The organism is bacterium SCSIO 12827, from assembly GCA_024397995.1.
Lineage (GTDB): Bacteria > Pseudomonadota > Alphaproteobacteria > Rhodospirillales > Casp-alpha2 > UBA1479.
The window spans coordinates 1-56,512 of sequence record CP073746.1; the positions used below are offsets into that span (position 1 = coordinate 1).

Consider the following 56,512-nt stretch of genomic DNA (forward strand, 5'->3'; position numbering starts at 1 on the left):
ATGACGGAACAGCAGAGCCGAGATATAGAGCCCTGCCAGGACCTGCAGGAAACCTGGTCGGAAATTTGTGAATCCCTGCGCGCCGAGATCGGCGAAGCTTCCTATCAAAGCTGGATCAAGCCCATGCGGCTCATCGGAAAGAACGGCAGTGCCGTGCGCACCGGTGTCCCCACCCGTTTCATGCGCGAATGGATCCAGGCCCATTATCAGGACCGTTTGTCGGAACTGCTGGACGGCCGCGGCCTCACCGGCGGGCTCGACGTGGTCATTCATCAGGAACATGCGGCGTCGGGCCGGGCCGAGACCAAGCCCGCCGAGGTGCGCAAGGAAGACGCGGCCCCGGCCGGGCCGGTGAACGGCACCGGGATCGGCAACGGCCCCCATGCCGACGATATCGGCGCACCGCTTGATCAGCGCTACACCTTCGACCGTTTCGTCGTCGGCAAACCGAACGAATTCGCCTATGCCGCCGCGCGCCGCGTGGCCGAGGCCGAGATCGTGCCCTTCAACCCCCTGTTCCTCTACGGCGGGGTCGGGCTCGGCAAGACCCACTTGATGCACGCCATCGCCTGGCACCTGCGCAAGACGCGGCCGGACCGTTCCGTCATCTATCTGTCGGCGGAAAAGTTCATGTACCGTTTCGTGCGGGCACTGCGCGAACACAACACCGTGGACTTTAAGGAGCAGTTCCGCTCCGTCGACGTGCTGATGGTCGATGACGTCCAATTCATCTCGGGCAAGGAGTCGACCCAGGAAGAGTTCTTCCACACCTTCAACGCCCTGGTCGATCAGGGCCGCCAGATCGTCATTTCCGCCGACAAGTCGCCCAACGACCTGGAAGGCATGGAAGAACGCCTGATCTCGCGCCTTAACTGCGGGCTGGTCGCCGACATTCACGCGACCACCTATGAACTGCGGCTCGGCATCCTGCAGGCCAAGGGCGAGCAGATGGGCGTCGAGGTACCGCTGAAGGTCATGGAATTCCTCGCGCATAAGATCACGTCGAACGTGCGCGAGCTCGAAGGGGCGCTCAACCGGGTCGTCGCCCACCATCAACTGGTCGGCCGCGACATCACCCTGGAAACCAGCCAGGACGTTCTGCACGACCTTCTTAAGGCGTCGGAACGGCGGGTCACCATCGAGGAAATCCAGAAACGCGTGTCGACCCATTTCAACATCCGCGTGTCGGACATGCATTCGGCCCGCCGGGCGCGCTCCGTCGCCCGCCCGCGTCAGGTCGCGATGTATCTCTCGAAGCAGCTGACGTCCCGTTCGCTCCCGGAAATCGGGCGCAAATTCGGTGGCCGCGACCACACCACGGTGATGCATGCGGTGAAGAAGGTGGAAGAACTGCGCGAGTTGGATTCCAGCTTCAACGAGGATGTTGAACTGCTGCGCCGGATGCTCGAGGGCTGATCCCTTCGAGGGTCCCGCCAGGGCTGTCTCAAAAGTCACGACCGTAACCCTGAAATTCGGGGAAAAGGCTTCGGAATCCAAGGGCCTCTGCTATAATGCAGCCTTGGTCAGAGGGCGCCCGTCCGGGTGTCTTCACGCTGCTCTCGGTGGGGGCTCTGGACCGGCATTTCAGCGCCCGGGGCGGAGGGTTCCAGCCCCGGTTTCGTTGCCGCCGGACCGGCCTGCAAATGGGTCGGTCGGAAGCCGGAACATCCCGTCGAAAGCGTCATAACGGCATGTAATTTTGAACGGCGATAGACGGCACATATGAAACTGACAATCGAGCGGGCCGCCTTGCTGAAGTGCCTTGGGCACGTGCAAAGCGTTGTAGAGCGCCGCAATACCATCCCCATCCTTTCCAACGTGAAGATCGAAGCCGGCGACGGCAAGCTGGCGCTCAACGCCACGGACATGGATCTCGACATCGTCGAGGGCGTGGCCGCCGACGTGGCCGAAGCGGGTGCGACGACAGCCCCCGCCCATACCCTTTACGACATCGTCCGCAAGCTGCCCGAAGGGGCGCAGGTGGTGATGGAAAAGGAAAGCGGCGGGCAACTGGTGCTTAAGGCCGGGCGCTCCCGATTCGCGCTTTCCTGCCTGCCGACCGAGGATTTTCCCGTTCTCGGCTCGGGCGAATTGCCGCATCAGTTCAAGATGCCCGTGCATGATCTGAACACGCTGCTCGACCGCACCCGGTTCGCCATCTCGACCGAGGAAACGCGCTATTACCTGAACGGCATTTATCTGCATGTCGCCGAACGGGACGGCACCAAGGTGCTGCGCGCGGTCGCCACCGACGGCCACCGCTTGGCCTCGGCCGAAGTGCCCCTGCCCGACGGCGCCGATGGCATCCCCGGTGTGATCCTGCCGCGCAAGGTGGTGACGGAACTGGGCAAGTTGATCGACGAAAGCGTCGGCGAGGTCTTCGTCGGCCTGTCGGAAACGAAGGCCCGCTTCGCCGTTGACGAGATCGTCATCACGTCCAAGCTGATCGACGGTACGTTCCCCGATTACGAGCGGGTCATTCCGCGCGACAATGACAAGATGCTCGATGTCGACCGCAAGCTTTTGGCCGATGCCGTCGACCGCGTGTCGGCGATTTCTTCCGAGAAATCCCGCGCCGTGAAGCTGACCTTGGGCACCGGCGTGCTCAAGCTGTCGGCCTCCAGCCCCGAACACGGGCTGGCGGAGGAAGAGATCGAGGTCGATTACAACGGTGATGGTCTGGAGATCGGATTCAACGCGGCCTATCTGCTCGACATCACCCGCCAGATCGAAGGCGATACGGCGTCGCTGGCCATGGCCGATGCGGCCTCGCCGACGGTGCTGCGCGAAACGGGCGACGAAAGTGCCCTGTTCGTGCTCATGCCCATGCGTGTTTGAACGGGTTTTTTAAGGAACGATCCTGTACGTCCAACCCACATTTGCCGCCGATGGGGCCTATCCGGAAACCGCCGCCACCCAGGGCTCTCTTGCGGTCCGCCGGCTGACGCTGAGCGACTTCCGCTGCTATGCCGCCCTGCGGCTTGACGTGCCCGAGGGGGCGGTCGTGCTGGCCGGGCCGAACGGCGCGGGCAAGACGAACATCCTCGAAGCCTTGTCGTTTCTGATCCCGGGTCGCGGCCTGCGCCGTGCCCGCCTGTCGGAAGCCGCCCGCCGCGACCCGGGCGAGGAAGCGGCCCCCCGCCCCCGGCCCTGGGCCGTGGCGGCGACGGTGGCCGGCCCGGACGGTGAAACGGATGTCGGCACGGGCCTTGCTGCCGGAGAGCCGGGCGACGCGGAAAAACGCCTGGTGCATGTCGATGGCGAGGCCCAGCGGGCCCAGGCCGTCCTGTCCGAACATGTTTCCCTGCAATGGCTGACGCCGCAGATGGACCGCCTGTTTCTCGATGGCGCCTCGGCCCGGCGGCGCTTTCTCGACCGCCTGGTCTATGGCCGTGATCCGGCCCATGCCGGCCGGGTCGGCGGGTATGAACAGGCGATGCGCGAACGGCTGCGCCTGTTGACGGCCCGGGGCGGTTGCGACGATGCCTGGGTATCCGCCCTGGAATCGACCATGGCGGAACGCGGTGTTGCCATCGCGGCGGCCCGGCTCGACATGGCCGGGCGCCTTGCGGGCCAGTTGGAGGCCGCCGGCGACGGCCCGTTCCCGGCCGCCGATCTGGCCGTCGAGGGCGAGGTCGAGGCCTGGCTGAACGGCGGCTCCGCCCTTGATGCCGAGGACCGCCTGAAGGCCGCATTGAAATCAGCCCGCGGGCGCGACGGCGACAGCGGCCGCACGGCCCACGGGCCGCATCGCTCCGACCTGCATGTCGAATACAAAAGCCGCGGCCGCCCGGCGGCCGACTGTTCCACGGGCGAACAGAAGGCATTGTTGATCTCCCTGGTCCTGGCGCAGGCGCGCCTGCAGGCGGTGGAACAGGGCCGCGCACCCATCCTGCTGTTGGACGAGGTCGCCGCCCATCTTGATGCCGACCGGCGCGCCGCCCTGTTCGCCGAGATCGAAACCCTGGGTCTGCAGGCTTGGATGACCGGCACGGACCTGGACCTGTTCGGCCCGCTTGCCGGGCGGGCTGCCTTCTTCCACGTCGCCGAGGCCAAGGTCCATCGTCAGGACCCATGACCGGACAACATTGAATTTTCCCGGGTGGCGTTTTTGCCGCCCCAATCTGAAGAGCGTGAACGACCATGACCGACGAACCCGAAACACCGAAAACCGATTCAGCCGCCCAACGGCGCGCGGACAACAACGGCGAATATCTCGCGGATTCCATCAAGGTCCTGCGCGGCCTTGATGCCGTGCGCAAACGCCCGGGCATGTACATCGGCGATACGGACGATGGGTCGGGCCTGCATCACATGGTCTACGAAGTCGTCGACAACGCCATCGACGAAGCGCTGGCGGGCTACTGCGATACGGTGCGGGTGACGCTCAACGGCGACAACTCGGTCACCGTTTCCGATAACGGCCGCGGCATTCCCGTCGACATCCATACGGAAGAGGGCGTATCGGCGGCCGAGGTCATCATGACCCAACTGCATGCCGGTGGTAAGTTCGACCAGAACTCCTACAAGGTCTCGGGCGGTCTGCACGGCGTTGGCGTGTCCGTGGTCAACGCGCTCTCGGAATGGCTGGAATTGCGCATCTGCCGCGACGGCAAGCAGCATTTCGTGCGGTTCCGCGACGGCGAGGTCGAGGCCCCCCTGAAAGTCATCGGCGACGCCCCCCCGGGCGAGGACGGCAAGCCGATCTCCGGCACCGAGGTCACGTTCCTGGCATCGAAGGAAACCTTCACCCAGACCGATTACGATTACGCGACCCTGGAACACCGCCTGCGGGAACTGGCGTTTCTTAATTCCGGCGTAGGCCTGACCCTGACCGATGCGCGCGGGGTCGAGCCGCAGACCAAGGAACTACGTTACGAAGGCGGGCTGCAGGAATTCGTCAAATACCTCGACCGGTCAAAGAACCCGGTGCTGGGCGAGTCGATCGCCGTTTCCGGCGAAAAGGACGGCATCACCGTGGAAATGGCGATGCAGTGGAACGACAGCTATCACGAGACCATGCTGTGTTTCACCAACAACATCCCGCAGAAAGACGGCGGCACGCACCTGGCCGGGTTCCGGGGTGCCTTGACGCGCATGATCAACAATTACGCAAACGCGTCGGGTATCGCCAAGAAGGCCAAGGTTGCGATCACCGGCGACGACGCGAGAGAGGGTCTTACTTGCGTGCTGTCGGTCAAGGTGCCTGATCCCAAGTTCTCGTCCCAGACCAAGGAAAAATTGGTGTCGTCCGAAGTCCGCCCGGCGGTGGAAAACCTGGTCGGCGAGGGCCTGGACCGCTGGTTCGAGGAACACCCCACGGAAGCACGCAACGTGATCGGCAAGATCGTCGAGGCTGCCGCTGCCCGCGAGGCGGCGCGCAAGGCCCGCGAACTGACGCGGCGCAAGGGAGCCCTGGACATCTCGACCCTGCCCGGCAAGCTTGCCGATTGTTCCGAACGGGACCCGGCGCTGTCCGAATTGTTCATCGTCGAGGGTGATTCGGCCGGCGGTTCCGCCAAGCAGGCGCGCCACCGCGCCAATCAGGCGATCCTGCCGCTGCGCGGCAAGATCCTCAATGTCGAGCGTGCACGTTTCGACAAGATGCTGTCATCGGCGGAAATCGGCACCCTGATCGCAGCACTCGGCACCGGCATCGGGCGCGAGGATTTCAATGTCGAGAAATGCCGCTACCACAAGATCATCATCATGACCGACGCCGACGTCGACGGCAGCCACATCCGCACCCTGCTGCTGACCTTCTTCTTCCGTCAGATGCCGGAACTGGTGACGCGCGGCTATCTCTATATCGCGCAGCCGCCGCTGTACCGGGCGAAACGCGGCAATTCCGAGGTCTATCTCAAGGACGACGCGGCGATGGAAAAATACCTGTTCGCCAGCGCCATCGACGAAGGGGCGGTGATGCGGCCCTATGACGGCAGCCAGATCGCGGGTCCGGAACTGCACGCCGTGGTGCGCGAAGCCCGCGACGTCAAAACCATGGTCGGTCGCCTGTCACAGCATGTGCCTATGGCTTTGGTTGAACAGGCGGCGATCCTGGGGGCCTTCAACCTGGACATCCTGTCCGATCAGGAACTGGCGCAAGGCACCGCCGAATACATCGCCAAGCGTATGGACGCCCTGGTCTCCGAGGCCGAACGCGGCTGGACCGGCGCGGCCCTGCCCGGCGGCGGGTTCTCCATCGACCGCACCCTGCGCGGTGTTTCTGAAAGTCACGTCATCGACGGTCAGGTGATCCGCTCTTCGGAGGCCCGCCGGCTCGACGGCATGGCGCCGGCCTTGCAGGCGCGTTATGCGCGCCACGGCAGCCTGATTCTGAAGGAAAAGGAACACGTCATCACCGGCCCGGTGTCCCTGGTCGATGCGGTGATGGACGCTGGCAAGAAGGGCATCGGCGTGCAGCGCTATAAGGGTCTCGGGGAAATGAACCCGGACCAGCTTTGGGAAACCACCCTGGATCCCAACGCGCGGTCCCTGTTGCAGGTCCGCATCAACCATATCGACGACGCCGAAGAGGTGTTCTCCACCCTGATGGGCGATATTGTCGAACCGCGCCGCGAATTCATTCAGGAAAACGCGCTGAAGGTCGCCAACCTGGACATTTGATCGCCCCGGTCGGGGGCCGGCGGGCGGTTTACTCAGGCACGGCCTTCCGCCTATGATCGCCGCAACACCGGGTCAACCCGGGGGGGAAGGGCGGTCAGGCATTGAACTGAGTTCACTGGGGGGGTTCCCAATGGCGGATATGAATACGTCGGTTGCGGCCTTGATCGAGGCCCACGAGACTTGGCTGCGCGACGGTGGCGATACCGGCAAGCGCGGCGACATGCTGCGCCTCAATATGCGGGACATGGACCTGCGGGGCTCATCCCTCGCCAACGCCAACATCCGGGAATGCGATCTTACGGGATCGGACCTGTCGGGTGCCGACCTCAGGGGATCGTCCCTGGTCTCGTCGGTCATGGTCGGGGTCAATTTCACCAACGCGTTGCTCGACTTCACGGACATGACCGATACCGACCTGCGGGGCGCCAATTTCACCGGGGCGTCCCTTAACGGCGTCGACATGTGGCGGGCCAACCTGAAGGGGGCTGTGATCGACCCGATCACCCTGCACAAGCTGCTCGATTGCCGTGAGCCCGATGAAGCCTCTGCCTATTTTGCGTTAACCAAATACTGACGCCCGCCCGTCCATAAGACGCACATGGCCAAATCATCGCGCCCCCGCCCCCGTCCGCGGGCGAAAAAGCCCTCCGAACGTGCCCCCGCCGGGCCCCGCCGAAGCCGCCTCGCCACGATCCTGAAATGGGCCGGGGCGGCGGCCGTATGGATGGTGATCGCGGCCCTTGGCGCGGGAGTCTGGGTGTCCATCGGTCTGCCGGACCTGGATGAGGCGTTGAAGACCGAACGCCGGCCGACCGTGACGATCCAAGCCGCCGACGGAACGGAAATCTACCGTGCCGGGGACCTGGTCGGTGAAACGGTGAAACTCAAGGACCTGCCGCCGCACCTGATGCAGGCTGTCCTGGCGACCGAGGACCGGCGGTTCTACAGTCATTTCGGAATCGATCCCATTGGCCTTGGCCGGGCCATGGTGCGGAATATTCGCGCTGGGCGGGTGGTCGAGGGCGGGTCGACCATCACCCAGCAACTGGCCAAGAACCTGTTCCTTACCCCGGCCCGCACGATCACGCGCAAGCTCCAGGAAATGGTCGTGGCGCTATGGCTGGAATGGGAATTTTCCAAGGACCAGATCCTCCCCCTCTACCTAAACCGGGTTTATCTGGGGGCGGGCACCTATGGCGTTGATGCGGCGGCTCATCGCTTCTTCCAAAAACCCGCCGCCCGGGTCAATACCTACGAGGCGGCCGTGCTGGCCGGTCTGCTCAAGGCGCCGTCGCGCTACAACCCCGTGGCCTCGCCGGAACGGGCCCATGCCCGGGCCCGCACCGTGCTCGCCAACATGGTCGCCGCCGGATACCTGACGGAAACCAAGGCGGCGGACGCGGCCCGCGGTATCCAGGTTGCCGTCGTTTCGGCGCCCACGGGCAACGCGCGGCATTTCGTCGACTGGGTGCTCGAAGCGGTCTCCGACTACGTCACCGCCGGCGGCCGCGATCTGGTGGTCAAGACGACGCTCGACCTCGCCCTGCAGCGCCAGGCGGAAACGGCCATGGGACGCGCCTTCATGGCGGCGGACCGGGCGCGGATGCAGGCGGGCGAAGGCGCGCTTATCGCGCTGACCCCGCAAGGTGCGGTGCGCGCCATGGTCGGCGGCCGGGACTACGGCAAAAGCCAGTTCAACCGCGCCGTCCAGGCGCAGCGTCAGCCGGGTTCCGCGTTCAAGCCCGTGGTCTATCTGGCGGCGCTGGAGGCCGGGATGACGCCCGTGACCCCGATGGTCGATAAGCCGGTTTCCTTGAGCGGCTGGCAGCCGTCCAATTTCTCGGGCAAGTACGAAGGGCGAATGACCCTGGAATACGCGCTCGCCAACTCCGTGAACACCATCGCCGTGCAGCTGGCGCAGCAGGTTGGCCCGGCCAAGATCATCGACACCGCGCGGGCCCTCGGTATCACCACCGGCTTGCCCAGGGACGCGGGGCTGGCGCTCGGCACCGGTGAGGTTTCGTTGCTGGAATTGGCGACCGCCTATGCCGTGCTGGCGCGGGCGGGCATGGGGGTCTGGCCCTATGCGATCACGGAAATCACCGGCCCGGACGGCGCGCCGCTGTATCAACGTCAGGGTTCCGGCCCAGGCCGCGCCGTGCCCGCCGCCCCGGCCCGCACCTTGACCGCCATGATGACTAAGGTGATTGACGGCGGCACGGGCAAGCACGCCGCCATCGGCCGGCCGGCGGCGGGAAAGACGGGCACCAGCCAGAATTACCGCGATGCCTGGTTCGTCGGCTTCACGCCGCAACTGGTGACCGCTGTGTGGTTCGGCAACGACGACGGGTCGCCCATGAAACGGGTGACCGGCGGCGGCCTGCCGGCGCGCACCTGGGCGGTGTTCATGGGGGCAGCGCATCAAGGCCTGCCGGTTCTGGCCTTCGACGACATCGGCGACGACGGCAAGCCCGGATCAGGATCGTTCTGGGGTCGGTTGAAAAATTTTGTCGGTTCCGGTTCCGAAACGGTTGAGCCCGTCGGCGAAAACCGCGCCGGGGATTAGCCCTGACCGGCCAGCCGGGCGATGGTCGCCGTGGTGCTGTGTCCCGGCGCCAGATCGGCAAGGTGAACGCGCCCGCCGGCGGCTTCGACGACCTCACGACCGACAACCTGGTCGACGCGGTAATCGGCGCCCTTGACCAGAACTTCCGGCAACAAGCCCTCAATCAGGACCAGGGGGGTGTCTTCGCCGAACAGGACCACGGCATCGACACCGGCCAGAGAGGCCAGCACGGCAGCCCGCGCGGCCTCGCCCTGCACCGGGCGGTCGGCGCCCTTAAGGCGTCGGACCGAAGCATCGGAATTCAGCCCGACGACCAGGCGGTCGCATTGGCTTTTGGCTTGACGCAGCAGCGACACATGCCCCGGGTGCAGCAGATCGAAACAGCCGTTGGTGAAGCCGACCGAGAGGCCCCGGCGGCGCCAGGCGGCGGCCCGGTCGAGAACCTGTTCGAGGGTCAGCACCTTGGCCTCGGCGTCGCTAAGGTCCTGATGATGCAGTTGGGCGATCAGGTCGCCCGCGTAGGCGACGGCGGTGCCGACCTTGGCGACGACGATCCCGGCGGCAAGATTGGCAAGGGCCGCCGCACGGCCAAGATCGGCCCCGGCGGCCAGACAGGCGGCCAGGGTCGCGACCACCGTGTCACCGGCGCCGGATACGTCGAACACTTCCTGGGCTTCCGCCGCCAGATGAACAATTTCGCCCTCGGCGGGCACCAGGGTCATGCCGTCGCGCGACCGGGTCACCAGCACGGCGGTCAGGCCCAGGCCGTCGACCAGACCGCGGGCGGCGGCGATTACGGCATCGTCCGTGTCCACGGGCTTGCCCGTGGCGGCGGCCAGTTCCTTCAGGTTGGGGGTCAGGATGCCGGCCCCCCCGTAGCGCCCGTAGTCGCTGCCCTTGGGGTCGACGATCACGGTCGCCCCGGCCTTGGCGGCGGCGGCGATCACGCGGGCCAGGGTGGCATCGGCCAGGACGCCCTTGCCGTAATCGGACAGCACGACGACCTTGTGGTCGCGCAGGGCGGCCTCGGCCTCGGCGGCCAGTTGATCCTGCAGGCCGGCGGTCGTGGGCCGGCCGGTTTCCCGGTCGGCGCGCAGCATCTGCTGCGTGCCGGCGACGAAGCGGGTCTTGATCGTGGTCTGGCGGCCGGCGTCGGTCTTGAGATCGCCGGTCACGCCAGCCTCCCGCGCCAGCAGGGCGCGCACTTCGGCCCCCGCGCCGTCGTCGCCGATGACGGACAGGAACCGGGTCTTGGCCCTCAGCGCGGCCAGGTTGCGCACCACATTGCCGGCCCCGCCCAGCATGCGGGTCTCGCCGGTCACGCGCAGTACGGGGATCGGGGCTTCCGGGGAAATCCGCTCGACCTCGCCATGAACGAAGGTGTCGAGCATGACGTCGCCCAGACAGACCACCTTGGTATCCGCCAGCGCCTCGACCAGGGCGATCAGGTCCGTGCGTTCCGTCATCATCCCGCGTCCTGTGTTACCAGGCCCAATTCTATCTCAACCGCGCCGCACAGCATCTGACCAAGTGTAATATGCATTTCCTGGATGCGCGCGGTGACGTCCGACGGCACGATCAGCAAGGGATCGGCGAGGCCGGTCATCTGGCCGCCGTCCCGGCCGCTCAGGCCGGCGGCGATCAGCCCGCCCGCCCGCGCCGTGCGCAGGCCTTCCAGCACATTGGGGCTTTGCCCCGAGGTGGAAATCCCGACGGCCACGTCGCCGGGCTTGCCGAGGGCCTGGATCTGGCGGGCGAATACCCGCTCGAACCCCAGGTCATTGGCACCTGCGGTCAGGGCGGAGGTATCCGTGGTCAAGGCGACGGCGGCGATCGGGGCGCGGTCGGTCTTGTAGCGGACGGTCAGTTCCGTCGCCAGATGCTGGCAGTCGGCGGCGCTGCCGCCGTTCCCGAAGAAAAGCAATTTCCCGCCGTTTCTCAAGGACTTGACGGCAACGGTTACAAGCGCCTGGAAGGGGCCGGCCAAGGCCCCGCGGGTCGCCATGGCGACGGCCGCGTGTTCTTCCATTTCGCTGTCAAAAAATGCCGCTAAGTCCATAAAAAACCTGTTATTCTGTGCACCGAGTTCGGCCTGTCACAGAACCCCCTTGAAATAGGCGATGGTTTTCGCCAAGCCGTCCTTCAACTGGATCGTCGGTTGCCAGCCCAGTTTATCCTTGGCGAGCGTGATATCCGGGCAGCGCTGCATGGGGTCGTCCTGGGGCAGCGGCATCGTGACGATCTTGGACTTGGCGCCGGTCATCTCGATTACCAGTTCGGCCAATTCCAGGATCGTGAATTCGTTGGGATTCCCTAAGTTGACCGGCCCGGTCACGGCGTCGGGCGCGTTCATCAGCCGCATCAGCCCGTCGGCCAGATCGTCGACATAGCAGAACGACCGCGTCTGTCCGCCGTCGCCGTAAAGGGTCAAATCCTCACCTTTAAGCGCCTGAACGATGAAGTTGGACACCACCCGCCCGTCCGACGGATGCATGTTGGGGCCGTAGGTGTTGAAGATGCGGGCGACCCGAATGTTCAGGCTGTGTTGGCGGTAATAGTCGAAAAACAGGGTTTCGGCGCAGCGCTTGCCCTCGTCATAACAACCGCGCGGCCCGATGGGGTTGACCCGGCCGCGGTAATCCTCGGTCTGCGGGTGAACTTCGGGATCGCCGTAGACCTCGGATGTCGAGGCCTGCAGGATCTTGGCGCCGGTGCGCTTGGCCAGGCCCAGCATGTTGATGGCGCCGTGCACGGAAGTCTTGGTCGTCTGCACGGGGTCGTACTGGTAATGCACGGGCGAGGCCGGGCAGGCCAGGTTGTAGATCTCGTCGACCTCGACATAGAGCGGAAACGTCACGTCGTGGCGCATGACCTCGAAATGGGGGTGATCGAGCAGGCCCAGAATGTTGTCCTTGGAGCCGGTATAGAAGTTGTCGGCGCAGATTACGCCGGCGCCGGTCTCCAGCAGACGTGCGCAGAGGTGCGAGCCGATAAAGCCCGCCCCGCCGGTGACGAGGATGGTCTTGCGTAGGGCCATGAATGGGTCACCCGTTCTGATTTTGCCGCATTTCGGGCAAAAAACCGCCAAATCCGCGATCTATAATGCCCGCCAAGTATTAAGAAACCGTCGCTTATGACCCTCAAGCGGGGCCGAGGTCAAGGCGCCTGACGCGCGCCGTCGCCGGAGAGCGCTCCGCGCAACCAAGCGCCGGAAATGAAATGACTTTTTTAACGATTTCACTTTAGCATTGGCGCGACTTGCCGCTTGCGGTGAAATTTCCGGGGCTGGGGGAAGCGTTCCCGGAACGACTGTCGATATCGGGGTTCCGTCCTACGGGGCCCGGGGCGAACGGGAGCATCATGGCCGAGATTCCTTCACCGGATACGCTCGAGGAAAAACTTCTGCTGGACCGCCTCAACCGGATGGAGGCGGGGGCGCCCGGCTATTACGCCGTGCATCTGCATCTGTCGGAGCTGAAAAGTTCGAACCGCAAGCCGCATTTCATCCGCTTGGCGGCGCGCAATTTCGACAATCTGACCAATCAGCACGAAGCGACCCTGTTCCAGATGAAGAACGCGGACCAGATCCTTCTGTGCCGCACGGTTCCCGTGCACGAGGCGGAAAACCCGGTCGAGAAGGTCCGCGCACTGTTTTCCGAAGACCCGCTGACCCATATCGACGAGACGGGCCTGGGTGAGGATCGCCTGTCGACCTGGTACGACCTGTCGGAGAACGAGGATTTCCGCGCTTTTGTGCGGGTCGTCGGCTCCCTGGTGCTGGAAGCCGAGGAAACCGCCAAACGCGAGGCCGCCGAGGCGGTGGCGCAACAGAAATCCGTGGGCCAGCCGCTGACGGCGCAGCATCTGACGGCGCTCAGCCAGGTTCTGCCGCGCGTGCCCATCGACGACCTGATCCGTGAACAGCTGTGCCTGCACATCGGCGCCAACGGGCCCGAGGGCGTAATCTTCCGCGAACATTTCATTTCCATCGGCGACCTGAAGAAGCGGGTGGCCCCCGGGGTCAATCTGTTCTCGTCGATCTGGCTGTTCCAGTACCTGACCGAGGGCCTGGACCGGGTCATTCTGGCCAACATGGCCGGGCGCAACTTCGAGAAGATGAACGAGCCGATCTCGCTCAACCTGAACATCGGCACCGTGCTGTCGCGGGATTTCCAGAACTTCCACCGTGCGGTCGCCGGGCACGAGGACAATGTCATCATCGAAATGCAGGTGATCGACATTTTCTCCGACGTCGATGCCTTCACCATCGCCCGCAACATGCTGCAGCAGAACGGATACCGCGTGCTGGTTGACGGCATTTCGCCCGTGTCCATGCAGTTCTTCGACCCGGCGATCCTGGGCGCCGACTTCATCAAGGTCGGCTGGGGAACGGAATTCGAGAACGAGGAAGAAGACGACAGCAAGGTTGAGGACCTGCGCCGCATCATTCGCGACGCCGGCAAGGAATCGATCATCCTGTCCCGCGTCGATTCCGAACAGGCCATCCAATGGGGCCTCAACCTGGGCATCACCCGGTTCCAGGGCTTCCTCATGGACCGGCTGATCGATACCGTGCGCTCCCAGGGGCGGCGCGCGCGCATTAAGAAGGAACGGGCGGCGGCGGCGGCGCGCTGAGGCGCGCGCACCGGCACCCGGCAACGAAACAGGAAACGGCGGAAACATGGCGACGGCGCCCGACGCACAGAAAGCAATCCCCAGCCAGGAAAACCTGCTGCTGGACTATGTGCGCCGCCTGGAAAAGCACCGGGGCGGACGTCAGGTCGTGCATGTCCATCTGTCGCAGTTGCGCCCGTTCAACCGGCGCGAACAGCACATCCGGGCCGCGACCTCCAGCTTCGATCCCCTGATTTCGACCACCATGGGCCAATTGTTCGCGCTGCGCAGCGCGGATCTGATCTTCGCCTTCAAGGCCGAAGCCCGGCCCCAGGTCGAAACCGTGGTCCAGAAGGTGCGCTTCCTGTTTTCCGACGACCCCCTGATCGCCGAGGCCTCGACCCACGAAAAGCCCTTCGCGACCTGGTACGACGCGGTCAACGATTACGACGACATCCTGCGTCTGGCCCGTGAACTGGCCGAGGAAGAGGAAGTGCGCCTGACCAAGGTGCGCTCGCGCATGGATGCGCGCTCGTCGCTGCGTGCCAAGCAGGAACAGGGTGAGCCCCTGACGCCCGACATTCTGGCCCGGGTCGAAGATGCACTCGGCCGCGCCGATCTGTCGAACTACGTGCGCCGTCAGTTCGTCTGCAAGGTCGACAGCAAGCTGATTCCCGAACAGGAATTTTCAGAGCTGTTCATCTCCATCAACGATTTGCGCGAAACCCTGATGCCGGGGGTCAACCTGACCTCCAACCGCTGGCTGTTCTATCATCTGACGGAAACCCTGGATAAGCGCATGCTGTCCATGCTGTCGAAGACCGACGCCATCACCATCACCGGCGAGATTTCCATCAACGCCAATGTGAAGACCCTGCTATCGGATGAATTCCAGATCTTCGACGACAATGTCTCGGCCTCGCGCCGGGGGGCGATGGTGATCGAGCTGCAGAAGGAAGACATCTTCTCCGACCTGCCGGCCTTCCTGATCGCCCGTGAATATGTGCAGGAACGGGGGTATCGGGTGCTGCTCGACGGCCTGACCATGCAGACCATGTTCCTGGTCGACCGGGAAAAACTGGGCTGCGATCACGCCAAACTGATCTGGACCCCGGCCCTCGCCGATTCCAGCGACGACGTCAAGGAACGGCTGCGTCAGATCGCGGCATCGGGCGGCGGCGGGCGGATGATCATGTGCCGCTGCGACACCCGTGAATCCGTCGAATTCGGCCGCTCCGTCGGCATCGACCGGTTCCAGGGCCGGTTTATCGAAGGCCTGATCGCCGAGGATGGCCGGCGCCGCGACCTGCTCAAGCTGAAGCACCGCATTCAACGTGGCACGGCCGGCGACGACGAGGAAGAAATGATCGAATAGTCGGGCGCGCCCCGAATCTATTCCTTGCCGCTGACGCCCGCACTTTCGAAGGTCGCCATGCCCCGATGACAGGCCAGGGCGGCCTGTACCAGGCCGACCGCCAAAACCGCCCCCGACGCCTCGCCGAGCCGCATGTTTAATTGCAGCAGCGGCGCCATGCCGAGTTTCGCGAGAAGCCGCGCGTGGCCCGGCTCCGCCGACAGATGCGCCGCCCGGCAATGGTCGAGGGCTCCCGGCTGCCGGACCTGAAGACAGGCCGCCGCCCCCCCTGCGACGAAACCGTCAAGCAGTACGGGCAGGCCCAGATGGCGGGCCTTGGCCACGGCGCCGGCCATGGCCGCCAGCTCCCGCCCGCCCAGGGCGCGCAAAACCTCCAATCCATCCGTGGGGTCGATCCCGTTGACCGCGACGGCGCGTGTGATGGCGTCCGCCTTGGCCGACACACCCGCCGAGGGCAGGCCGGTGCCCGGTCCGGCCCAATCCGTCCCCGCGCCGCCGAACAGGCCTAAGCAGACGGCGGCGGCGGCGGTGGTGTTGGCGATGCCCATTTCACCGATACACAAAAGGTCTGCCCGGTCATCGACGGCCTCCGTCCCGGCCTGGAAGGCGGCGGAGAATTCATCCGCCGACATGGCCGGGCCTTGCGTGATATCGCCGGTGGGGGTGTCCAGATCGAGGGGGATGACGGCAAGGTCCACGCCGAACGTGCGGCATAACTGGTTCACGGCCGCCCCTCCGGCCTGGAAGTTGGCGACCATCTGGGCCGTGACCTCGGGCGGATAGGCGGACACGCCCTGGGCTGCGACGCCGTGATTACCGGCGAACACCAGGGTCTGGACCCGGTCGGCGCGGGGTTCGGCGCGGCCCTGCCATCCGGCCAGCCATTCGGTGATTTCCTCCAGCCGGCCCAGCGATCCGGCGGGCTTGGTCAGAACCGCGTCGCGTGCCCGCACGGCGGCCTGGGCATCGGTGTCCGGCCCGGGCAGGTCGGTCAGAAAGGTGGCGGGATCGGGTGGGGGGGCGATTTGCGGCACGAGGTCTTGTTTCCTTTTCCGGGGTCGGTCACATATAACCCAATCGGCCGCGCCGGTGACGGGAATTTCCCGAAACGGCCCTTTGCGCGGCCCGTTGATCCGATAAGGAGTTGCCCCTTGGCGACGGACGATCCCGCATCCGATCCCGATCCGGCCCCTGCCGCCCCATGGCGGCCGTGGGATGACGCGCTGTTGGCCATCGCCTTCCTTTCGCGCCTTCCGGTGCCCGCACGCCATGACGGCGGGGCGGGGGCCCTTGGCCGGGCCGCCTGGGCCTTTCCCTTGGCGGGGGTCGTGGTCGGCGGCTGCGGGGCCGGGATAATCCTGGCGACGGCGGGATCGGGCCTGCATCCGCTGGCCTCGGCCCTGCTGGCGCTGGCCGTCATGGCCGTCCTGACGGGGGCGCTGCACGAAGACGGATTGGCCGATTTCGCCGACGGGCTCGGCGTCGCGGGCCGCGACCGGCGGCTCGACGTGATGCGCGATTCCCGCATCGGCACTTTCGGCGTTTTGGCCCTGGTGTTCGCGACGGGGCTGAAGGCGACGGCCCTGGCGTCCCTCGCCGGGCCGGGCGCGGCGGCTTTGGTGCTGGTCGCGGCGGGGGCTTTGTCCCGCGCGGCCCTGGTGCCGACGATGATCGTCCTGGCCCCGGCGCGGGCCGACGGGCTGGCCAAGGATGCCGGCCGGCCGCCCACCTGGGCGGCGGGGCTGGCCCTGGTTCTGGGGTTTGCGGCCCTGGCCCCGCTCCTGCCCATCCTGGGCCCCGGGGTCGGCACCTTGGCGGCGGCGGGCCTGGCGGCGGGGCTGTTCGCCTGCTGGGCCATGCATGCGGCGGTCGGCGGCCATACGGGGGATACCCTGGGCGCGCAGCAACAGATTGTGGAAATCGCCGTCTATCTGGCGGCCGCGACCGTGGAGATCAGCCTGTGACCAAAAAACCCGATATTCCCGTGACCCGCTGGTGGTGGGTGCGCCACGCCCCCGTGCCTTCCGTGGTCGGCACCATTTATGGCGGCAACGATGTGCCTTGCGACGTGTCCGATCGGGACAGTTTCCGCCATTTGGCCGGCGCCCTGCCCGCCGATGCGGTCTGGCTGACCAGTCACCTCACGCGCACCCATAAGACGGCCCAGGCGATCCGCGAGGAAGGCCTGGAATTCCCCGCCCCCATCGCCGAGGAACACCTGGGCGAACAGTCCTTCGGCGACTGGCAGGGATCGACCTGGGACGAGATGGAAGCCCGCGATCCCGACACCTTCCGCAAGTTCTGGGAAACGCCCGCCCGTTCCCGCCCGCCCGGCGGCGAGAGCTTCGCCGACCAGATCGCCCGCGTGTCCGGGGTGATCGAGCGCTACACCGCCGACCACGCGGGCCGGGACATCGTCGCCGTCACCCATGGTGGCACCATCCGCGCCGCCATGGCCCATTCGCTCGGCCTGACGCCGGAAGGGGCCATGTCCTTTTCCATCTCGACCCTGTCGGTGACCTGTCTGGAACATGTCCAGGGCGGGCTGCTGCGCGGGCGCGGCGGGGCCTGGCGGATCGTGCGGGTCAACGCCCCGCCCCATGCGGTCATGCCGCTCGTCAAAGGGGGGCATTGACGCAAATTCCGAGCGTGCCGAATTCAGGCACGCGACGACGATTTGCGCGGAACAAACACATGGAAATCCGATGAATGAATTTCTTCCTCCCGTCACCCTGATCCTGGGCGGCCAGCGTTCGGGCAAAAGCCGACTTGCCGAAACCCTGATCGAGGACGCGGCCGGCGGCGGGCTCTACCTGGCCACGGCCGAGGCCCGGGACGGCGAGATGACTGAGCGCATCGCCACTCATCAGGCCCGCCGGGGCCCCGATTGGGAAACCATCGAGGAGCCCTTGGATATTCTCGAACAGATTCGCGAGCACGCATCCACTGACCGCCCGGTGCTGGTCGATTGCGTAACCCTTTGGCTGTCCAATCTGATGGCCGCCGGGCGTGATCCCGCGGCCGAGGTCGAAGCTCTGGCCCAAGGGCTTGCGGGCCTCGCCGGTCCCGTGGTTCTGGTGTCCAACGAGGTCGGCCTTGGTGTTATTCCGGCTAACGCTCTGGCCCGATCCTTCGCCGACGCGGCGGGGCTGGCCAATCAACGGCTGGCCGCCTGCGCCGACCGTGTGGTATTCACGGCGGCCGGCCTGCCCCTCGTGCTCAAGGGTCGTCCACTTTAATTCACGTCAGACAAGGTTCCCTGCATTCATGAAAATCCCCGCGACCGTGATCACCGGCTTCCTCGGCGCCGGCAAGACGACCCTGATCCGCCATCTGCTGCAGAACGCGGGCGGGCGGCGTATTGCCCTGGTGATCAACGAATTCGGGGACCTGGGGGTGGATCGCGAGGTCATAAACGGCTGCGCCATCGAAGGCTGCGCCGAGGACGACGTGGTCGAGCTGGCCAACGGCTGCATCTGCTGCACCGTCGCCGATGATTTCCTGCCGACCATGGAAATGCTGCTCGATCGCCCGAATCCGCCAGATCATATCGTTATCGAAACATCTGGCCTGGCCCTGCCCAAACCCCTGGTCAAGGCCTTCACCTGGCCGGAAATCCGCGCCCGGGTCACCGTCGACGGCGTGATCGCCGTGGTTGACGCCCCCGCCGTAGCGGCGGGCCGCTTCGCCCATGATCCGGGCGCCGTCGCGGCCCAGCGCGAAGACGACGACAATCTGGACCATCATTCGCCCTTGGAAGAAGTGTTCGAGGACCAACTGCTGTCCGCCGACATGGTGCTGCTGAACAAGGCCGACCTGACCGATGCGGCGGGCTTGGCCGCCGCGCGCGCCGTCGTCGAGGCCGAACTGCCGCGCCAGGTGAAGATCGTCGAAACCCGCCACGGACAGATCGACGCCAACGTGCTGCTGGGCATCAAGGCCGGGGCCGAGGATGATCTCGACGCCCGCCCATCCCATCACGAAGGCGAGGATGACCACGATCACGACGATTTCGACAGCTTCGAGGTCCGGATCGCCGGATCGGCTGATCCGGACGCCCTGAAATCCCGCATCGAGGCCGCCGCCCGTGACCACGGAATCCTGCGCGTGAAGGGCTTCGTCCATGTCGCGGGCAAGCCGCGCCGCCATGTCATCCAGGGCGTGGGATCGCGGGTCGACGGCTATTACGACCGGCCCTGGGCCGAGGGCGAGGTGGCGGAAACCCGCTTGGTCGTCATCGGTCTGCAGGGCCTGGACAGGGATGCGGTGACCCGCGCCCTTCAAGGGTAGCGGTTCCGGGGTTAGGTTCGCCCCCCGCCTCTCCTATATAAAAGACCGCAGCGTCCTGAACAGCGGAGCCTGATCTTGCATCTTCTCGCCGCCCAGCCCGGCATCGTCGACGACGGAACGGAAGCCCTCGACCTGGGTCAGACGCCGGGCGACATCGTCGTGCTGTCCGCCGCAGATACGGAACTGGCGGCCCTGGCCGATGCCCAGGCGCGGCGGCTGGGGGCTGATCCTGAAGGCCCTTCCCTGCGTCTCGCCAACGTCATGCATCTTGCCCATAACATGAGCGTCGACCTTTACGTCGACGCCGTGGTCAGCCATGCGCGGCTGATCGTCGTGCGGCTTCTGGGCGGGCGGGCCTACTGGCCCTACGGTGTGGAACAGATCGCCCAGACGGCGGCGGCGCAAGGTATCCCGCTGGCGGTTCTGCCCGGTGACGACGCGCCCGACGCCGAACTGGCCGACTGGTCGACCCTGCCGCGCGATGCCCAGCACCGACTGTGGCAATACCTGGTGCAGGGCGGGCCGGCCAACGCGGGGCGGTTTCTGGATTACGCCGCGTCGCTGATCGGCGGCGGCGGCGACTGGCTGGAGCCGGAACCGCTGCTCGCCTGCGGGCTCTATTGGCCCGGCGCGGCGGCGCCGGATCTGGATTCTCTCCGGTCCCATTGGATCGAGGGCGCCCCCGTGGCGGCGCTGGTGTTCTACCGCGCGCTCATTCAGGCGGGGAACCTGGACGCCGTCGACGCCCTGGTCAAATCCCTGGGCCGGGCCGTGCTCAACGCGTTGCCGGTTTACGTGAAAAGCCTGAAGGACCCGGTCTCGGCGGCGACCCTGGAAGGGTTTTTCGCCGACGCGCCCCCCGCGGTCGTCCTGAATACGACGGGTTTCGCTGTCACCGCGCCGGGCACGGACAAGCTGGGCGGCGGCCGTGCCCCCGGGCCCTTGGACCGTCCGGGTGCCCCCGTGCTGCAGGCCGTGTTCTCGGGCGGCAACCGGGAAGGCTGGCAATCGGGCACCTTCGGCCTGGGCCCCCGGGACATCGCCATGAACGTGGCCCTGCCGGAAGTGGACGGGCGCATCTTCACCCGCGCCGTGTCGTTCAAGGGCCGGGCCCGGCGCGACGATGCGACGCAGACCGATATCGTGCGGTATGAACCGGTTGCCGACCGCGTCGATTTCGTGGCGGATCTGGCGGCTGGCTGGGCGCGCCTTGCCGGGAAGACGCCGAAGGATCGCCGCGTCGCCCTGGTGCTCGCCAACTATCCCAACCGGGACGGGCGCATCGGCAATGGTGTTGGTTTGGATACCCCGGCGGCGACGGTCCGGCTGCTGGGCGAGATGGCGGCGGCGGGATATGCGCTGCGCGATGTTCCGGGGGACGGGGACGACCTGGTGCAACGGCTGCTGGCCGGGCCGACCAACGATCTGACCGCGCTGGTGTCCCGCACTTGGGACGAGGTCCTACCCTTCAACGAATACCAGATCTTCTTCGGCAGCCTGCCCAAGTCCGTTCAGGATGCGGTGACGGACCGCTGGGGGCCGGCGGAAACCGATCCCTTCTTCCGCCCGGGGGCGCTCGATTGCGGGCACTTCGCCGTGGCGGCGTTCCGCTGCGGCAACGTGGCGGTCTGCCTGCAACCGGCGCGGGGTTACAACATCGACCCTAAATCCAGCTATCACGATCCGGACCTGGTGCCGCCGCACAGCTATCTCGCCTTCCATGCCTGGCTGCGCGAATCCTTCCGCGCCGACGCCGTGGTGCACATGGGTAAGCACGGCAATCTGGAATGGCTGCCGGGCAAGTCGCTGGCCCTGTCGCAGGACTGCTTTCCGGAAGCGGCCTTGGGCCCGCTGCCCAACATCTATCCCTTCATCGTCAACGACCCCGGCGAAGGCACCCAGGCCAAGCGCCGGGCGGCCGCCGTCGTCGTCGACCATCTGACCCCGCCCCTGACCCGGGCCGAAAGCTACGGGCCCTTGAAGGACCTGGAAGCCCTGGTCGATGAATATTACGAAGCCGCCGGCGTCGACCGCCGGCGCCTGAAGGTGCTGGAAAAGGACATCCTGACCCTCTGTCACGCCACGGGGATCGGCGCCGACTGCGGCATGGCGGCGGACGACGTGTCCGGCGATCAGTTGGCCAAGCTCGATAATTATCTGTGCGAGCTGAAGGAAATGCAGATCCGGGATGGCCTGCATATTCTGGGCCTGTCGCCCACGGGTCGCCTGCTGACGGACCTGCTGGTGGCGCTGGCCCGGGTGCCGCGCGGGGCCGCGCCAGAAGACGCCTCGCTGCTGCGCGCCTTGGCGGCGGACCTGGAATTGGGCACGGATTTCGATCCGCTTGATTGCGACATGGCCACGCTCTGGACGGGCCCGCGCCCGACCGCACTGGACAATACGGAGGCCCCCTGGCGCACGGTGGGCGATGTGGTGGAGCGGCTGGAAATTCTCGCCGCGGCCTTGGTCGCGGGCGACGTCGATGCCGATCCGTCCTGGACCACGACCGGCCCCGTGCTCGATTTCATCCAGGATCATCTGCGCCCGGCGGTTGAGGCTTCGGGTGCGGCGGAGATTCAAGGTGTGCTGACGGGCCTCGACGGCCGCTTCGTGCCGCCGGGGCCGTCCGGTGCGCCGACGCGCGGGCGGCCCGACGTGCTGCCCACGGGGCGCAATTTCTATTCCGTCGATACCCGCACGGTGCCGACCCCCGCCGCCTGGCAACTGGGCTGGAAGGCGGCGAGCCTGCTGGTCGAACGCCATGCCCAGGACCACGGCGACTGGCCCAAGTCCATCGCGATCTCCGCCTGGGGGACTTCGAACATGCGCACGGGCGGCGACGACATCGCCCAGGCCCTGGCCTTGCTCGGCGTCAAGCCGCAATGGGACGGCCCGTCCCGCCGGGTTACCGGGTTCGAGGTCTTGCCCGTCTCCGTCCTCGGCCGGCCGCGCGTCGACGTGACGCTCCGTATTTCCGGCTTTTTCCGTGACGCCTTTCCGGGCCTGATCGATCTATTCGATTCCGCCGTGCGCGCCGTGGCCGCCCTGGACGAAACGGAAGCCGATAATCCGCTGGCTGCCCGGGTCAGGGAAGACGCAGCGAAATTGGGCGGTGACGACGCGCTTCGCATGGCGACCCACCGGGTCTTCGGCTCCATGCCGGGGGCTTACGGGGCCGGACTGCAGGCGCTGATCGACGAGAAGGGCTGGGAGACGGAAGCCGACCTGGCCCGCGCCTATGTCGCCTGGGGCGGTTATGCCTATGGTGCGGGGGCCGAGGGCCGGGCGGCGCACGGCCTGTTCGAAGCGCGCCTGCGCACCACCGACGCGGTGCTGCAGAACCAGGACAACCGCGAGCATGATTTGCTCGATTCCGACGACTATTACCAGTTCCAGGGCGGGCTGACCGCCGCCGTGCGGTCGCTTAAGGGCAGCCAACCCGCCGTCTATTTCGGCGACCATGCGCGCCCGGAAAGCCCGCGCCTGCGCACCCTGGACGAAGAAATCTCCCGCGTGGTTCGGGCCCGGGCGGCCAACCCGAAATGGATCCAGGGCGTCATGCGCCACGGCTACAAGGGCGCGTTCGAGATGGCGGCCACGGTCGACTATCTGTTCGCCTTCGCCGCCACGGCGCGCTGCGTCGCCGATCACCATTTCGATGCCGTCTTTCAGGCCTACCTGGAAGATCCCGAGGTTCGGGACTTTCTCGCCGAGCACAATCCGGCGGCGCTGAAGGAAATGGCGGCCCGCTTTCTCGAGGCCCAGGACCGGGGCCTGTGGAGCCCGCGGCTCAATTCGACCCGCCCGCTCCTGGAGCGTCTTGCCCGTGACGGTTGACGGCAGGGGCCGGAAGCCGGGATAAGTTACGATCAGCCGACAGATGAGGCGTTCCCCGATGGACAAGAAAACCAAAGACACGATGACCGAGGCGGAGCTGGACGCGCGCCACGCCGAGAAGATGCGCAAGAAGAAGGCGGCGCGGGACAAGATCCTGGCCACCAAGACCGAAGAGCGCGGCCTGCTGATCGTCCATACGGGCAAGGGCAAGGGCAAATCGACCGCCGCCATGGGCATGGCCATGCGCTGCGTCGGCCACGGCATGCGCGTCGCCATCGTGCAGTTCGTCAAGGGCGTGTGGGAAACGGGCGAGCGCGACGTGCTGGCGAAATTCCCCGATCAGGTCACGATCCGCGCCATGGGCGAGGGCTTTTCCTGGGAGACCCAGGACCGCCAGCGCGACCTGGCCGCGGCACGCCAGGCCTGGGACGCGGCCAAGGAATTGATGGCCGACCCCAGCTACAAGATGATCATCCTGGATGAGTTGAACATCGTGCTGCGCTACGACAACCTGCCGCTGGACGAGGTGGTCGAAACCCTGCGCAACAAGCCCCGCGACCTGCACGTCGTGGTCACCGGGCGCAACGCCAAGGAGGCGCTGATCGAGGCTGCCGACCTGGTCACGGAAATGGAGATGATCAAGCATCCGTTCCGCGCGGGCGTGAAGGCCCAGGCGGGGATCGAGTTTTGAGCGGGCGGGAGGCAGCACAATGACCACAGGCATTCGCGGGTTTTTGGCGCTGGCATTGACCCTCATGGTTCTGGCCGGCTGTACCCGCCTGGAATCGGAGCCGCCGGTGGCGGCCCGCCACATCATCGCGGCGGCGACGGCGACGGTCGAACGCTTTACCACGGTCAAGCAGTTGGCCGAGGCGGCCAAGCACATCCCGACGGCGCGCGCCGTCGTGGTGTTCCCCGATCTGGTCAAGGCCGGATTCATCGCCGGCGGCGAGGGCGGCAACGGCGTGCTTTTGGCGCGGGCACCCGACGGGTCTTGGTCGGCCCCGGTGTTTCTGTCCCTCGGCGTTGCCAGCTTCGGTCTGCAGGCGGGCATTCAGCAGACAGAGGTCGTGCTGGCCATCCGCTCCGACGGGGCGCTGAAGGCCGTGCTGGAAAATCAGGGCTCGATCGGCGCCGACAGCGGCATCACCATGGCCGTCTACGGCGCCGGGATCGAGGGGGCGGTGACGACCAACGCGGGGGCCGACATCATCGCCTTCGCCAATTCCAAATCGGGGCTTTATGCCGGATTTTCCCTGGAAGGGGCCGTGTTCATCCGCCGCCGCGATCTCAACGAAGCGTTTTACGGCGCGGGTGCGACGCCGGACAGCATCCTGGCGGGCCGGCAGTCGAACCCTGTTGCTGATCCGTTGATCCAGGCCCTTGCCGCCCACAAATAGCATCCCTGCCCGTCCCGCCGGGCCCGTCAAGGCCCTGATGGTTCAGGGCACGGGATCGGACGTGGGCAAATCGCTGATCGTCGCGGGCCTGTGCCGCCTGTTCGCGAACCGGGGCCTTCGCGTCCGCCCGTTCAAGCCGCAGAACATGTCCAACAACGCCGCCGTGACCGATGACGGCGGCGAGATCGGCCGCGCTCAGGCGTTGCAGGCCCAGGCCGCGCGCCAGCCGCTCAGCGTGCACATGAACCCGGTGCTGCTGAAACCGCAGACCGAGATCGGCGCACAGGTCGTCGTTCAAGGCAAGGTCAGGGGTAATGCCAAGGCGCGGGACTATCACGCCCTGAAACCGGAATTGCTGGCGGCGGTGCGGGACAGCTTCGCGATCGTCCGCGACGGCGCGGACCTTGTTATCGTCGAAGGGGCCGGCAGCCCGGCCGAGGTCAACCTGCGGGCCGGCGACATCGCCAACATGGGCTTCGCGTTGGCGGCGAAGGTGCCCGTGATCCTGGTCGCGGACATCGACCGGGGCGGCGTGATCGCCAGTCTGGTCGGCACCTGGGAGCTGATGACCGAGGACGAACGCGCCTGCGTGCGCGGCTACGTCATCAACAAATTTCGCGGCGACGTGACGTTGTTCGATGATGCGATCCAGATCATCAAGGACCGTACCGGCATGCATTGCTTCGGCGTGGTCCCCCATTTCGCCCAGGCCCGCTTGCTGCCGGCCGAGGACGCGGTGGCGCTGGACGCGGGCGCCAGCCAACAACAAACCGCGCCGGACCGCATCCGCATCGCCGTGCCGCGCCTGCCGCGCATCGCCAATTTCGACGATCTTGACCCCTTGAACGCCGAAGACGGGGTCGAGGTCGTGATCGTCGAAGCGGGGGCGGTCATCCCGGCCGATGCCGATGTGATCCTGATCCCGGGCTCCAAGGCGACCCTTTCGGATCTGGCAGCGCTCCGGGCTGAAGGCTGGGACATTGACATCCTGGCCCATCACCGCCGGGGCGGGATCGTCGTGGGATTATGCGGCGGCTATCAGATGTTGGGGCAAACCGTTGCCGACCCGGACGGGGTCGAGGGGGCGGCGGCGACGGAGCCGGGCCTTGGGCTGCTCGAGGTCGACACGGTGATCGGCCGGGCTAAGACCCTGCGCCCGGCCCGGGGGGCGGACACGGTGTTCGGTCAGGCCATCACGGGTTATGAGATGCATATGGGTGCGACCACGGGCGCCGGCTTGGCGCGGCCCTGGCTGACGCTGGCGGACGGCACCGACGGGGCGGTTTCCGCCGACGGGCGGGTGATGGGGGCCTATGTGCACGGGCTGTTCGCGGCGGACGGTTTTCGCGCGGCGTTTCTGGACGCCGTACGGGCGGGTGATTACGCGGCGGCGTCCCATGTGGCGCGGGTCGAGGCGACCCTTGATGCGCTCGCCCGGCATCTGGAGGCGCACCTCGACATGGATGGTCTGGACGCGGCTTTCGTCTAATCCTTCGGCGGCATGTCGTCCTTCGTTTCCTGCAGCAAAAATGCGCGGGCCTTGGTTTCGTGCTGTGGCTTCAAATGCGGGGCGAGCAATCGCCAGGCGCCGTAGAACACGGTGGCGTCATCCGTATACCCCAAGGCCGCGATGAAATCGGGGACCAGGTCGAAGGGCACGATGAAATAGGCGAGCGCGCTCATCACGGCGATCTTCACGCCCGTCGGCGTGGCCGGATCGCGGGCCGCGTAGAAGGCCGCCACGGCGTCGCGGGTGAAGGGCACCTTGCCGATGGTTCGGCGCACCTTGCCGCCCAGGTCCCGGGTCACCAGGTCTTCGTCGCCGGGGTCGCGGTCATCCGGTCTGCGTGTCACGTTGTCGCCACACCCTTGCTTTGTTAGAAGTCATCCACCCTATCAGAACACTTCCAATGACGGAGGATATCCATGGACATTTCCGGTCACGCGGCCCTGGTCACCGGCGCCGCTTCGGGCCTGGGGGCCGCGACGGTCCGCGCACTCGCGGCCAAGGGCGCCAAGGTCGCCTGCCTTGATCTTAATTTGGCCGGTGCCGAGGAAGTTGCAAGCGCCATCGGCGGAACGGCGTTCCAGGCGAACGTGGCGGACGCGGCCTCGCTCGAGGCGGCGGTGGCCCAGGCCGCAGAAGCCCACGGTCCCGCCCGCGTCGCCGTCAGCTGCGCCGGCATCGCCCCGCCGAAGCGCATCGTCGGCCGCGACGGGCCGCAGGCGCTCGACGTGTTCGCCCAGACCATTCAGATCAACCTGATCGGCACCTTCAACCTGATGCGCCTGGCGGCCCATGGGATGCAGGGGCTCGACCCGTTGGCGACAGGCGAACGCGGGGTGATCGTGAATACGGCGTCGGTCGCCGCCTTCGAAGGGCAAATCGGGCAGGCCGCCTATGCGGCGTCCAAGGGCGGGGTCGCGGCCCTGACCCTGCCGGCGGCCCGCGAATTCGCCAAGTGGGGCATCCGCGTGATGACCATCGCCCCCGGCGTGTTCAAGACACCCATGGTGGCGGGCCTGTCCGACGAAGTTCAGGCCAGCCTGGCCGCGGGCGTGCCGTTCCCGCCCCGCCTGGGCGATCCCGCGGAATATGCAGACCTGGTGCTGGCGATCTGCGGCAATGCCATGCTCAACGGCGACGTCATCCGCCTGGACGGTGCGCTCCGCATGCCGCCGATCTGACGCAAATCCCGAGCGGACCGATCAGGTCCGCGACGACGATTTACGCGAAATCAAAAAAAGGCAGGTCAGCCTTGTCAGCCGGCCGCCTTGTTCATGAACGCCGCGAGGTCGATGTCCTTTTGCGTGACGCCGCCGGCGTCGTGGGTCGCCAGGGTGACTTCGACCCGGTTGTAGATGTTGTACCATTCGGGGTGGTGATCCATCTTCTCGGCCTTCAGGGCGGCGCGGCTCATAAAGCCGAAGGCGGCGTTGAAGTCCTTGAAGATGAAGGTCTTGATGATGGCGTCGCGGCCCGGCACCTCGGCCCAGCCGTCCAGGCCCTGGATCGCGGCTTCCCGCGCGTCGCCGGTCAGTTTTTCGGTCATCTCAGGTCTCCCTGTTTGCGTTTGCACCCGGATCGTTTGGCGCTAGCTTAACGCATGACCCTGACCGCACCCAGTCTTGACGATTTCGAGGCCATGGCCGAAGAGGCCCTGACCCTGATTCCGGATCACCTGCGCCGGCTTGCCGCCGACGTCGTCATCCGCATCGAGGATTTCCCAGACGAGGAAACCGCGCGCGAGATGGACCTGGAAAGCCCGTTCGATCTGCTGGGGCTCTACCGGGGCATCGCGTTGACGGACAAAAGCGTCGGCGACCCGGGAGGCATGCCGGACATGGTGTTCCTGTATCGCCGCCCGATTCTCGATTATTGGTGCGAGACCGGCGAGGACCTTGCCCATCTGATCCGCCACGTCCTGATCCATGAGATCGGTCATCACTTCGGCTTTTCCGACGCGGACATGGAACATCTGGAAGAACAGGCCGATGCCGCCGGTGAAGGCTGAGCGCGGCAACCGTTTCCGCTTACCGCGCGGGTGATTTCGGGTATGGTTTTCCCGTCCCGGTCGGGACGGGGGCAATGATCTTAAGGGGGCAGGCATGAACGACGTCGAAAAAACCTTGGAACAGAATGTCGAGCAGGTCGCCAAATGGGTCGACGTGCTGCTTCAGTTCGGCGTGTCCTACGGCTTCCAGATTCTGGGGGCGTTGCTGTTCCTGCTGGTCGGGCTCAAGGCCGGCGGCTGGATGTCGCGGCGAATTCAGGCGGTCTGCGAGGCCAAGGGCATCGACGTCACTCTGTCGCGCTTCATCGGCAATACGGTCAAGATCCTGATCCTGACGGTGCTCGCGATCATCACGCTCGGCAATTTCGGAATCTCCATCGCCCCCCTGATCGCGTTGGCCGGGGCATCGGCTTTCGGCGCCACCATGGCGTTGCAGGGGCCGCTGTCGAACTACGGGGCGGGACTGTCGATCATTCTGGCCCGGCCTTTCGTGGTCGGGAACACCATTACGGTCGGCGAGACCTCGGGCGTGGTCGACGAGGTCAAGATGGCCTACACCCGCCTGCTCGGCGAGGACGGTGAGCGCATCACCATTCCCAACAAGGACATCGTCGGCCGGGTCATCGTCAATTCGGAAACCCGGCGCGTGGTCCAGACCAAGATCGCGCTGGCCGCCGATGCCGACCTGGAGCGCGCGTCCGAGGCCGTGCAGAAAGCGGTCGTCAGTGCTTTGCCGAAGACCGATGTGGAGGCCGGCGGCGCCGAGCCCCAGGTCGGGCTGCACGATTTCACCTTCGGCGGGCTGGTGCTGGGGGTGCGGTTCTGGGTGCCGTCGAGCCGCTATTACGAACTGCGTTATGCGGTCAATCGGGCGATTCTGGAGGCCTTGCGCGGCGCCGGGGTGCCGATGTTGGCGGGTGTGCAGCCGGCGGTCATGGGCGACAGCCTGTCCGGCGACGGCGTGCAGGAAGGCCGGCGCGAAGACGGCTGAGGCGGGGCGGCGAAATTCGGGAAAAGAGTGGCCCTCAGGCCGGTTGCGCCTGGGCGTCGTCCTCGGCGGCCAACAGCGAACCGACCACGGCCAACAATTCAAGGGCCGAGAACGGCTTGGACAGGGTCTTGCGCGCGCCCATCTTGGCGGCCATGCCAAGGGACGAGGTCTCGTTGGTGCGGGGGTCGGCCGATACGGCGACGATCGGCAGGTCCGGGGTGTCGGCCAGCAACGAGCGGATCAGGTCGATGCCCTCGCCGTCGGCCATTAAAATATCGGTGATCACCATTTGATGATGGCTGGCCTTGAACTTCTCAAGCGCTTCGAAGCCGCCGGCGGCGGTTTCCACATTGAAACCGACTTCCGTCAATGGATTGGCGATCAGGTTTCGCGCCAGTTCATTGTCGTCGACAACCAGCACACTCGGCATGATGTTCTCCAATTGCGCCGCGCGCCAATCCCCCCGGCACGTGGCAACGCAAGCTATTCATAACTGCGAATGATATTGCATCCGCGAAACGCCCTCAATTAGGCCGAAAGTCAAGGGTCTGGGGAGGGCGTGGCCGCGGCGCTCAACCTTAGAATTTAAGCGCCAGGGAGACGTTGACGACGTTCTCGTCGAAATCGGATGTCGACAGGTTGGAATGGGCCTTGACGTATTTATAGGCGGCTTTCACCTGGGCATGCTCGTGAACCGGTAGGGATATCTCCGCCTTGATCGTGTGGCGCTGGTCCTCCCGCTCCCGGCTTATGGACGGGGTCTCGTTCGTATAGTCGCGTAGATAGTACTGATATCCGAAACGGATGGTGGCGGCGCCGGGCGACGCGCTCAAGGTCGATTTCAGGCTGATGTCCAGGTAGTGCCCTGCGAAATCAAATTCGCGACCGGCCGCGTTCTCCAGCTCGAAGCGGTACCCGGCCTTGATGTAGGAACGGGTCTCATCGAAAAAGAAAAAGTTGTCGAACGACAGGCCATTGACCTGCGCGTTTCTCGACTTGGCCGTATGGAAGGTCTTGTTCTGATAGTTGTAGCCGGCCAGAACGTACCAATTCGTGGTCAGGCCGTGCCCCAGAGTCGGTGAGACCGTGTGGAAGTTCAGGAAGGGATTGCCGCTCAGTTCCGTATGGGAAAATCCGTACAGGAACCCCGCGTCGAAAGCGGACAGTTTCTTGCGCGTCGATAAGAAGGCGGTGTGTGATTGCAGATTGAACGCCTTCAGATCCTGGTAGCTGGTCTTGGAAAATCCGTATGACGCCTTGATGGGGAGGGCGGACTCCTCGAACAGGGAATAGCTCCCACCCAGATTGAAGACGCGGGCCTGGTCAGCCTGCCCCGACCGATCATCGAGGGCGTCGATCGAGACGCTGTCGTCGTTCAGCATGCCGGCCTCCAGGGTGATCGACCATGGCTTGTCGGGCTCGGCCGGCGCTTCCGCTGCCGCGGCATGGGTGTTCGGCAGGATAATTCCGGCCAGACCGATGATCCATGCGGCGGCCAAGCCATGGCGTTTGTGTTGCGCCGACGGCTGCCGTTGATCGTGCTTCCAAATGGGGCCCAGGGTCTTCATGTGCTCTGTGTCACTGACTGCGTTGCATGAAACATTGCGCCAACCTCCCACAAAGCGACAGACTTTTCAGCGAAAATCATAAGCGATGCTTTCTGCGGTGATCTGCCGGTGCAGCCAAAAAGTGCGCCATGTTTATTTCGCAATCATAAGGAATTTACAGCCGATCCTTGCGGAAAACCTCATGTTATGGCGTAAGGCATATATAATTTCATTTCGATTACGATTATATTCAACCCCATCGAATGACATTGATTCGGTTTCGACCGGCGCCGCACCTAAGGCCGGTTTCATCTGATCATCCCGTTGGCGCGTAGATTGTGCTGGGGAGTTGAGGGTGGCCCGAACAGGGCGCCGCTCGGCGACGATTATTGATCATGCGTGCAATTCAGTCAGGAACGTTGATGCAAATTATGCTCTCCCTTTTCAAGGTGTTCGGCCCTCGCGCGACCCGCGCGATCCTGGGCGTCGGTTTGTCGGCTCTGATCGGCCTTGCGTCCGTGGACGTGCAGGCGGCCGCCGTCGGAACGGTCTCCAAGGTTCAGTTGACGGCATATGGGATGCCGCCGGAAGGCAGAAAGACCGAAAAGACGCTGGCCGATGGCGTCGTCATGCACGAGACGCTGGAAACCGTTTCCGATGGCGGATTGCAGGTTTCGCTGATCGACGATACGACCCTGACGCTGGGGGGGGGTGCCTCCCTTGTCGTCGATGAGATGGTGTACGACCCGGCGACGAAGAACGGGAATTCCGTCCTCAAACTTGCGACCGGCACATTTCTTTATGTCTCCGGTTCCATGAACAAGAAGGGGATCAAGATTGTAACGCCGTCGTCGACAATCGGCGTGCGCGGCACAAAACTTCTGATCAAGATCGCGGCGGACGGCGCAACGTCTGTCGGCGTCATCGAAGGGGCCGCGGATGTCCAATCGTTGGTCGACGGCAGCGTTGTCTCGATCGAGCCCGGCGACAGCGCCGTGGCGCCCGCGGCGGGAGGCGTTGAAATGGCCTCGCTGGCTGCGATTGAGGTGCAGGACACTTTCATCGCCGCCATCGCCGTTGCCGAAGCCCAAGAATCTATTGCCCAGGTGCGGACAACGTTGAATGCCCAGATTAAGGGATTGGAACAGGACGCGGCGTCGGCGAGCGGGCCGGCCAAAGAAGCGATCGAGGCCGAACTGAACGCCTTGACCACGGAACTGAGCACCAGCCTGGAAGCAGCCGAAAGCGTCCTTGGCATCGTTGAGAAACAAGCTCTGGCCGTGACCGCGCCCCTTCCGGCCCCGGCAGATCTCATTGGCGCGGCCCTGACGCCGGCCATTACGACACCTGCGGCCGCGGCTGCTGCCGCGACGGTCGCCAGCGAAGCGGCAACCGGTGCGGCACGAGAAGCGGCTTCAACCGCTGCGACCATTGCTGCGACCACTGCGGCCACTGAAACCGCCGCTCAGGCTGCTGTCGAAGCGGCGGCCCGGGCCGCCGTCGAAGCTGCAGCGGACGCTGCAGCCCAGGCAGCTGCCGTTGCCGTTACTGAAGCTGCGGGGGATGCCGCTGCTCAGGCCGCCGCCGCCGCCGCTGCCGATGCTGCCGCGCAGGCCGCCGCACAGGCTGCTGCCGATGCTGCTGCCACTGCGGCCGCACAGGCTGCTGCCGATGCTGCTACCGCCGCGGCTGCACAGGCCGCTGCTGATGCCGCCGCGCAGGCCGCCGCCGACGCTGCCGCTGCCGCAGCTGCTGACGCTGCCGCGCAGGCTGCCGCCGATGCCGCTGCTGCGGCTGCTGCCGAAGCCGCCGCGCAGGCTGCTGCCGACGCTGCTGCTGCCGCTGCTGCTGACGCTGCCGCGCAGGCTGCTGCCGACGCTGCTGCCGCCGCCGCTGCTGATGCCGCCGCGCAGGCGGCTGCTGACGCCGCTGCCGCCGCCGCCGCTGAAGCCGCTGCGCAGGCTGCGGCGGATGCCGCCGCCGCGGCCGCCATCCTTGCCGCCGCGGAGGCGGCCGCCCAGGCTGCGATTGAAGCCGCGGCAGCCGCCGCCGCAGCAGCAGCAGCCGGACTACTTTAACAGGGAAGGGCGTCGCTCCGGACCTCCGGGTCCGGAACTGTCACGCCAACCGTGAAGAGCCCGGGCGCCGTTTGTCGCTCGGGTTTTTCTTGCCTGGACGTCGCCTCCTCGGTGTCACGGGGGCGATGGGGCAGGGATATCATGGTGACAGGGGGGCCGAGCCGTCGCGCGCCCGGCGCGCGCAGAGCACATAAGGTTCAGGGGTTCTTTTGCGGAAAGGGGAAGTGGTGGAGCCGAGGGGAATCGAACCCCTGACCTCGTCATTGCGAACGACGCGCTCTCCCAACTGAGCTACGGCCCCATTAGAATCCCGGCCAAGCGGGCTTCCCGGGTGAGCCGCCGGCATCGGAAGACGATCCGGGCAGGCGGCCATTTTGGGAGGCCGGATAATGCTTCCGGCAATCCGCACTGTCAAGCCGCGGTTTCAGCCTAAAACCTTGCGGCGGCGGGCCCTTGCCCCTACGTTTGTGCGGCCTCGGCCCGCACATTCGGAGACCAATATGGACGTCATCACCGGCCCCGTCATTTCGATCCTTCTGATCGCCCTCAACCTTTACACATGGGTCGTCATCATCGGCGTGATCCTGAGCTGGCTGGTCGCCTTCAACGTGGTCAACACGTCGAACAAGTTCGTCTACATGGTCGGCGACTTCTGCTACCGGGCGACGGAACCCCTGCTTGGGCGGATTCGCAACTTTCTGCCCAACCTGGGCGGGCTGGACATTTCGCCGGTGGTGCTGATCCTGGGGCTCGTGTTCCTCAAGGAATTCCTGATCCGCCTTGCCCATAAGATCGTCTGACGCTTCCGCGCCCGATGCGGTCCCACCGTTCCGGGCGGTGGCGGAGGGCCTGCGCGTGGCGCTCAAGGTCACGCCCAAGGCGGCGGCCAACCGGCTGACCGGTCTCGCCGCCGATGCCGAGGGCGGGCTGGTTCTCAAGGTTTCGGTCACGGCCCCGGCCGACAAAGGCAAGGCCAACGCCGCCGTGGTCAAACTTTTGGCCAAGGAATGGGGGGTCGCGAAATCGGATATCGAGGTCACCCAGGGCGCGGCGTCCAGAACCAAGACGCTTTTGATCCGGGGTGACGGAACGGAATTGATGCGCCGCCTCACGGACTGGTGCCAGGACAAAGGATTGAAGAGACAATGACCATTGCGGCGATCATCGACGGCAAGGCCCATGCGGACCGCTTGCGTGAAAAGGTCACGGCGGCGGTGGGGCGCTTGAAGGACGGCCCGGGGATCACCCCGGCGCTCGCCGTGGTGCTGGTCGGCGACGACCCGGCCAGCCAGGTCTATGTCGGCGCCAAGGGCAAGCAGACCGTCGCCGCGGGCATGCAGTCCATCGAACACCGTTTGCCCGTGACGACGCCGGAGGCCGAACTGCTCGCCCTCATCGACGATCTGAACAAGGACCCCGGCGTCCACGGCATCCTGGTGCAGTTGCCCCTGCCGGATCACATCGACGAAGGGGCGGTGATCACCGCCATTGATCCGGCCAAGGACGTCGACGGGTTCCATCCCGTCAATGTCGGCCGCCTGTGGTCAGGCGACGCACGGGCCCTGGTGCCCTGCACGCCCTACGGCTGCCTGCTGATGCTGAAGGAAACCTTGGGCGACATGGCGGGCAAGCGGGCCGTGGTGCTGGGCCGCTCCAACATCGTCGGCAAGCCGATGGCGGCGCTACTGTTGGGCGAAAGTTGCACGGTCACGGTCGCCCATTCGCGCACCCAGGATCTTGCCGCCCGCTGCCGCGAGGCCGACATCCTGGTTGCCGCCGTGGGCCGCCCGCGCATGGTGCCTGGCGACTGGATCAAGCCGGGGGCGACGGTCATCGACGTCGGCATCAACCGAATTGCGGCCCCCGAAAAGGGCCCCGGCAAGACGCGCATCGTCGGTGACGTCGACTTCGATGCGGCGGTCAAGGTGGCCGGCGCCATCACGCCGGTACCGGGCGGCGTCGGGCCCATGACCATCTGCTGCCTGCTGCGCAACACGGTGGTCGCCGCCTGCCGGCAGGCCGGGTTGGACGACCCGGGCCTTTAACATCGGCCGGCGGCCCCGCCGCGGCGATATCGGTCGCATGACTTGCCCTTACGGCCTCTGCGGGTTTCCGGTTGCGTTTCCTTCATTACCGTATGATGATAATCACGGCATCGCTTGGGGAGTCCCGGATTTCGGGCGGCGAAGGGGGGTATCTTTCGTTGGGCCGAACCGGACCTGGGCGCGCCGGCCATGGTACATGGCACGGCCCCAAAAAGGCGAAGATCCTGGGGGTCTGTTACTCCACTCGACAAAGGAAGTTGATAAAAGATGCCTACTGGAACCGTGAAGTGGTTCAATGTGACCAAGGGATTTGGCTTCGTTACTCCCGATGAGGGCGGTAAGGACGCTTTCGTGCATATTTCTGCTGTTCGTGATTCGGGGATGGAAACCCTCGCCGAAGGACAGAAGCTGGAATATGAACTGGTGCCTGGACGAGATGGTCGTGAAGCGGCCGCGAATCTGAAAGCCATCGGATAAAGATCTCCTGACACCGCCCCGATAATTTCTTGGTCGGCCGGGCGGCGGCCGTTTCCGGGCTTTGTCCGGCGGCGGGCGGGAGACACATTGCAGAAGCGGACGCCGCGGAGACGCGGCGTCCGTCCCTGCGCTTTTCGTGCCGATCCATGTTTTATCTGGGAGTGTTTGGCCCATGGCCAGGGAACTCTATCCCGTGTCCTGTCCGCATTGTGGCGAGGCACAGAATGTCATGCCGGGTGGTTTTGACCCAGACCGTGACCCGTTCGGACCCGTGACCTGCATGGTCTGCGGCAATAATTTCACGCGCGATGATTATTTGACCGGCCTGGCCCAGGCCACGCTCCGGCGCAAGCCGGGATCAAACGTGGTGCCGCTCAGGCGCAACTGACGGCCTTTATCTTCCTTTTGTGATCGCTGTTCGTCTTGATAACGGCAGGTTTCGCGCGGCCGCGTCTGGTTGCGGCTTGGGCTTAGTTTCGGCGCACCATGGCCAGACCGGCGCCGGCGGCGATCAGCATGCCGCCGGTGATCCGGTTGCGGATGCGCTGGGCGCGCGCGCTCTTGACCGCCCCCAACAACCGCCCGCCGATCACCGCATAGCCGCTGTCGAACGCCACAGCGATGGCCAGGAAAGCGCCGCACATGGCCCACAGCTGCGGGCCCGCGGGCAGGGCGGGGTCGAGGAACTGGGGAAAGAACGCGGCATAGAAGGCGAGCAGCTTCGGATTTGTCCAGGCCACGAACGCCGCCTGCAGGAACATGCGCCGGGCCCGTGGGGCGGTGACGGCGGCGGCCGCCTCGGGCGGGACCGGCTTTTCGCGGAAAGCCTGCACACCCAGATAGACCAGATAGGCGACGCCCAGCCAGCGCAGCACTTCGAACCCGTCGGACAGGATCGCCATGGCCGAGGCCAGGCCGAGCGCCGTGATCGCCAGCTGCTGCGCCAGGGCGAAGGCGGTGCCGGCGACGGTGATCAGCCCGGCCTTGACGCCGAACCGCATGGACCGGGAAATCACCAGCATCACGTTGGGCCCGGGGATGATGATCAGCACCGCCGTGGCGGCGATGAAGGCGGAAAACAGCGTCCAGTTCATGGCGGGCCCGTCCTTGTTCGTAAGTCTTCAGTTTGATTAGCAAAGGCGGGGCATCGCGTAAATGCGATTCCCCTTTGCTACGGCCCGCCGCCGATGCTACATCACGCCCGCCATGACCACCGACCTCAGCCATATCCGCAACTTCGCGATCATCGCCCACATCGACCACGGAAAGTCGACGTTGGCCGACCGCCTGATTCAGATGACGGGCGGGCTGACCGACCGCGAGATGTCGGAACAGGTGCTCGACAGCATGGATATCGAGCGCGAGCGCGGCATCACCATCAAGGCGCAGACCGTGCGCCTGGACTACACCGCCAAGGACGGGGAGAAATACGTCCTCAACCTGATCGACACGCCGGGCCATGTCGACTTCACATATGAAGTCTCGCGCTCGCTCGCCGCCTGCGAAGGCTCGCTGCTGGTCGTCGACGCGACCCAGGGGGTCGAGGCGCAGACCCTGGCCAACGTCTATCTCGCCCTGGATGTCGACCACGAGATCATTCCCGTGCTTAACAAGATCGACCTGCCGGCGGCCGAAACGGAACGGGTCAAGGCGCAGATCGAGGACGTGATCGGCCTGGATACCTCGGATGCCCTGGAAATTTCCGCCAAGACCGGTATCGGCATCGACAGCGTGCTCGAAGCCGTGGTCACCCGCCTGCCGGCGCCCAAGGGCGACCCGGCGGCGCCGCTGTCGGCCCTTCTGGTCGACAGCTGGTATGACCCCTATCTCGGCGTGATGATCCTGGTCCGGGTCGTCGACGGCACCCTCAAGCGCGGTCAGCGCATTCGCATGATGGCGAACGACGCTGCCTATCAGGTCGATCAGGTCGGCTATCTCCGGCCCAAGCCGACCAAGGTCGACGAACTGGGCCCGGGCGAAGTCGGCTATTTCACCGCCGCCATCAAACGGGTCGCCGATACCAACGTGGGCGACACCATCACCGACGACCGCAAGCCGGCGGCCAAGCCGCTGGCCGGGTTCAAGCCCTCCGTGCCGGTGGTGTTCTGCGGCCTGTTCCCGACGGACGCCGGGGATTACGAAGACCTCCGCGATTCCCTGGAAAAACTGCACCTGAACGACGCCAGCTTCCATTTCGAGGCTGAATCCTCGGCCGCCCTGGGCCTGGGCTTCCGCTGCGGGTTTTTGGGCCTTCTGCATCTTGAAATCGTCCAGGAACGGCTGGAGCGCGAATTCGATCTGGACCTCATCACCACCGCCCCCAGCGTGGTCTACAAGGTGTATCGGACCGACGGCGTGATGCGCGAGCTGCACAACCCCGTGGACATGCCGGACCCGTCGGCCATCGATTACATCGAAGAGCCCTGGATCAAGGCCAGCATCATGGTGCCCGACGAATACCTGGGCGCTGTGCTGCAACTGTGCACGGACCGCCGCGGCGAACAGGAAAATCTGACCTATGTCGGCAACCGGGCGCTGGTCGTCTACCGCCTGCCGCTCAACGAAATCGTCTTTGATTTCTACGACCGGCTGAAATCCGTCAGCCGCGGCTATGCCAGCTTCGATTATGAACTGGAAGGCTACCGCGAGGGCGATCTGGCCAAGGTCTCGATCCTGGTCAATCTGGAGCCCGTGGATGCGCTCGCCTTCATCGTCCACAAATCCCATGCCGAAGCCCGGGGTCGGCAGATCTGCGAAAAGCTGAAGGACCTGATCCCGCGCCAGCTGTTCAAGATCGCCATCCAGGCGGCCATCGGCGGCAAGGTCATCGCCCGCGAAACGCTCGGCGCCATGCGCAAGGACGTCACCTCCAAATGTTACGGCGGCGACATCACGCGTAAGAAGAAGCTTCTGGAAAAGCAGAAGAAGGGCAAGAAGCGCATGCGCCAGTTCGGCAACGTGGAAATCCCGCAGTCGGCCTTCCTGGCCGCGCTCAAGACCGGCGAATAACCGGGCGGGGGCGATCCGACATGCTGCCCAACCCTCAAGCCCCGATCCGCTCATTCCTCACCGGCTGCCTGTTCCTGGCGGCCCTGGTCACGGGCGCCCTGATGATCTGGGTCCTGCGTCAGGAAGACGGCGGGCAATACTGCGTCCCGGGCGGCGGGGATCTGTTCGGCCTGTGCCGCCCGACGGCGGATTTCCTGATCAACGGCCTGGTCTGGTACGTGCTGATTTTCGGCGCCCTGGCCCTGCCCATTGCCTCGGTGGTTGTGATGCGCTGGGGGGCCAAGCGGCGCGGCGGCGGCCCGGGGACTCCCGGCCGGCCCTAGCGACCGGCGCCCGGCGGCGGCAGGCTGTCGACGTCGATATCGAAATCGGCTTCCGATTCCGCGTAAGTCAGCCCCGCTTCGTCCAAAAAATGCTGGGTTTCGTGGCTCGGCGCCATGTCGTCGCCGTCGCCATAGCCGTCTTGCATGGCCTGTTCGGCCAGTTCGTCATACAGAAACATCGAATCCTCGCGCTCCTGCAGGTCCTGCACCTCGTCCGCCGTCAATTGCCGCCGGGGGCGGCAGAACCAGGTCAGCAGCCCGCCGGGCAGGCCGGTCAGCAACCAGGCCGGCAGGTCGAGCAAGGGGCGGATCACGCCGGACCACAATTCAGGGGACAGACGCTCGACCCGGATCTGCGTGACCACCAGGTTGCCGGGCCAGGCCGTGTACCAGATGTCATGGGCGGAGACCAAATGCAGGCCGCGCCCGGGCTCGGCCTTGACCAGGGCTTCGGCCGCGCCGGCGGCAAACGCCGCCAAAAGCAGGGCCCAACCCAGGTAGAACGCCACGCGCTTTATGGTCCAGCCGGTCATCATGACTTTGTTATGGGGCCGGCACACAATCCGGGCAATGATTATCGAGACACAATGCCGTGCGCGGTTTGCGACCCCTGATACCGCTTTAACCGTTGCATGCCACCCCGCCGCCCGCTATTTTCCGCCCCCTGTTCCCCGGGGGCCGCGACGGCCCCGGTGGTGGAACGCGCGGAGGGGTGGCCGAGTGGCTGAAGGCGCACGCTTGGAAAGCGTGTATAGGGGCAACTCTATCGGGGGTTCGAATCCCCCTCCCTCCGCCAAATTTCTTTCCTGAAAATTTGCCCGCACCCTCTTCCGGCCCTGGGCCGGGATTGCTAGGCTCTGCGCCTGCATTCCGTATCGCCCGCCCCCTTGCCCCAAGGGACCGGCCGGGCGGCCATCACTTGAGGACATCCCACATGACCCAGATCGCATTCATCGGCGTCGGCAACATGGGCAACCCCATGGCGGCGAACCTGGTCAAGGCCGGGCACACGGTCGCCGCCTATGACCTGTCGGCGGACCTGCTGGCCAAGGCGGCGAAAGCCGGGGCGCGGGCGGCCACCAGCGCCGCCGATGCGGCCCACGGGGCCGAGGTTGTCATCACCATGCTGCCCGCCGGCAAGCATGTGAAAGAGGTCTGCCTGGGCGGTCTGTTCGACCAGCTTTCGCCGGGCACCCTGGTGATCGACTGTTCGACCATCGATGTCGACACCTCGCGCGAGGTCCATGCGGCGGCGGCGGCCAAGGGCTTCGCCATGGTCGACGCGCCCGTGTCCGGCGGCGTCGGCGGGGCCGAGGGCGCGACCCTGACCTTCATGGTCGGCGGTGCGGACGATGCCTTTGCCCGGGCCAGGCCGATCCTGGAGAAAATGGGCAAGACCATCGTTCATTGCGGCGGGCCGGGGAACGGCCAGGCGGCCAAGATCTGCAACAACATGATGCTGGGCATTCAGATGGCCTCCGTGGCCGAGGCCTTCGTGCTGGCGGAAAAATTGGGCCTGGACGCGCAGCGCCTGTTCGACGTGTCGTCCACGGCCTCGGGCCAGTGCTGGTCGCTGACCACCTATTGCCCGGTGCCGGGCCCGGTGCCGACCTCGCCCGCCAACCGGGATTATACCCCGGGCTTCGCGGCCGCCCTGATGCTGAAGGACATGGGCCTGGCGCTGGCGGCGGCCGGCAGCACGGGTGCCGATGTGTCCGTCGCCGAAAAAGCGGCCTCGCTGTACCAGGATTACGCGGACGCCGGTCAGGCCGGGAAGGATTTTTCCGGCATCATCAACCTGATCCGCGACCGCGCCAAATAACACCAAAAGCAACACCACCTAAGGAGCATCCATCCATGACCATCAAGACCGGCGACCGCGTACCCTCTGCCACGATTTTCAAAATGGGCGACGACGGCGGGCCCGAAGCGGTTTCCACCGACGATTATTTCAAGGGCCGCAAGGTCGTGGTGTTCGGCCTGCCGGGGGCCTTCACGCGCACCTGTTCGGCCAAGCATCTGCCGGGCTTCGTCACCCAGGCCGACGCCATCCTGGCCAAGGGCGTCGACGAGATCGCCTGCGTCTCGGTCAACGACGCCATGGTCATGACGGCCTGGGGCCTGTCTCACGAAGCGCCCGGCAAGGTGACCATGCTGTCCGACGGCAATTGCGCCCTGACCGAGGCCATGGGCCTGGCGTCCGACATGTCGGCCAAGGGCTACGGCAAGCGCTCCAAGCGCTATGCCATGATCGTCGAGGACGGCACGGTCACCCATTTCGCGTTGGAGACGGAGCCCGGGCTCAACGTGTCCTCGGCGGAGCAGATTCTCGCGGCCCTCGGCTGATCCCGACAGACAGGGAGAGACCGATGACCGACGGCGGCAACATGCGCCCGCTGCGCTTTACCCATTTCGGGGCGGCGGGCTGGAAAATCACGGACGGCGAGACGGTTATCCTGCTCGACCCCTATCTGTCGCGGGTGCGGTTTCAGGGCCGGCGTTACGGCCCCCATGACGCCACCGAAATCCCGGACGACCCGCGCCCGGTGGTGAAGATGAGCGAGCCGGCCGGCCACGACACGGCGACCATCGACCGCCACGTGCCCGAGGCCGATTTCATCATCCTGTCCCATTCCCATTTCAACCACGCCATGGACGTGCCCTATATCGCCAACAAGACGGGTGCGGTGGTGATCGGCACGGAAAGTACCTGCAACATCGCCATCAACGGCGGCGTGCCGGACGAACAGATCCACGCCGTGCGGGGCGGCGAGGATTATCAGTACGAGACCTTTTCCATCCGCGTGATCCCAAGCCTGCATTCGGCCCTGTCCTGCAAACTGTACAAGGACTTCGGCACCATCCCGGTGCAGGACGACCCGCTGTGCCTCGATGATTATGTCGAGGGCGGCACGCTCGCCTATCTGATCCGCATGGGCGGGCGGGAAATTCTGCTGTTCGGTTCCATGAACTTCATCGAGCGCGAGGTCGAGGGCCTGCGCCCGGACGTCGCCTTCATCGCCTCGGCGCCGCCGCGCCTCGACATACACGACTACACGGCGCGCCTGATGCGCTGCCTGGGCAATCCCCCGCTGGTGGTCGCGACCCATTGGGACGACCAGGGCCTGCCCTTCGGCGCCCCCCAGGACAAGGCCTTGGCCCATACGGAGGGGTTCATCCAGGAGGTCAAGGCGGCATCGCCCAAGACCGAGGTCTTCGTGCCGCGTCATTTCCAGACCCTGGCCATCGATGCCCAGGGCCGGATGTGCGTGGCCGACTAGCGGCGCGGGCTGTTCCGGCCTCCCGCCCCGCGTGCTAGGGTCGGCAAAACTTTCTTGGGAGGATACCAACATGACCGCCATCAACACCCTGTTGCCGACCTCGCTGGTCGGCTCCTACGCTCAGCCCAACTGGCTGCTCGACCGGGCCAAGCTGGCCGGGCGCTTCCCGCCGCGCACGCGGGCGAAGGAACTGTGGCGCATCGATCCGGAATATCTGGAAGAAGCCCAGAACGACGCCACCATCCTGGCCATCCGCGATCAGGAACGGGCCGGGCTCGACATCATCACCGACGGTGAGATGCGCCGCGAAAGCTATTCCAACCGCTTCGCCACGGCGCTGTCGGGCGTCGACATCGACAATCCGGGCGAAGCCCTCGACCGGTCCGGCCATCCCAATCCGGTGCCGCGCATTGTCGGTAAGATCACCCGCATGCATGCGGTCGAGGTCGAGGACGTGAAATTCCTGCGCGCCAATACGGACCGCAAGATCAAGATCACCGTGCCCGGTCCCTTCACCATGTCGCAGCAGGCGCAGAACGATTTCTATGCATCGGAGGCCGACCTCGCCATGGATTACGCCGCCGCCGTGAACGAGGAAGTCCGCGACCTGTTCGCCGCCGGCGCCGATGTGGTGCAGCTGGATGAACCTTACATGCAGGCCCGCCCGGAAAAGGCCGAGGAATACGGGCTGGCCGCCCTCAACCGCGCCCTCGACGGGATCGAGGGCGAGACGGCCGTGCATATCTGTTTCGGCTATGCCGCCATCATCCACGACCGGCCCGAGGGCGGGTATTCCTTCCTGCCGCAGTTGGCCGCCTGTTCGGTCTGCGACATCTCCATCGAGACGGCGCAGTCGCATCTCGATTGCACGGTGCTGGAAACCCTGCCGGAAAAGAACATCATCCTGGGCGTGCTGGATCTCTCGACCCACGATATCGAAACGCCGGAAACAGTGGCCGACCGCATCCGCAAGGGCCTTGCCCATCATCCGGCGGAAAAGATCATCGTGGCGCCGGATTGCGGGCTCAAGTATCTGCCCCGCGACGTCGCCTTCGGCAAGATGAAGGCCATGGCCGACGGTGCGGCCATCGGCCGCGCGGAAATCGCCAAATAAGAAACGCTAAGAGAGCAAAAGAAAGCCGACCCATGACCAAGACCAATACCCGGGTGCTGTTCAATTCCACGCCCGAGGGCCTGCCCGTACCGGACAACTTCCGCCTGGACGAAACCCCCGTGCCCGAACCGGGGGCGGGGCAGTTCCTGCTGCGCAATTTGTATCTCTCCCTCGATCCCTATCAGCGCATGCTGATGGGCGGCGGCTGGACCTACAGCCCCAACGTGCTGAAGCCGGGCGACCTCATGGTCGGGCGCGTGTTGGGTGAGGTGATCGCAACCAACAATCCGGATTTCCCCATCGGCACACATGTTGTCGGGCGGCTCGGCTGGCAGACCCATGTGGTGTCGGACGGATCGGATTTGGATTTCGTCGTCACGCCCAAACCGGGGGTGCCGCTCTCGTCCTATCTCGGGGTTTGCGGGTCGACCGGCGTCACCGCCTGGGTCGGGCTCAAGATTACGGGTCAGCCCAAGGCGGGGGAGACGGTCGTCGTCTCCGCCGCCGCCGGATCGGTCGGCAGCTGCGTCGGTCAGTTGGCCAAGGACATGGGCTGCCGCGCCGTCGGCATCGCCGGCGGGCCGGACAAATGCAAACTGGTGGTCGATGAATTCGGCTTCGACGCCTGCATCGACTACAAGGCCCCGGACCTGGCGGGCCAGTTGAAGACGGCCGCGCCCGACGGCGTCGACGTCTATTTCGACAACGTGGGCGGCAAAATCCTGGAAACGGTGATGGGCCAGTGCAACCGCCTGGCGCGCATTCCCGTCTGCGGCGTGTTGGCGCGCTACAACGAAACGGGTGAAGCCTACGGCAACCGCAACATGCACCTGTTCTTCGACAAGTCGCTGAAGATGGAAGGCTTCGTGCTCAACGCCCATAAGGCCATCTGGCCCCAGGCGCGGGCGGAACTGGAGGCCATGGTCGCCGACGGCCGCATGGCCTATCGCGAGACCGTCGCCCAGGGCATCGCCGCCGCGCCCGAAGCCTTCATCGGCATGCTGCAGGGCAAGAACCTGGGCAAGCAGCTGGTCAAGCTGACCTGACGTTTCGCCCTGGGTTTACGCGCAGGTCGCCCCCCGCAGATGCGCCTTGCCGTCGGTGCCGAAGGTGCCGCGGGCGTTTCCTTCGCCGATCTTGGGGTGGGTGAACAGGCCGAGGATCTCGGCGCCCGCGATTTCCTCGCCCGTCACATAGGCTTGGCCCTCGGCGGAATTTTCCAGGCGGTCATCCAGGTCGATCGAGAATACGAAGGTGCGGCCCGGGGTGAAGTTGCTGAAATGCAGGGTCAGTTCCTCCGCCCCGTCGGCGACCACGGGAGCCTGCATCAGGCCGACTTCGCCTTCGACGGCTTCGAACTGCTGTGGCTCCGACGCGCCGGCGCCGCCGAAATCCGTGTCGAACACCACGTGCCCGGCGGAATTCGCCGCGTGGAATTCCAGGCTCAGCAGGGTCCAGGGCTCCAGGCTTTTGTTTTCTATGATGAACAGGTCGGGGCTTGAATCGATAAAGCGAATGAGGACCTCGGGCCCGCAGGCGCGCGCCGCGGGGCCCAAAACCAGGCCCAAGATCAATGCCACCGTGCCGATGAACACGCGTCGCATGACGCTGCCTCCCTTGGGGCCTCCCTAGGCCGCCCCGCATCTCAAAGCATGGCCGAAGTCTCAGGCGGCGGCAAGCAGATGGATGGAGAACAGGCTGTCCGCGTCGGTCCAATGCTGCTGCGCGCGCCAGCCGGCGCCGCCGGCGACGCGGTGGAAATCCTCGACCGCGTATTTATAGGAATTTTCCGTATGGATGGTCTCGCCCGCGCGGAAGTCGAAGGCATGGCCGTCGATCCGCACCGTCTGGTCGACCGTGCTTTCCAGATGCATCTCGACCCGGCCCTCGCCGTCGTCATAGCGCACGCGATGGGCGAAGCGCGCACGGTCGAAGCCGCCGCCCAGTTCCCGGTTGATGCGATCCAGAAGGTTCAGGTTGAAGTCTGCGGTCACGCCCTTGGCATCGTCATAGGCCGGCAGCAGCACGTCCAGGTCTTTTTTCAGGTCGACGCCAACCACCATGAAGGCGTCGTCGCCGAGCATGCGCCGGGCGCGGGCAAGGAAGCCGGCCGCCTGGGCGGGCTCGAAATTGCCGATGGTGGAGCCCGGAAAGAAACCGACCGTGGGCGCATCGTCGAGGGCGGATGGAAGGGGAAGCTCGGCGGTGAAATCGCCGACCACGGGAATGACCTCCAGATGCGGCAGGCGGCTGGCGAGGGCACCGGCGGCGGCCTCCAGATAATCGGCGGCGACGTCGATGGGCACGTAGCCGCGGAGATCGGTCAGGGCGTTGAGGAACAAATCCGACTTGCGGCTTGACCCCGATCCGAATTCCACGACCCAGGCCCCGGCCGGCAGGGCCGCCCCCAGATCGTCCGCGATGTCGGTCAGCAGGGCAAGTTCCGTGCGCGTCGGATAGTATTCGTCGAGATGAGTGATTTCCTCGAACAGGGCAGAGCCGCGAACGTCATAGAGCCATTTGCAGGGCAGGGTCTTGGTGGCGGCGGACAGCCCGTCGATGACGTCGCGCAGGAAGGCTTCCCTGCCGTCGTCGTCCAATCCTGTGTCTTCAACATCGGCGAAGGCGTCCATCGTTGTCTCACCCATCCTCGGCAAGGCGCAGGCCGGTGAACTGCCAGCGCTGATGCGGATAAAAGAAGTTGCGGTAGGTGGCGCGCGCGTGCCCTTCCGGTGTGGCGCAGGACCCGCCGCGCAACACGTTCTGCCCCGACATGAATTTGCCGTTGTATTCGCCGCCGGCCCCGTCCGTGGCCTGGAAGCCGGGATAAGGGGCATAGGCGCTGGCCGTCCATTCCCAGACGTCGCCGAACATCTGCTGCAGGCCGTCACGGTCCTGTGCCGGGGCGGGGCGCAGGCGGCCCGAACCCGCGAAGTTGCCGGTAACCGGCAGCTCTCCGGCCGCCGCCTCCCATTCGAATTCCGTCGGCAGGCGTTTGCCGGACCAGCGGGCGAAGGCATCGGCCTCGAACAGGCTGATGTGGGTCACCGGGGCATCCGGGTCGACGGGCTGCGGCCCCTTCAGGGTCATGGTCCACCAGTCGCCGTCGCGGTCTTCCCAATACAGGGGCGCCGACCAGCCTTCGGCCTGGACCGTGGCCCAGCCGTCGGACAGCCACAACAGGGGGTCGGCATAGCCGCCGTCGGCGATGAAGGCCATCCATTCGCCGTTGGTCGCCGGGCGCGAGGCCAGGCGGAACGGCCGCACCAGGGCGTCATGGCGCGGTGTTTCGCAGTCGAACGCGAAGTCGCCGCCCGAGGTGTCGGCGCCGACGGGCAGGATGCCGCCGTCAAAAGCGATCCAGCGCAGATCCGGCGCCCCGCTGCCCGTGGCCAGCGGTTCCGCCGGGCGATAGGCGGGCTTCAGGGGGTTTTGCGCGAACAGGTGCAGAATGTCGGTCAGCAGAAGTTCCTGATGCTGCTGTTCGTGGTGCAGGCCCAATTCGATAATGTTCAGCAGGTCTTCGTCCGCGCCGCCCTTGCTCATAAGGTCGGCCAGGGCGGCGTCCACATGATGCCGGTAAGCGATCACGTCGGCCAGCGGCGGGCGGGTCAACAGGCCGCGCTGGGGCCGCGGCTGGCGCGAGCCGACGCTGTCGTAGTAGGAATTGAACAGATAGGCGAAGCGGTCGTCGAACAGCTGATAGCCGGGATGGCCGGGTTCCAGAACAAGGGCTTCGAAGAACCAGCTGGTATGGCCGAGATGCCATTTGGCGGGGCTGGCGTCGGCCATGGACTGGGCCGTGGCGTCGGCGTCGGACAGACCTTCGGCCAGGGCCAGGGTTTCGGCACGCATCGCCTGAAGCCGCCGCAGAAGGGCTTCTGATGCCTCGGCCGCCGATGTCTTGTTCAGTTCGGCGCGTCGGTTCTGAGATGCCATGAAACGCTGTTCGTGAATGCTTCCGCATGAATTTTGGTGCGCGCGGCTGGTTCCGCGCGGCAGGGTTCCCGCAAACCTTAACGGACGGGTCCAGGCCTGTGTGGATTATTTATTCACAGTTGCGTTACGCCCCGATGACCAACCAATGCGGCGGCCCGGCCACGGCGGGGGCTTAAATCTGATCGTCGCGGAAATACTCGTCGTCGCGGCCGCCGCCCTGCTTGATAAGTTCGTAGTCGCGCCAGTATTCCTCGACGTCGTCACCGGGCTGGGGGCCCGTGCCGATGCCGTACTGTTCCCACTTTTCGCGGTCGCTCAGCTTGTCCATGTCCGGCTTTTTGGGCGAGGTCATTTTCAGCAGCACGCCCGCGACGACGGTCGCGACAATCAGCACGATGCCGATGGGCAGCCAGCCCAGTTGTTTAATTAATTCCACCGTGACCTCCTTTGCGTGGTCCCCGCAGGCATTCCCCGTCTCCGCCCCTCAATAGAGACGGCGCGCCGCGCCCGGGTCCCCGATTCCCGGAAAATCGTCACGCGAGCGGGGAAGCTTATACCGCGAAATGCTGACAGACAACTGACACATTAGAGAAAATTGATTGTTCCCAAGGGCTTCGCATATCGCCCCTGCTGGGGGGCTGCTGACCTTGCGATGCCCGCCCTCCGGCGCCTAAAAGGGGTGCCAAGATGCGGCATTCTGGGCACTTATTTCGCCGGTGGACCGCGCAGGGCGCGGCCTTTCTTCTTCTGCTGTCGGTTGTCCCGGCAGCGGGCATGGCTGCGTCCGCGCCGGTTCGCGCGGCCGAAGCGGCGGAAGTGACCGGCCTGCGCCTGGGCCGCCATGCCGGTTTCCTGCGTCTGGTGTTTGATTTGACGGCGTCCCCCGGTTATGACGCCCGGGCCACGGGCCGCCGGACCTTCGAGATCAGCCTGCCGCACGCGGCCTTGCCACCCGAAGGCCACGCGGCGTTGGCGGATGACCCGCTCGCCCCCGATCTGATCGTCCGCCCGGCCAAGGGAGATGGGCCGCTCCGCTTTCAGGTGATCAGCCGCTTCGATGCCTTTATCCGCCGTGCCTTCATTCTCGATCCGCCCAGGGGCGGCGCATCACCGGGCAACGGCCCCTGGCGGCTGGTTCTCGACATCGTGCCGCGTCCGGGACAGCGAACCCCGGCCGAGGACGGCGGCCCGGTGCTGGCGGCGCTGCCGCCGCTTCACGGCATCGCCCCCGATGTAACCGGCGCGCCGCCGCGCCCGGCACCGTTGGCCGAGACCCCCCCAGGCGTGCCCCCCGAAACACCCCCAGAAACGATGAATGCCCCCGGCCCAGCGCAGATCGAGGTTTCCTGGGCGCGGGCCAGCCGTATCCTGCGTGAACTGCAGGACCATCAGGCGCCCGAGGCGGACCTGCCGCCCGCGCCGCAACTGGTTTTGCCGCCCAAGTATCGCCGGCCGGTCGTACCGCTGCGGTGATTCCGATGGGCCGGTGGGCTCGCATTCTGCGTCGCAGATCGGCAATGCCGAATAATTATGTCAACGCGACCGTGTGCCGATTGATACGGCCGGGCGGCGTGCGAAAAGACCTTCTGCACGGCATAACGCACGGAACAGTGCCGTTTACCGACCTTTCCACCGTCAAGAATAAGCCAAGTGATTCAATGGCTTTGTAAGCTTTATGTCAGCTACGCGTCAGGCTGGTGTCAGGGCCGTCTGGCATAAGACGTGCAACTTCGATTGCGCCGTTCAGGGAGCTTGGTGCTCTTGCCCCCGGGACGGTTTTCTTGATGGGAAGGTCTTGGGCCAACATCCGCATCAATGCATCGGTCGCACGGCGGGCCAAACACGCCGGTGATTGAGTGTCGCGGATTTCCTCGAAACGAAGACGACTTTGCGGAGTGAATTAGAATGACCATAAACATGAAAAAAGTGACTGTGCTCGGCGCCGTCATGGCCGCCGCGTTGTATGCGGGCCAGGCTCAGGCCGCCAATTCCGTTTCTGCCGGCGCCAGTGTCGAAATCGCGGCTCCGATCTCCATCTCGCAGACGACGGCGCTTGCCTTCGGGAACATCGGCCCCAGCGGCACGGCCGGTACGGTGGCGATTTCCCTCGCCGGCGCGCAGAGCGTGACGGGCGGCGTGACGGCCCTTGGCGGCACGATTGCTGCCGGTGCTTTCTCCGTGACCGGCGCCAGCGGCGCTTCCTACAGCGTTACGGTTCCCGCGTCCGTCAGCCTGACCGGCCCGGGCACGGCGATGACCGCGACCCTGACCAATGACGGCGGCGGTTCGCTCACGGGCGGCACCGACACCTTCAACGTTGGTGGCACGCTCTCGGTCGGCGCCAGCCAGGCCGCCGGCAGCTATTCGGGCACCTACACGGTTTCCGTCAACTATCAGTAATTCCGCAACGCATGGCCCGGTCCCGGCGCCAATCCGGGGCCGGCCATGTGTGCGCGAATGCTGGTTCTCGTTGATCCCGTGCTAGGTTGAAGGTCATCATGACCACGCCACGCACCATTATAAGACGTTTGCACGCGGTCGCTCTTCTGGCAGCCGCGTTCATTCTGTCCGCTCCGCTGACCGATGGGTTGATGGCGCGGGTCGTTCCCGGCTGGGGCCAGGCCCAGGCGCAATCCGTCAATATCACGGAACGGCGCACCCTGCTGTTCGGCAAGGTCGCAACATCCAACATCCCCGGTACGGTCGTGATCACGCCGTCGGGCGGCAAATCAGTGACCGGCGGCGTCATCGACCTGGGCAAGAACCACCGTGAGGCCGAATTCCGCATCACCGGGCCGGACAATGCGCTGGTCATTGTGACCCTGCCGACCACGGCGACGCTTACCGGCGGCGGTGGCAGCGGCACGCTCAGCAATTTCACCATGAACCTGAGCAATCCCATCGATCTGGGGCGGCGCGGTCGCGTGGACATTTCCGTCGGCGCGACCCTGAGTCTGGGCACCAATCTGCCGGGTGCGGATTACAGCGGTTCATTCACCGTCTACGTGGACCCACAGTGATGGGTGGGCTTTCCGTCGGAGGCAAAGCAGGCGGCTTCGCAGGGCTGATTATGCTATGCTGCGCCAACGCCATTCCCGGTCGAAGGTCCGATCAAAAAATGACGGCGCGACGCAAATTGAAATTTTCCGGCCTGCGGCATGCCGCGGCCGCCCTGCTGGCCGGGCTCGCCCTGACCGCCCTGCCGGGTGTTGCGGGTTCCGCCGCCGCCGGTTCCAACATCTCGTCTCGTGTCACGGTCCAGATCGTCCGTCCCGCGGGCGTGATCGGACTGCAGGAACTGTCGAATGCGCAAGGCTTTCTGACGGCGCCGGACTCGGGCGGTGCCGATCCCTTGGCGCAGGCCGCCAGTCCCGTGCGGCGTGGGGCCGTTGCCCCGCCGTCATCGGGCGGCGCGCTGGCCGCGGCAATCGCCATTTCGGGTTTCCCCAACCAAAGCTTTTCGCTGACCCTGACGGATTCCTTGGTGGTGGTGACCGATACCGGAGAACTGGTGGTCACGAATTTCGACCACAACGCGGGCAATAGCCCGACCATCGGCGGGGACGGCGCCGCGCAAATCGCCATCGGCGCCAAGTCGCAAAGCGGATCGCCGGCAACCCTGCAACAGTTGACGACCAACGCGGGCGGCCCGGCCCCCGGGGCAGACGGCGCCGCCGATCCTAATCTCGTTGCCGTGACCGTGCAGACGGCCGAGGGCCCGCAGATCATCCAAATTCAACGTCCGGACAACTTCGGTCCGACCATCTTCGGTGAAAAGTTTTTCACCGTTATGGTTTCCTATAACTGAATGTTCGGATAAACCTTGAGCACACGCGACGCGTTATACAAAACAATGGTTTAGGGGAGTGTCGGCATGCGTCCAACCAGATTGATCCCGGGGATCGCCCTGGTGCTTATGATCGCCGGTTTGGCGGGCTATGCCTGTCCCGCGGCGGCGCAGGGATTCGGTGACCTGGTCGTATCGCCGACCCGCGTCGAACTTGAGGGCCGGAACCGGTCCGCCACCGTCACGCTGACCAACCGGGGATCGGAAACGGCGCTGTTCCGGATTTCCCTGATCGCCATGGAAATGGATGAACAAGGCAGCCTGAAGGCCGTCGACCAACCGCCGGCCGGCATGATGACGGCGGAGGAATTGGTTCGTTATGCGCCGCGGCAGGTCGATATTCCGCCGGGCGGCACGCAGACGGTGCGCCTGATCCTGCGCAAACCGACGGAGCTGGCGGCGGGCGAGTACCGCTCGCACATGTTTTTCCGCGCCGTTCCGCCCGAGGATGCCGGTCGCGCCGTTGACGAAAAAGCCGGCCAAGGCGGGGTTTCCGTCAAGCTGACGCCGATCTTCGGGATCACCATTCCGGTGATCGTCCGCCATGGGGATTTGGACCTCAAGGTCGCGATGTCGGATTTCGCCGTGGTGCCGGACAAGGAAAAGAAGAAGCTGACATTCAAGTTATCGCGCCAGGGCACAAAATCAGCCTATGGCGACGTGAAGGTCGAATACCTGCCTGCCGGTGGCGGCGCGCCGATTGTCGTGGGCGAGGTTACGCGCCTTGCGGTGTTCACGCCCAACACGGACAGAATGGTGGAGGTGCCGCTTGTCGTGCCTCCGGGAATTACCCTGGGCAAGGGGATGTTGAAGGTCCTCTATCGTCAAGTCGACGGAGACACGACACTGGCCGCGGGTGAAGTTACGCTACCATAATCAAGACGGCGGGTCCCCGGCGGGGGCGGCGCCAAGTCCCGGAAGCGAGGCAGACCGGCATGACGGAAACGCCGGCGGTAATGTTCCGCCTGGTGTCGCCGTTATGAGCCGCTGTCTGCTGACCGTACGCAGAGGATGCTGGGCGGCGCTTGTTCTTGTCTGGGCGGCGTTCTGCCTGTCGGCGGGGGCGGTCTGGGCGCAAAGCGGCGACAACCGCGATCGCCTCAACCTGCGCGAACCCTTGATCCTGGAACTGCGGCTTGGCGACCTGCGGCTCAGCGACGGATTCCCGGCCCTTTTGTCCGGCTCATCCCTGGAACTGCCTCTGGGGGACCTTGCCCGGGCCCTCGATTTTCCCATTTCCGCCGATGCGCAGGCGGGTATCGCCGGGGGCTGGTTTCTTGCGGAAAACCGGCTGTTCTCCCTATCCCTGAGCCGCCGGGAAGTGACCATCGAAGGCAGGTCACGGACCTTTGATCCAGCCCTGGTGCATGCCGCCGACGGGGACATCTACGTCGATGTGCGCCTGTTGTCGCAATGGTTTCCCATCGACATTGCGTTCGATCTTCCGAACTTGACCACGACCCTGACCTCGCGGGAACCGTTGCCCATCGAATCCCGGCTGGCCCGGGAAGATGCGCGCGAACGGGCATTGCGCCAACGCGGCCCGGACCGCGACTATCCCAAGGAGAAGCAAACGCCGGGCCTGATCTCGGTCCCCCGCGCGGATGTTTATGTCCAGGGTTTGCGGGCGACCAATGGATCGCAGACCAAACGTTATTCCTATTCCTACAACATGACCGGCGCGGCCGATGTTGCCGGAACCAACGCCAGCGTGTTCGTCAGCGGCGAGAACGGTCAGGCCATATCCGACATCCGCACGACCTTCGAGCGCACGGACCTGGAGGGTCGTCTGGGTGAAAGCCTGCTGGGTGATCTGGGCGCCACGCAGATCAGGGGCGGCGACATCTATACCCCGCAGTTCGCGTTGACCACGCGCAGTCAGGTCACAAACGGTGCGACGATCACCAATTTTCCGGTCGGCGGCACCCCCGATGAATTCGACCGCATCACCCTGACCGGGGACCTGCCGTTGGGTTGGGAAATGGAGGTTTACCGCAACGAAACCCTGATCGACTTCGCCGAGGCGCGGTCTGACGGGCGCTATGAATTCACCGACGTGCCGCTTCTGTTCGGGGTCAACGTGGTGCGCCTGGTGTTCTACGGGCCGCAAGGCCAGGTGCGCGAAGAAACCCGCCAGATCCGCGTCGGCCTCGACCAGATCAAGCCGGGTGAGGTCAAGTACGAGATTTCCGCCGGCCTGCACGACGACCGTCTGATCGCCAACCAGCGCGTATCGGGCACCGACAGCCGGCGCGACCAGGCGCGCATGCTGGCGCGGGTGCAGACGGGGCTCAGCAAAAATCTGTCGCTGGGCGGCAGCATTGTCGCCATTCCCCGCGATGACGGCGGCCGCGACACCTATGTCGGCACGACGCTGGCGACCTCGTTCGGCAACCTGTTCGGCAAGGTCGATCTGGTCGATCAGCAGGACGGCGGCTGGGCGACGCGGATGATGGCGCAGACCTCCATCCTTGGGTTTTCGACGATCCTGGAACACAACATCACGAAGAATTTCCTCAGCGAACAGTTCACCGGCACGGGGGATTCCAAACTTAATTCTTCGACCACCTTGCGGGTGGACGGGGCGATTTCCGTGTTCGATCTGCCGCAGATGCCGGTCAGCCTGACCATTGATCATGACCGCTTCGTCAATGGTGACAAGACGACGACCCTGTCCAACCGCATGACGGTGCCCATCGGCCGCCTGTCGGTGACCCATACCCTGGATTATTCGCGGACCAAGACCTCGACGGGTGTGGACAAGTCGGCGTCGGGCACGTTTCTTTTGGGGGGTCGGGTCGGCGACGTGCGCCTGCGCGGCACGGTCGGCTACAAGGTGCTGCCGGAAACGGATTACGGCACCATGACCTTGACGGCGGACAAGCGCATTTCAAAGAACCTGGAAATCAGCCTGGGGCTTGAACGCTCGGCGCCGCCGGACATCGTCAACTCCGTGTCCTTCGGGCTCAACAGGCTGACCGAATGGTCGGCCTGGGGCCTGGATCTGGAATATTCCGACGACGCCGTGTTCCAGGCCCGGGTCAACATGGCCATGTCCTTCGGTGTCAATCCGGCGACGGGCCGGCCGCAGGTCACCGCGGACCGCATCGCCACCCAGGGGGCGTTGATGAGCCGCGTGTTCCTGGATCACAACGGCAACGGCGTGTTCGATGACGGCGACGCGCCGATGGAAGGGGTGCGGTTGGAAATCGACCGCGGCATTCAACGCAACAAGACCGACGCCGACGGCTTCGTCTATATCACCTCGGTCACCCCCAACCGCAATCTGATGGTCAAGCTGGATGCCGACAGCCTGGGCGACCCGTTCCTGGTGCCGTCGAAAAAGGGCGTGTCGATCGTGGCCTATCCGGGCAGCACGGCGCGGGTCGACTTTCCCGTGGTCACGACGGGTGAAATCGACGGCACCGTGTTCAAGGTCGAAGGCACCAAGGTGTTTCCCGTTTCCGGGGCCGAGGTTCAGATGCTCGATGCCGAGGGCAATGTGGTGCGCGAACTGCGTTCCGCCTTCGACGGCTTCTACCTGATGGAATTCGTGCCTCCGGGTGCCTACAGCCTGCGCATCAATCCGGAGCAGCTGACCAAGCTGGGTCTCGTCACCGAGGGCGTGCGCCGGGCGACGATCGAAGGTGACGGCACGGTGATCAGCGGCCAAGACTTCGTGCTGCGGGCGCAGGGTACGGACGCCCCGGCTGATGCGCCGGCGCCAAGCCCCGTGCCCGCACAAACCCCTGACCCGGCAGACCTGCCGCCGCCGCCGACGGCGGTGCCTGTCGTCCCCGTCACTCCGGCTCCGCCGCAATAGTCCGGTAGAAGGGGGTTGGCAGGCTTCGCCCGCTGGGCTTAAGTGGCGGAACGCGTCGCCCGCAACGGGCGGCCTTCAAAAAACGACTTAACGGGAGCCCATCCATGGCCATCCAACGCCACAACGTAACCTTTGACCGCCTGTCCGACGGCGTGCTGGCCAAATGGCGGGCGATCCCCCCCGCCATCGTGTCCGACATGATGAACCGCACCCAATGCATGGCCGGGCGCATCAAACCGGTGAAAAAGGGCATGAGGGCCTGTGGCCAGGCGCGCACGGTGACCTGCATGGTCGGCGACAATTCGGCGGCGCATTACGCCATCGGCCTGCTCAACCCGGGTGAGATCCTGGTCATCGACGCCGGCGGCTATGCCGACGTGGCAGTCTGGGGCGGAATCATGACCCACGGCGCCGTCGCCAAGAAGGCGGGCGGCGTGGTTATCGACGGCGCCATGCGCGACGTCGCCGAAATCGCCGAAATGGGTCTGCCCGCGTTCTGTGCCGCCCATGTCCCCCAGGGGCCGCACAAGGGCTTCGGCGGCGTCATCGACGGCACCATTTCCTGCGGCGGGGCGGCGGTGTCGCCGGGCGACATCGTGATCGGCGACGATGACGGCGTGGCCGTGGTGCCGCTGGCCCGCGCCACGGAACTGCTGGTCGCCTCGATCCAGAAGATCGCCGATGAGGACGCGACCATCGCCCGCATCAAGGCCGGTGAAACCACGGCCCAGATGATGGGCCTGCCGGAACCGGAATTGTTGCCCTAAAAATCCACAAGGACGCCTGCCGCCATGACCGTTCCCGCTTCGCCGTCCGTTGAAACCGTGCGGATCGGCAATGCCGATTTTCCGCGCCGCCGGCTGATTTCCGGCACACCGCCGCTGGAACGGCTGGCCAACCTGTCCGGTCATGGCGGCCGGGCGCCGATCCTGGTCAAGCGTGACGACCTGACCGGGCTTGGGTTGGGGGGCAACAAGGTGCGCAAGCTGGAATTCTATACGGGTCACGCGCTGGCCCAGGGCTGCGACACCTTGATCATCACCGGCGCCGTGCAATCCAATTACGTGCGGGTCACGGCGGCGGCGGCCTGCGCCGCCGGTCTGGACTGTCACATCCAATTGGAAGACCGCGTCGCCGGCATGGACGCGGGTTACCGCACGGGCGGCAACGTGTTGCTCGACCGGATGTTCGGCGCCACCCTGCACCATCTGCCGGCGGAGGCGACGGAGGCCGACGCCGATGCCGGCCTGGATGCCATCGCTGATGACTTGCGAGCCAAGGGGCGCAATCCTTATGTGATCCATTTGGGGGCGGCGTTCGAGCCGCGCGGCGCGCTCGGCTACATCCTGGCGGCCCGGGAAATTCTCGACCAGATCGCCCAAGCCGGGGTCACGGTGACCCAGGTCGTCATTGCATCCGGCAGCGGGCAGACCCATTCGGGGCTTCTGACCGGCTTGCGTCTCGCGGGCTCGACCCTGCCGGTGACTGGCGTCTGCGTGCGCCGCGATGCGGTCCAGCAGCAGGCTCGCATCACCCAGGTCTGCGGCAACCTGGGCCGCCTGATCGGCCGCCCGGACCTGGTCGGGCCCGATGACATCGTCGTCACCGATCGCTTTCTCGCTCCCGGCTACGGCAAGAATTCGCCGGAAACCTGGGCGGCGTTCCTTGCCGCCGCGCGCCAGGAAGGTCTGCTGCTCGATCCCGTCTATACCTCGAAATCCTTCGCCGGCGCCCTGGCCATGGCCGATGACCGTGACGCCATGGCGGGCGGCGCGGTACTCTATCTTCACACCGGTGGCCTGCCGGCCCTGTTC

The 56,512-nt window shown here is 65.4% G+C and carries 54 protein-coding genes and 2 tRNA genes (1 of these 56 cut by a window edge); 41 read left to right on the forward strand and 15 right to left on the reverse strand.

Annotated features, from left to right (window positions below):
- From dnaA to KFF05_00030, 6 genes are all read left to right on the forward strand, one after another.
- Window positions 1-1,416, forward strand: coding sequence for a chromosomal replication initiator protein DnaA (gene dnaA / locus KFF05_00005; protein ID UTW51832.1), 1,416 nt, complete (start codon window positions 1-3; stop codon window positions 1,414-1,416).
- Between the two features lie 306 nt (window positions 1,417-1,722).
- Window positions 1,723-2,838 (forward strand): DNA polymerase III subunit beta, encoded by a 1,116-nt coding sequence (locus tag KFF05_00010; protein ID UTW51833.1) that lies wholly within the window; start codon window positions 1,723-1,725, stop codon window positions 2,836-2,838.
- Window positions 2,839-2,860: 22 nt separating this feature from the next.
- The gene (gene recF, locus KFF05_00015) at window positions 2,861-4,078 is read left to right on the forward strand and encodes a DNA replication/repair protein RecF (protein ID UTW53505.1); all 1,218 of its coding nucleotides are present in this window, start codon (window positions 2,861-2,863) and stop codon (window positions 4,076-4,078) included.
- A gap of 65 nt (window positions 4,079-4,143) precedes the next feature.
- Complete coding sequence (gyrB, locus tag KFF05_00020; protein ID UTW51834.1) at window positions 4,144-6,627, forward strand: DNA topoisomerase (ATP-hydrolyzing) subunit B; 2,484 nt, start codon at window positions 4,144-4,146, stop codon at window positions 6,625-6,627.
- Window positions 6,628-6,757: 130 nt separating this feature from the next.
- Complete coding sequence (locus KFF05_00025; protein UTW51835.1) at window positions 6,758-7,201, forward strand: pentapeptide repeat-containing protein; 444 nt, start codon at window positions 6,758-6,760, stop codon at window positions 7,199-7,201.
- A gap of 24 nt (window positions 7,202-7,225) precedes the next feature.
- On the forward strand, window positions 7,226-9,193 hold the full coding sequence (locus tag KFF05_00030) for a PBP1A family penicillin-binding protein (GenBank protein UTW51836.1): 1,968 nt from the start codon (window positions 7,226-7,228) through the stop codon (window positions 9,191-9,193).
- Here the strand turns inward: KFF05_00030 and rfaE1 are convergent.
- Genes rfaE1 through KFF05_00045 form a run of 3 tightly spaced genes read right to left on the reverse strand, consistent with a single transcriptional unit; the run spans window position 9,190 to window position 12,230 of the window.
- Entirely contained in the window at window positions 9,190-10,659 is a 1,470-nt protein-coding gene (rfaE1, locus tag KFF05_00035; protein ID UTW53506.1) for a D-glycero-beta-D-manno-heptose-7-phosphate kinase, read from the reverse strand. The two genes, KFF05_00030 and rfaE1, sit on opposite strands and share 4 nt — an antisense overlap.
- Window positions 10,659-11,252 (reverse strand): D-sedoheptulose 7-phosphate isomerase, encoded by a 594-nt coding sequence (locus KFF05_00040; GenBank protein ID UTW51837.1) that lies wholly within the window; start codon window positions 11,250-11,252, stop codon window positions 10,659-10,661. The genes rfaE1 and KFF05_00040 overlap by 1 nt, the downstream gene beginning before the upstream one ends.
- A gap of 36 nt (window positions 11,253-11,288) precedes the next feature.
- The gene (locus KFF05_00045) at window positions 11,289-12,230 is read right to left on the reverse strand and encodes an SDR family oxidoreductase (GenBank protein ID UTW51838.1); all 942 of its coding nucleotides are present in this window, start codon (window positions 12,228-12,230) and stop codon (window positions 11,289-11,291) included.
- A 323-nt stretch (window positions 12,231-12,553) separates the two neighbouring features.
- On the opposite strand from KFF05_00045, the gene KFF05_00050 reads away from it, so the two are divergent.
- Window positions 12,554-13,828: an EAL domain-containing protein gene (locus tag KFF05_00050; protein ID UTW51839.1), complete on the forward strand. Its 1,275-nt coding sequence runs from the start codon at window positions 12,554-12,556 to the stop codon at window positions 13,826-13,828.
- A gap of 46 nt (window positions 13,829-13,874) precedes the next feature.
- The gene (locus KFF05_00055; GenBank protein ID UTW51840.1) at window positions 13,875-15,182 is read left to right on the forward strand and encodes a hypothetical protein; all 1,308 of its coding nucleotides are present in this window, start codon (window positions 13,875-13,877) and stop codon (window positions 15,180-15,182) included.
- Between the two features lie 17 nt (window positions 15,183-15,199).
- Here KFF05_00055 and cobT read toward each other — a convergent pair whose 3' ends face one another.
- Window positions 15,200-16,453, reverse strand: coding sequence for a nicotinate-nucleotide--dimethylbenzimidazole phosphoribosyltransferase (gene cobT, locus KFF05_00060; GenBank protein ID UTW51841.1), 1,254 nt, complete (start codon window positions 16,451-16,453; stop codon window positions 15,200-15,202).
- Here cobT and KFF05_00065 point away from each other — a divergent pair.
- The 8 genes from KFF05_00065 (at window position 16,334) to KFF05_00100 (ending at window position 26,198) form a co-directional block, all read left to right on the forward strand.
- The gene (locus tag KFF05_00065) at window positions 16,334-17,146 is read left to right on the forward strand and encodes an adenosylcobinamide-GDP ribazoletransferase (GenBank protein UTW51842.1); all 813 of its coding nucleotides are present in this window, start codon (window positions 16,334-16,336) and stop codon (window positions 17,144-17,146) included. The genes cobT and KFF05_00065 overlap by 120 nt on opposite strands.
- A gap of 14 nt (window positions 17,147-17,160) precedes the next feature.
- Window positions 17,161-17,817 (forward strand): histidine phosphatase family protein, encoded by a 657-nt coding sequence (locus KFF05_00070; GenBank protein UTW53507.1) that lies wholly within the window; start codon window positions 17,161-17,163, stop codon window positions 17,815-17,817.
- A gap of 70 nt (window positions 17,818-17,887) precedes the next feature.
- Window positions 17,888-18,421 (forward strand): bifunctional adenosylcobinamide kinase/adenosylcobinamide-phosphate guanylyltransferase, encoded by a 534-nt coding sequence (cobU, locus tag KFF05_00075; protein ID UTW51843.1) that lies wholly within the window; start codon window positions 17,888-17,890, stop codon window positions 18,419-18,421.
- 28 nt (window positions 18,422-18,449) lie between these two features.
- Window positions 18,450-19,472, forward strand: a complete 1,023-nt coding sequence (cobW, locus tag KFF05_00080; protein ID UTW51844.1) for a cobalamin biosynthesis protein CobW — start codon at window positions 18,450-18,452, stop codon at window positions 19,470-19,472.
- A 75-nt stretch (window positions 19,473-19,547) separates the two neighbouring features.
- A complete protein-coding gene (gene cobN / locus KFF05_00085; protein ID UTW51845.1) occupies window positions 19,548-23,309 on the forward strand; it encodes a cobaltochelatase subunit CobN in 3,762 nt (1,253 codons plus the stop codon).
- A gap of 58 nt (window positions 23,310-23,367) precedes the next feature.
- The gene (gene cobO, locus KFF05_00090; GenBank protein ID UTW51846.1) at window positions 23,368-24,000 is read left to right on the forward strand and encodes a cob(I)yrinic acid a,c-diamide adenosyltransferase; all 633 of its coding nucleotides are present in this window, start codon (window positions 23,368-23,370) and stop codon (window positions 23,998-24,000) included.
- 19 nt (window positions 24,001-24,019) lie between these two features.
- A complete protein-coding gene (locus KFF05_00095) occupies window positions 24,020-24,709 on the forward strand; it encodes a lipid-binding SYLF domain-containing protein (GenBank protein ID UTW51847.1) in 690 nt (229 codons plus the stop codon).
- Window positions 24,710-24,746: 37 nt separating this feature from the next.
- Window positions 24,747-26,198: a cobyric acid synthase gene (locus KFF05_00100; GenBank protein UTW53508.1), complete on the forward strand. Its 1,452-nt coding sequence runs from the start codon at window positions 24,747-24,749 to the stop codon at window positions 26,196-26,198.
- Here KFF05_00100 and KFF05_00105 read toward each other — a convergent pair.
- A complete protein-coding gene (locus KFF05_00105) occupies window positions 26,195-26,563 on the reverse strand; it encodes a DUF1232 domain-containing protein (GenBank protein ID UTW51848.1) in 369 nt (122 codons plus the stop codon). The two genes, KFF05_00100 and KFF05_00105, sit on opposite strands and share 4 nt — an antisense overlap.
- A 72-nt stretch (window positions 26,564-26,635) precedes the next feature.
- Here KFF05_00105 and KFF05_00110 point away from each other — a divergent pair, with 72 nt between their 5' ends.
- Complete coding sequence (locus KFF05_00110; protein UTW51849.1) at window positions 26,636-27,397, forward strand: SDR family NAD(P)-dependent oxidoreductase; 762 nt, start codon at window positions 26,636-26,638, stop codon at window positions 27,395-27,397.
- 74 nt (window positions 27,398-27,471) lie between these two features.
- Here the strand turns inward: KFF05_00110 and KFF05_00115 are convergent, their stop codons facing one another.
- On the reverse strand, window positions 27,472-27,762 hold the full coding sequence (locus KFF05_00115; GenBank protein ID UTW51850.1) for a 4a-hydroxytetrahydrobiopterin dehydratase: 291 nt from the start codon (window positions 27,760-27,762) through the stop codon (window positions 27,472-27,474).
- Between the two features lie 93 nt (window positions 27,763-27,855).
- Here KFF05_00115 and KFF05_00120 point away from each other — a divergent pair, with 93 nt between their 5' ends.
- The gene (locus KFF05_00120) at window positions 27,856-28,224 is read left to right on the forward strand and encodes a metallopeptidase family protein (protein UTW53509.1); all 369 of its coding nucleotides are present in this window, start codon (window positions 27,856-27,858) and stop codon (window positions 28,222-28,224) included.
- Window positions 28,225-28,318: 94 nt separating this feature from the next.
- A complete protein-coding gene (locus KFF05_00125) occupies window positions 28,319-29,215 on the forward strand; it encodes a mechanosensitive ion channel family protein (GenBank protein ID UTW51851.1) in 897 nt (298 codons plus the stop codon).
- A gap of 34 nt (window positions 29,216-29,249) precedes the next feature.
- On the opposite strand, the gene KFF05_00130 is transcribed toward KFF05_00125, so the two are convergent.
- Both KFF05_00130 and KFF05_00135 read right to left on the reverse strand, forming a co-directional pair.
- Window positions 29,250-29,645: a response regulator gene (locus KFF05_00130; protein ID UTW51852.1), complete on the reverse strand. Its 396-nt coding sequence runs from the start codon at window positions 29,643-29,645 to the stop codon at window positions 29,250-29,252.
- Between the two features lie 148 nt (window positions 29,646-29,793).
- A complete protein-coding gene (locus KFF05_00135; GenBank protein UTW51853.1) occupies window positions 29,794-30,783 on the reverse strand; it encodes a DUF560 domain-containing protein in 990 nt (329 codons plus the stop codon).
- 401 nt (window positions 30,784-31,184) lie between these two features.
- Here KFF05_00135 and KFF05_00140 point away from each other — a divergent pair, with 401 nt between their 5' ends.
- A complete protein-coding gene (locus tag KFF05_00140) occupies window positions 31,185-32,840 on the forward strand; it encodes a FecR domain-containing protein (protein ID UTW51854.1) in 1,656 nt (551 codons plus the stop codon).
- 225 nt (window positions 32,841-33,065) lie between these two features.
- Here the strand turns inward: KFF05_00140 and KFF05_00145 are convergent.
- Window positions 33,066-33,141 (reverse strand) — tRNA-Ala (locus KFF05_00145).
- A gap of 199 nt (window positions 33,142-33,340) precedes the next feature.
- On the opposite strand from KFF05_00145, the gene KFF05_00150 reads away from it, so the two are divergent.
- The 5 genes from KFF05_00150 (at window position 33,341) to KFF05_00170 (ending at window position 35,750) form a co-directional block, all read left to right on the forward strand.
- The gene (locus KFF05_00150; GenBank protein ID UTW51855.1) at window positions 33,341-33,640 is read left to right on the forward strand and encodes a YggT family protein; all 300 of its coding nucleotides are present in this window, start codon (window positions 33,341-33,343) and stop codon (window positions 33,638-33,640) included.
- Window positions 33,641-33,677: 37 nt separating this feature from the next.
- On the forward strand, window positions 33,678-33,989 hold the full coding sequence (locus tag KFF05_00155; protein UTW53510.1) for a DUF167 domain-containing protein: 312 nt from the start codon (window positions 33,678-33,680) through the stop codon (window positions 33,987-33,989).
- Entirely contained in the window at window positions 33,986-34,885 is a 900-nt protein-coding gene (gene folD / locus KFF05_00160) for a bifunctional methylenetetrahydrofolate dehydrogenase/methenyltetrahydrofolate cyclohydrolase FolD (GenBank protein UTW51856.1), read from the forward strand. The genes KFF05_00155 and folD overlap by 4 nt, the downstream gene beginning before the upstream one ends.
- 267 nt (window positions 34,886-35,152) lie before the next feature.
- On the forward strand, window positions 35,153-35,362 hold the full coding sequence (locus tag KFF05_00165; GenBank protein UTW51857.1) for a cold-shock protein: 210 nt from the start codon (window positions 35,153-35,155) through the stop codon (window positions 35,360-35,362).
- Between the two features lie 172 nt (window positions 35,363-35,534).
- On the forward strand, window positions 35,535-35,750 hold the full coding sequence (locus KFF05_00170; protein ID UTW51858.1) for a hypothetical protein: 216 nt from the start codon (window positions 35,535-35,537) through the stop codon (window positions 35,748-35,750).
- A gap of 82 nt (window positions 35,751-35,832) precedes the next feature.
- Here the strand turns inward: KFF05_00170 and KFF05_00175 are convergent, their stop codons facing one another.
- Window positions 35,833-36,456, reverse strand: a complete 624-nt coding sequence (locus tag KFF05_00175; protein ID UTW51859.1) for a LysE family translocator — start codon at window positions 36,454-36,456, stop codon at window positions 35,833-35,835.
- A gap of 112 nt (window positions 36,457-36,568) precedes the next feature.
- Between KFF05_00175 and lepA the strand changes: the two genes are divergently transcribed.
- Window positions 36,569-38,371 carry a translation elongation factor 4 gene (gene lepA, locus KFF05_00180; GenBank protein UTW53511.1) on the forward strand — a complete coding sequence of 601 codons (1,803 nt, stop codon included), beginning with the start codon at window positions 36,569-36,571 and terminating at the stop codon, window positions 38,369-38,371.
- A 20-nt stretch (window positions 38,372-38,391) separates the two neighbouring features.
- Window positions 38,392-38,694, forward strand: a complete 303-nt coding sequence (locus KFF05_00185) for a hypothetical protein (protein ID UTW51860.1) — start codon at window positions 38,392-38,394, stop codon at window positions 38,692-38,694.
- Here KFF05_00185 and KFF05_00190 read toward each other — a convergent pair.
- Window positions 38,691-39,230, reverse strand: coding sequence for a hypothetical protein (locus KFF05_00190; protein UTW51861.1), 540 nt, complete (start codon window positions 39,228-39,230; stop codon window positions 38,691-38,693). The two genes, KFF05_00185 and KFF05_00190, sit on opposite strands and share 4 nt — an antisense overlap.
- A gap of 170 nt (window positions 39,231-39,400) precedes the next feature.
- On the opposite strand from KFF05_00190, the gene KFF05_00195 reads away from it, so the two are divergent.
- From KFF05_00195 to KFF05_00220, 6 genes are all read left to right on the forward strand, one after another.
- Window positions 39,401-39,490 (forward strand) — tRNA-Ser (locus KFF05_00195).
- A gap of 138 nt (window positions 39,491-39,628) precedes the next feature.
- On the forward strand, window positions 39,629-40,516 hold the full coding sequence (gene mmsB, locus KFF05_00200; protein UTW51862.1) for a 3-hydroxyisobutyrate dehydrogenase: 888 nt from the start codon (window positions 39,629-39,631) through the stop codon (window positions 40,514-40,516).
- 35 nt (window positions 40,517-40,551) lie between these two features.
- Complete coding sequence (locus KFF05_00205) at window positions 40,552-41,040, forward strand: peroxiredoxin (protein ID UTW51863.1); 489 nt, start codon at window positions 40,552-40,554, stop codon at window positions 41,038-41,040.
- Window positions 41,041-41,063: 23 nt separating this feature from the next.
- On the forward strand, window positions 41,064-41,975 hold the full coding sequence (locus KFF05_00210) for an MBL fold metallo-hydrolase (protein ID UTW51864.1): 912 nt from the start codon (window positions 41,064-41,066) through the stop codon (window positions 41,973-41,975).
- A gap of 70 nt (window positions 41,976-42,045) precedes the next feature.
- On the forward strand, window positions 42,046-43,089 hold the full coding sequence (locus KFF05_00215) for a 5-methyltetrahydropteroyltriglutamate--homocysteine methyltransferase (protein UTW51865.1): 1,044 nt from the start codon (window positions 42,046-42,048) through the stop codon (window positions 43,087-43,089).
- A 32-nt stretch (window positions 43,090-43,121) separates the two neighbouring features.
- Complete coding sequence (locus KFF05_00220) at window positions 43,122-44,135, forward strand: NADP-dependent oxidoreductase (protein UTW51866.1); 1,014 nt, start codon at window positions 43,122-43,124, stop codon at window positions 44,133-44,135.
- A gap of 15 nt (window positions 44,136-44,150) precedes the next feature.
- Here the strand turns inward: KFF05_00220 and KFF05_00225 are convergent, their stop codons facing one another.
- From KFF05_00225 to KFF05_00240, 4 genes are all read right to left on the reverse strand, one after another.
- Window positions 44,151-44,693, reverse strand: a complete 543-nt coding sequence (locus KFF05_00225) for a hypothetical protein (GenBank protein ID UTW51867.1) — start codon at window positions 44,691-44,693, stop codon at window positions 44,151-44,153.
- Between the two features lie 60 nt (window positions 44,694-44,753).
- Complete coding sequence (gene egtD, locus KFF05_00230; protein UTW51868.1) at window positions 44,754-45,722, reverse strand: L-histidine N(alpha)-methyltransferase; 969 nt, start codon at window positions 45,720-45,722, stop codon at window positions 44,754-44,756.
- A 7-nt stretch (window positions 45,723-45,729) separates the two neighbouring features.
- Complete coding sequence (gene egtB / locus KFF05_00235) at window positions 45,730-47,028, reverse strand: ergothioneine biosynthesis protein EgtB (GenBank protein UTW51869.1); 1,299 nt, start codon at window positions 47,026-47,028, stop codon at window positions 45,730-45,732.
- A 172-nt stretch (window positions 47,029-47,200) separates the two neighbouring features.
- Window positions 47,201-47,464 carry a hypothetical protein gene (locus KFF05_00240; protein ID UTW51870.1) on the reverse strand — a complete coding sequence of 88 codons (264 nt, stop codon included), beginning with the start codon at window positions 47,462-47,464 and terminating at the stop codon, window positions 47,201-47,203.
- 338 nt (window positions 47,465-47,802) lie between these two features.
- Between KFF05_00240 and KFF05_00245 the strand changes: the two genes are divergently transcribed.
- From KFF05_00245 to KFF05_00280, 8 genes are all read left to right on the forward strand, one after another.
- Entirely contained in the window at window positions 47,803-48,501 is a 699-nt protein-coding gene (locus KFF05_00245) for a hypothetical protein (protein UTW51871.1), read from the forward strand.
- A gap of 444 nt (window positions 48,502-48,945) precedes the next feature.
- Window positions 48,946-49,428 (forward strand): DUF4402 domain-containing protein, encoded by a 483-nt coding sequence (locus tag KFF05_00250; GenBank protein UTW51872.1) that lies wholly within the window; start codon window positions 48,946-48,948, stop codon window positions 49,426-49,428.
- Between the two features lie 98 nt (window positions 49,429-49,526).
- Window positions 49,527-50,048 (forward strand): DUF4402 domain-containing protein, encoded by a 522-nt coding sequence (locus KFF05_00255; protein ID UTW51873.1) that lies wholly within the window; start codon window positions 49,527-49,529, stop codon window positions 50,046-50,048.
- A gap of 98 nt (window positions 50,049-50,146) precedes the next feature.
- Window positions 50,147-50,836, forward strand: a complete 690-nt coding sequence (locus KFF05_00260; protein UTW51874.1) for a hypothetical protein — start codon at window positions 50,147-50,149, stop codon at window positions 50,834-50,836.
- A gap of 66 nt (window positions 50,837-50,902) precedes the next feature.
- Window positions 50,903-51,751 carry a molecular chaperone gene (locus KFF05_00265; GenBank protein ID UTW51875.1) on the forward strand — a complete coding sequence of 283 codons (849 nt, stop codon included), beginning with the start codon at window positions 50,903-50,905 and terminating at the stop codon, window positions 51,749-51,751.
- Window positions 51,752-51,854: 103 nt separating this feature from the next.
- The gene (locus tag KFF05_00270; GenBank protein UTW51876.1) at window positions 51,855-54,698 is read left to right on the forward strand and encodes a carboxypeptidase regulatory-like domain-containing protein; all 2,844 of its coding nucleotides are present in this window, start codon (window positions 51,855-51,857) and stop codon (window positions 54,696-54,698) included.
- Window positions 54,699-54,802: 104 nt separating this feature from the next.
- A complete protein-coding gene (locus KFF05_00275) occupies window positions 54,803-55,465 on the forward strand; it encodes an RraA family protein (GenBank protein UTW51877.1) in 663 nt (220 codons plus the stop codon).
- Between the two features lie 24 nt (window positions 55,466-55,489).
- Window positions 55,490-56,512: the 5' portion of a D-cysteine desulfhydrase family protein gene (locus KFF05_00280; protein ID UTW51878.1), read on the forward strand. The gene runs 66 nt beyond the window's last position; only the first 1,023 of its 1,089 coding nucleotides appear in the window; the start codon lies at window positions 55,490-55,492; its stop codon lies off the right edge, out of view.

Coding starts and splice junctions, on each gene's coding strand:
- dnaA (UTW51832.1), top strand. CDS start 1: ATGACGGAACAGCAGAGCCGAGATATAGAGCCCTGCCAGGACCTGCAG.
- KFF05_00010 (UTW51833.1), top strand. CDS start 1,723: ATGAAACTGACAATCGAGCGGGCCGCCTTGCTGAAGTGCCTTGGGCAC.
- gyrB (UTW51834.1), top strand. CDS start 4,144: ATGACCGACGAACCCGAAACACCGAAAACCGATTCAGCCGCCCAACGG.
- KFF05_00025 (UTW51835.1), top strand. CDS start 6,758: ATGGCGGATATGAATACGTCGGTTGCGGCCTTGATCGAGGCCCACGAG.
- KFF05_00030 (UTW51836.1), top strand. CDS start 7,226: ATGGCCAAATCATCGCGCCCCCGCCCCCGTCCGCGGGCGAAAAAGCCC.
- rfaE1 (UTW53506.1), bottom strand. CDS start 10,659: ATGACGGAACGCACGGACCTGATCGCCCTGGTCGAGGCGCTGGCGGAT.
- KFF05_00040 (UTW51837.1), bottom strand. CDS start 11,252: ATGGACTTAGCGGCATTTTTTGACAGCGAAATGGAAGAACACGCGGCC.
- KFF05_00045 (UTW51838.1), bottom strand. CDS start 12,230: ATGGCCCTACGCAAGACCATCCTCGTCACCGGCGGGGCGGGCTTTATC.
- KFF05_00050 (UTW51839.1), top strand. CDS start 12,554: ATGGCCGAGATTCCTTCACCGGATACGCTCGAGGAAAAACTTCTGCTG.
- KFF05_00055 (UTW51840.1), top strand. CDS start 13,875: ATGGCGACGGCGCCCGACGCACAGAAAGCAATCCCCAGCCAGGAAAAC.
- cobT (UTW51841.1), bottom strand. CDS start 16,453: ATGGCGTGCGGGCACCGGAAGGCGCGAAAGGAAGGCGATGGCCAACAG.
- cobU (UTW51843.1), top strand. CDS start 17,888: ATGAATGAATTTCTTCCTCCCGTCACCCTGATCCTGGGCGGCCAGCGT.
- cobW (UTW51844.1), top strand. CDS start 18,450: ATGAAAATCCCCGCGACCGTGATCACCGGCTTCCTCGGCGCCGGCAAG.
- cobO (UTW51846.1), top strand. CDS start 23,368: ATGGACAAGAAAACCAAAGACACGATGACCGAGGCGGAGCTGGACGCG.
- KFF05_00095 (UTW51847.1), top strand. CDS start 24,020: ATGACCACAGGCATTCGCGGGTTTTTGGCGCTGGCATTGACCCTCATG.
- KFF05_00100 (UTW53508.1), top strand. CDS start 24,747: ATGGTTCAGGGCACGGGATCGGACGTGGGCAAATCGCTGATCGTCGCG.
- KFF05_00110 (UTW51849.1), top strand. CDS start 26,636: ATGGACATTTCCGGTCACGCGGCCCTGGTCACCGGCGCCGCTTCGGGC.
- KFF05_00115 (UTW51850.1), bottom strand. CDS start 27,762: ATGACCGAAAAACTGACCGGCGACGCGCGGGAAGCCGCGATCCAGGGC.
- KFF05_00120 (UTW53509.1), top strand. CDS start 27,856: ATGGCCGAAGAGGCCCTGACCCTGATTCCGGATCACCTGCGCCGGCTT.
- KFF05_00125 (UTW51851.1), top strand. CDS start 28,319: ATGAACGACGTCGAAAAAACCTTGGAACAGAATGTCGAGCAGGTCGCC.
- KFF05_00130 (UTW51852.1), bottom strand. CDS start 29,645: ATGCCGAGTGTGCTGGTTGTCGACGACAATGAACTGGCGCGAAACCTG.
- KFF05_00135 (UTW51853.1), bottom strand. CDS start 30,783: ATGAAGACCCTGGGCCCCATTTGGAAGCACGATCAACGGCAGCCGTCG.
- KFF05_00140 (UTW51854.1), top strand. CDS start 31,185: ATGCAAATTATGCTCTCCCTTTTCAAGGTGTTCGGCCCTCGCGCGACC.
- KFF05_00150 (UTW51855.1), top strand. CDS start 33,341: ATGGACGTCATCACCGGCCCCGTCATTTCGATCCTTCTGATCGCCCTC.
- folD (UTW51856.1), top strand. CDS start 33,986: ATGACCATTGCGGCGATCATCGACGGCAAGGCCCATGCGGACCGCTTG.
- KFF05_00165 (UTW51857.1), top strand. CDS start 35,153: ATGCCTACTGGAACCGTGAAGTGGTTCAATGTGACCAAGGGATTTGGC.
- KFF05_00170 (UTW51858.1), top strand. CDS start 35,535: ATGGCCAGGGAACTCTATCCCGTGTCCTGTCCGCATTGTGGCGAGGCA.
- KFF05_00175 (UTW51859.1), bottom strand. CDS start 36,456: ATGAACTGGACGCTGTTTTCCGCCTTCATCGCCGCCACGGCGGTGCTG.
- lepA (UTW53511.1), top strand. CDS start 36,569: ATGACCACCGACCTCAGCCATATCCGCAACTTCGCGATCATCGCCCAC.
- KFF05_00185 (UTW51860.1), top strand. CDS start 38,392: ATGCTGCCCAACCCTCAAGCCCCGATCCGCTCATTCCTCACCGGCTGC.
- KFF05_00190 (UTW51861.1), bottom strand. CDS start 39,230: ATGATGACCGGCTGGACCATAAAGCGCGTGGCGTTCTACCTGGGTTGG.
- mmsB (UTW51862.1), top strand. CDS start 39,629: ATGACCCAGATCGCATTCATCGGCGTCGGCAACATGGGCAACCCCATG.
- KFF05_00205 (UTW51863.1), top strand. CDS start 40,552: ATGACCATCAAGACCGGCGACCGCGTACCCTCTGCCACGATTTTCAAA.
- KFF05_00210 (UTW51864.1), top strand. CDS start 41,064: ATGACCGACGGCGGCAACATGCGCCCGCTGCGCTTTACCCATTTCGGG.
- KFF05_00215 (UTW51865.1), top strand. CDS start 42,046: ATGACCGCCATCAACACCCTGTTGCCGACCTCGCTGGTCGGCTCCTAC.
- KFF05_00220 (UTW51866.1), top strand. CDS start 43,122: ATGACCAAGACCAATACCCGGGTGCTGTTCAATTCCACGCCCGAGGGC.
- KFF05_00225 (UTW51867.1), bottom strand. CDS start 44,693: ATGCGACGCGTGTTCATCGGCACGGTGGCATTGATCTTGGGCCTGGTT.
- egtD (UTW51868.1), bottom strand. CDS start 45,722: ATGGACGCCTTCGCCGATGTTGAAGACACAGGATTGGACGACGACGGC.
- egtB (UTW51869.1), bottom strand. CDS start 47,028: ATGGCATCTCAGAACCGACGCGCCGAACTGAACAAGACATCGGCGGCC.
- KFF05_00245 (UTW51871.1), top strand. CDS start 47,803: ATGGCTGCGTCCGCGCCGGTTCGCGCGGCCGAAGCGGCGGAAGTGACC.
- KFF05_00250 (UTW51872.1), top strand. CDS start 48,946: ATGAAAAAAGTGACTGTGCTCGGCGCCGTCATGGCCGCCGCGTTGTAT.
- KFF05_00255 (UTW51873.1), top strand. CDS start 49,527: ATGACCACGCCACGCACCATTATAAGACGTTTGCACGCGGTCGCTCTT.
- KFF05_00260 (UTW51874.1), top strand. CDS start 50,147: ATGACGGCGCGACGCAAATTGAAATTTTCCGGCCTGCGGCATGCCGCG.
- KFF05_00265 (UTW51875.1), top strand. CDS start 50,903: ATGCGTCCAACCAGATTGATCCCGGGGATCGCCCTGGTGCTTATGATC.
- KFF05_00270 (UTW51876.1), top strand. CDS start 51,855: ATGAGCCGCTGTCTGCTGACCGTACGCAGAGGATGCTGGGCGGCGCTT.
- KFF05_00275 (UTW51877.1), top strand. CDS start 54,803: ATGGCCATCCAACGCCACAACGTAACCTTTGACCGCCTGTCCGACGGC.